Annotated in this window: 41 protein-coding genes (2 of these 41 cut by a window edge); 19 read left to right on the top strand and 22 right to left on the bottom strand. The window is 66.2% G+C overall.

What is annotated here, in order from left to right; translation table 11 throughout:
* The 5 genes from treY to CCZ28_RS03475 all read right to left on the bottom strand — a co-directional run.
* Positions 1–68: the start of a malto-oligosyltrehalose synthase gene (treY, locus tag CCZ28_RS03455; protein WP_140215916.1), read on the bottom strand. It extends 2,737 nt beyond the left edge of the window; the window shows 68 of its 2,805 coding nt (coding positions 1–68); the start codon lies at positions 66–68; the stop codon falls past the left edge of the window.
* Complete coding sequence (malQ, locus tag CCZ28_RS03460) at positions 65–2,131, bottom strand: 4-alpha-glucanotransferase (protein WP_140215918.1); 2,067 nt, start codon at positions 2,129–2,131, stop codon at positions 65–67. Before malQ ends, treY begins: the two co-directional genes overlap by 4 nt.
* Positions 2,128–3,933, bottom strand: coding sequence for a malto-oligosyltrehalose trehalohydrolase (gene treZ / locus CCZ28_RS03465; RefSeq protein ID WP_140215920.1), 1,806 nt, complete (start codon positions 3,931–3,933; stop codon positions 2,128–2,130). The genes malQ and treZ overlap by 4 nt, the downstream gene beginning before the upstream one ends.
* A 159-nt stretch (positions 3,934–4,092) precedes the next feature.
* Positions 4,093–5,676, bottom strand: a complete 1,584-nt coding sequence (gene glgA, locus CCZ28_RS03470; RefSeq protein ID WP_240795224.1) for a glycogen synthase GlgA — start codon at positions 5,674–5,676, stop codon at positions 4,093–4,095.
* Between the two features lie 348 nt (positions 5,677–6,024).
* Complete coding sequence (locus CCZ28_RS03475) at positions 6,025–7,146, bottom strand: mechanosensitive ion channel family protein (RefSeq protein ID WP_140215922.1); 1,122 nt, start codon at positions 7,144–7,146, stop codon at positions 6,025–6,027.
* 332 nt (positions 7,147–7,478) lie between these two features.
* Here CCZ28_RS03475 and CCZ28_RS03480 point away from each other — a divergent pair, with 332 nt between their 5' ends.
* From CCZ28_RS03480 to tauD, 5 genes are all read left to right on the top strand, one after another.
* A complete protein-coding gene (locus CCZ28_RS03480) occupies positions 7,479–7,850 on the top strand; it encodes a response regulator (RefSeq protein WP_140215923.1) in 372 nt (123 codons plus the stop codon).
* 219 nt (positions 7,851–8,069) lie between these two features.
* On the top strand, positions 8,070–9,056 hold the full coding sequence (gene tauA, locus CCZ28_RS03485) for a taurine ABC transporter substrate-binding protein (RefSeq protein WP_140215925.1): 987 nt from the start codon (positions 8,070–8,072) through the stop codon (positions 9,054–9,056).
* Positions 9,057–9,127: 71 nt separating this feature from the next.
* Positions 9,128–9,916, top strand: a complete 789-nt coding sequence (locus CCZ28_RS03490) for a taurine ABC transporter ATP-binding protein (RefSeq protein WP_140215927.1) — start codon at positions 9,128–9,130, stop codon at positions 9,914–9,916.
* Positions 9,906–10,721, top strand: a complete 816-nt coding sequence (gene tauC / locus CCZ28_RS03495) for a taurine ABC transporter permease TauC (protein WP_140215929.1) — start codon at positions 9,906–9,908, stop codon at positions 10,719–10,721. The genes CCZ28_RS03490 and tauC overlap by 11 nt, the downstream gene beginning before the upstream one ends.
* A 12-nt stretch (positions 10,722–10,733) precedes the next feature.
* A complete protein-coding gene (gene tauD, locus CCZ28_RS03500; protein WP_140215931.1) occupies positions 10,734–11,585 on the top strand; it encodes a taurine dioxygenase in 852 nt (283 codons plus the stop codon).
* A 25-nt stretch (positions 11,586–11,610) separates the two neighbouring features.
* Here tauD and CCZ28_RS24370 read toward each other — a convergent pair whose 3' ends face one another.
* From CCZ28_RS24370 to CCZ28_RS03510, 3 genes are all read right to left on the bottom strand, one after another.
* Positions 11,611–11,748, bottom strand: coding sequence for a hypothetical protein (locus CCZ28_RS24370; RefSeq protein WP_167509201.1), 138 nt, complete (start codon positions 11,746–11,748; stop codon positions 11,611–11,613).
* A gap of 103 nt (positions 11,749–11,851) precedes the next feature.
* The gene (locus tag CCZ28_RS03505; protein WP_140215933.1) at positions 11,852–13,075 is read right to left on the bottom strand and encodes an acyl-CoA dehydrogenase family protein; all 1,224 of its coding nucleotides are present in this window, start codon (positions 13,073–13,075) and stop codon (positions 11,852–11,854) included.
* Positions 13,076–13,236: 161 nt separating this feature from the next.
* Positions 13,237–14,148 carry a TauD/TfdA dioxygenase family protein gene (locus tag CCZ28_RS03510; RefSeq protein WP_140215935.1) on the bottom strand — a complete coding sequence of 304 codons (912 nt, stop codon included), beginning with the start codon at positions 14,146–14,148 and terminating at the stop codon, positions 13,237–13,239.
* Positions 14,149–14,514: 366 nt separating this feature from the next.
* Here CCZ28_RS03510 and CCZ28_RS03515 point away from each other — a divergent pair, with 366 nt between their 5' ends.
* Positions 14,515–15,513: a fatty acid desaturase gene (locus CCZ28_RS03515; RefSeq protein ID WP_140215937.1), complete on the top strand. Its 999-nt coding sequence runs from the start codon at positions 14,515–14,517 to the stop codon at positions 15,511–15,513.
* A gap of 138 nt (positions 15,514–15,651) precedes the next feature.
* The gene (solA, locus tag CCZ28_RS03520) at positions 15,652–16,821 is read left to right on the top strand and encodes an N-methyl-L-tryptophan oxidase (protein WP_140215939.1); all 1,170 of its coding nucleotides are present in this window, start codon (positions 15,652–15,654) and stop codon (positions 16,819–16,821) included.
* Here the strand turns inward: solA and CCZ28_RS03525 are convergent.
* Together CCZ28_RS03525 and CCZ28_RS03530 are read right to left on the bottom strand one after the other, a co-directional pair.
* Positions 16,818–17,474 carry an ion channel gene (locus tag CCZ28_RS03525; protein ID WP_140215941.1) on the bottom strand — a complete coding sequence of 219 codons (657 nt, stop codon included), beginning with the start codon at positions 17,472–17,474 and terminating at the stop codon, positions 16,818–16,820. The two genes, solA and CCZ28_RS03525, sit on opposite strands and share 4 nt — an antisense overlap.
* 88 nt (positions 17,475–17,562) lie before the next feature.
* The gene (locus tag CCZ28_RS03530; RefSeq protein WP_140215943.1) at positions 17,563–18,795 is read right to left on the bottom strand and encodes an MFS transporter; all 1,233 of its coding nucleotides are present in this window, start codon (positions 18,793–18,795) and stop codon (positions 17,563–17,565) included.
* Positions 18,796–18,975: 180 nt separating this feature from the next.
* On the opposite strand from CCZ28_RS03530, the gene CCZ28_RS03535 reads away from it, so the two are divergent.
* Positions 18,976–19,428 (top strand): MarR family winged helix-turn-helix transcriptional regulator, encoded by a 453-nt coding sequence (locus tag CCZ28_RS03535; RefSeq protein ID WP_140215945.1) that lies wholly within the window; start codon positions 18,976–18,978, stop codon positions 19,426–19,428.
* A gap of 50 nt (positions 19,429–19,478) precedes the next feature.
* Entirely contained in the window at positions 19,479–19,742 is a 264-nt protein-coding gene (locus CCZ28_RS03540) for a hypothetical protein (RefSeq protein WP_140215947.1), read from the top strand.
* On the opposite strand, the gene CCZ28_RS03545 is transcribed toward CCZ28_RS03540, so the two are convergent.
* The gene (locus CCZ28_RS03545; RefSeq protein ID WP_140215949.1) at positions 19,739–20,935 is read right to left on the bottom strand and encodes an MFS transporter; all 1,197 of its coding nucleotides are present in this window, start codon (positions 20,933–20,935) and stop codon (positions 19,739–19,741) included. The genes CCZ28_RS03540 and CCZ28_RS03545 overlap by 4 nt on opposite strands.
* A gap of 157 nt (positions 20,936–21,092) precedes the next feature.
* Between CCZ28_RS03545 and CCZ28_RS03550 the strand changes: the two genes are divergently transcribed.
* Entirely contained in the window at positions 21,093–22,763 is a 1,671-nt protein-coding gene (locus CCZ28_RS03550) for a methyl-accepting chemotaxis protein (protein ID WP_140215950.1), read from the top strand.
* 27 nt (positions 22,764–22,790) lie between these two features.
* On the opposite strand, the gene CCZ28_RS03555 is transcribed toward CCZ28_RS03550, so the two are convergent.
* Positions 22,791–23,822, bottom strand: a complete 1,032-nt coding sequence (locus CCZ28_RS03555; protein ID WP_140215952.1) for a GGDEF domain-containing protein — start codon at positions 23,820–23,822, stop codon at positions 22,791–22,793.
* Between the two features lie 381 nt (positions 23,823–24,203).
* Between CCZ28_RS03555 and CCZ28_RS03560 the strand changes: the two genes are divergently transcribed.
* Positions 24,204–25,340, top strand: a complete 1,137-nt coding sequence (locus CCZ28_RS03560) for a glycerate kinase (protein WP_140215954.1) — start codon at positions 24,204–24,206, stop codon at positions 25,338–25,340.
* Positions 25,341–25,439: 99 nt separating this feature from the next.
* Positions 25,440–25,847, top strand: a complete 408-nt coding sequence (locus tag CCZ28_RS03565) for a hypothetical protein (protein WP_140215956.1) — start codon at positions 25,440–25,442, stop codon at positions 25,845–25,847.
* Here CCZ28_RS03565 and CCZ28_RS03570 read toward each other — a convergent pair.
* Together CCZ28_RS03570 and CCZ28_RS03575 are read right to left on the bottom strand one after the other, a co-directional pair.
* On the bottom strand, positions 25,844–26,989 hold the full coding sequence (locus CCZ28_RS03570; RefSeq protein WP_140215958.1) for a GGDEF domain-containing protein: 1,146 nt from the start codon (positions 26,987–26,989) through the stop codon (positions 25,844–25,846). The genes CCZ28_RS03565 and CCZ28_RS03570 overlap by 4 nt on opposite strands.
* A 200-nt stretch (positions 26,990–27,189) precedes the next feature.
* The gene (locus CCZ28_RS03575) at positions 27,190–29,463 is read right to left on the bottom strand and encodes an OsmC domain/YcaO domain-containing protein (protein WP_140215959.1); all 2,274 of its coding nucleotides are present in this window, start codon (positions 29,461–29,463) and stop codon (positions 27,190–27,192) included.
* 198 nt (positions 29,464–29,661) lie between these two features.
* Here CCZ28_RS03575 and CCZ28_RS03580 point away from each other — a divergent pair, with 198 nt between their 5' ends.
* On the top strand, positions 29,662–30,849 hold the full coding sequence (locus tag CCZ28_RS03580) for an NAD(P)/FAD-dependent oxidoreductase (protein ID WP_140215961.1): 1,188 nt from the start codon (positions 29,662–29,664) through the stop codon (positions 30,847–30,849).
* Between the two features lie 17 nt (positions 30,850–30,866).
* On the opposite strand, the gene argE is transcribed toward CCZ28_RS03580, so the two are convergent.
* The 8 genes from argE to CCZ28_RS03620 all read right to left on the bottom strand — a co-directional run bounded on the left by argE (position 30,867) and on the right by CCZ28_RS03620 (position 38,811).
* Positions 30,867–32,018 (bottom strand): acetylornithine deacetylase, encoded by a 1,152-nt coding sequence (gene argE / locus CCZ28_RS03585; RefSeq protein WP_140215963.1) that lies wholly within the window; start codon positions 32,016–32,018, stop codon positions 30,867–30,869.
* Positions 32,015–32,692, bottom strand: coding sequence for a DUF1028 domain-containing protein (locus CCZ28_RS03590; protein ID WP_140215965.1), 678 nt, complete (start codon positions 32,690–32,692; stop codon positions 32,015–32,017). The genes argE and CCZ28_RS03590 overlap by 4 nt, the downstream gene beginning before the upstream one ends.
* 8 nt (positions 32,693–32,700) lie before the next feature.
* Positions 32,701–33,117, bottom strand: a complete 417-nt coding sequence (locus tag CCZ28_RS03595; RefSeq protein ID WP_140215967.1) for a RidA family protein — start codon at positions 33,115–33,117, stop codon at positions 32,701–32,703.
* Positions 33,118–33,217: 100 nt separating this feature from the next.
* Complete coding sequence (locus tag CCZ28_RS03600) at positions 33,218–34,513, bottom strand: flavin-containing monooxygenase (RefSeq protein WP_140215969.1); 1,296 nt, start codon at positions 34,511–34,513, stop codon at positions 33,218–33,220.
* Positions 34,514–34,735: 222 nt separating this feature from the next.
* Positions 34,736–35,467, bottom strand: a complete 732-nt coding sequence (locus tag CCZ28_RS03605) for a class II aldolase and adducin N-terminal domain-containing protein (protein ID WP_140215971.1) — start codon at positions 35,465–35,467, stop codon at positions 34,736–34,738.
* Between the two features lie 51 nt (positions 35,468–35,518).
* Entirely contained in the window at positions 35,519–36,358 is an 840-nt protein-coding gene (locus CCZ28_RS03610; RefSeq protein ID WP_140215973.1) for an ABC transporter substrate-binding protein, read from the bottom strand.
* Between the two features lie 29 nt (positions 36,359–36,387).
* Complete coding sequence (locus tag CCZ28_RS03615; protein WP_140215975.1) at positions 36,388–37,260, bottom strand: phytanoyl-CoA dioxygenase family protein; 873 nt, start codon at positions 37,258–37,260, stop codon at positions 36,388–36,390.
* Between the two features lie 30 nt (positions 37,261–37,290).
* The gene (locus CCZ28_RS03620) at positions 37,291–38,811 is read right to left on the bottom strand and encodes an amino acid ABC transporter permease/ATP-binding protein (protein WP_140215977.1); all 1,521 of its coding nucleotides are present in this window, start codon (positions 38,809–38,811) and stop codon (positions 37,291–37,293) included.
* A 379-nt stretch (positions 38,812–39,190) separates the two neighbouring features.
* Between CCZ28_RS03620 and CCZ28_RS03625 the strand changes: the two genes are divergently transcribed.
* The 6 genes from CCZ28_RS03625 to CCZ28_RS03650 all read left to right on the top strand — a co-directional run.
* Positions 39,191–40,132: a LysR family transcriptional regulator gene (locus CCZ28_RS03625; RefSeq protein ID WP_140215979.1), complete on the top strand. Its 942-nt coding sequence runs from the start codon at positions 39,191–39,193 to the stop codon at positions 40,130–40,132.
* 260 nt (positions 40,133–40,392) lie between these two features.
* A complete protein-coding gene (locus CCZ28_RS03630; RefSeq protein WP_167509202.1) occupies positions 40,393–40,905 on the top strand; it encodes a sigma-70 family RNA polymerase sigma factor in 513 nt (170 codons plus the stop codon).
* Positions 40,902–42,566, top strand: coding sequence for a multidrug ABC transporter permease/ATP-binding protein (locus CCZ28_RS03635; RefSeq protein ID WP_140215983.1), 1,665 nt, complete (start codon positions 40,902–40,904; stop codon positions 42,564–42,566). The genes CCZ28_RS03630 and CCZ28_RS03635 overlap by 4 nt, the downstream gene beginning before the upstream one ends.
* A gap of 147 nt (positions 42,567–42,713) precedes the next feature.
* On the top strand, positions 42,714–44,000 hold the full coding sequence (locus CCZ28_RS03640; protein ID WP_140215984.1) for a lysine N(6)-hydroxylase/L-ornithine N(5)-oxygenase family protein: 1,287 nt from the start codon (positions 42,714–42,716) through the stop codon (positions 43,998–44,000).
* Positions 44,001–44,072: 72 nt separating this feature from the next.
* Complete coding sequence (locus CCZ28_RS03645; protein ID WP_140215986.1) at positions 44,073–53,612, top strand: non-ribosomal peptide synthetase; 9,540 nt, start codon at positions 44,073–44,075, stop codon at positions 53,610–53,612.
* Positions 53,612–57,671, top strand: the beginning of a protein-coding gene (locus CCZ28_RS03650) for a non-ribosomal peptide synthase/polyketide synthase (RefSeq protein WP_140215988.1). The gene runs 11,939 nt beyond the window's last position; only the first 4,060 of its 15,999 coding nucleotides appear in the window; it begins with the start codon at positions 53,612–53,614; its stop codon lies off the right edge, out of view. Before CCZ28_RS03645 ends, CCZ28_RS03650 begins: the two co-directional genes overlap by 1 nt.

Consider the following 57,671-nt stretch of genomic DNA (forward strand, 5'->3'; position numbering starts at 1 on the left):
GGCAGGGCATCGTCGAAGGTGAAATCCTTGTGGAACTGCAGGCGTACGGTAGCGCGCAAGCGACTCATCGAGTGATCTCCGGATTGTTACGAGCAGCGCTCAGCACGCTTAGGCGTCGTTCAGGGGGGGCGGCGTCCAGCAGACGGTCCGCGGGCGCATCCCAGCGGCGCAGCCAATTGGGGTGTTCGTTGGTGGTGCCGGGCAAATTGGCCTGCTCCAGCTGCCCCAGGGCGTCTTCCACCGGCAGGATGATCAAGGGCGCCGGGGTGCGACCGATGAAGTCGATGGCCGCGTCAACCGCCGCCTCGACGTTGTCGACGCTGGTATCTTCCAGGTGCAGCACCTTGGCCAGGTGACGGCGATCCTCGGCGCGTTCGGCCAATTGGTCTTCCCGGCTGGTGCCATCGGGCAGCAGGCCGAGCTTTTCCTGCCAGTCGGCATCGCGACCCTGCCACCAGCCGGTGAGGGTCGGCAGATCGTGGGTGGTGGGCATGCCCATGGCCGTGGCGGACCAGGCCTTGGCCGCCTTGAACGCCTTGCCATCGCGCTCGAACAGCAGGATCTGCATGCCCATGACGGCGCGTTCGGCCAACCGCTCGCGGAAGCCTTCGGGCACCGTGCCCAGGTCTTCGCCCATGACCACGCAGCGATAGCGCCAGGACTCCAGCGCGACCAGCCGCAGCAGATCGTCGATGGGGTAAGAGAGGTAGGCGCCATCGGCGGGCGAGGCACCCTCGGGGACCAGCCAGAGGCGTTGCAGGCCCATCACGTGATCGATGCGCACGCCTCCGGCATGGGCGAAGTTGGCCCTGAGCATCTCGATGAAGGCTCGGAAGCCGTGCTTGACCATGCCGGTGGGCGAGAAGGCGGAAATGCCCCAGCCCTGGCCTTTCTGGTTCAGCAGGTCCGGCGGGCAACCGACGGTGACCGAGGCCAGCAGCTCTTCCTGGCGACTCCAGGCCTGGCTGCCGCCACCGTCCGCGCCGACGGCGATGTCGGCGATCAGGCCGATACGCATCCCGGCATCGCGGCACTGCTGCTGCGCCGCTGCCAGCCCTTCGCTCGCCAGCCACTGGGTGAAGGCATAGAACTCCACATCCTGGGCGTGACGTTCGGCGAATTCGGCGACGGCGGGGTCCTTGGGATCGCGATACTGCCGCGGCCAATGCTGCCAGCTCGGCGAGGCTTCTCCCTGGGTAAAGGAGGCGTGCAGGGCCTCGAAGCGGCAGTGATTCTCCAGGGCTTCACCGCCCTCGCGGCGGAACGCCTCGAAGCGCTGGCGCAGTTCGCCGTCGGCGGTACGGAAGTCCAGGTGCAGGGTACGCAGCAGGCGCAGGCGCAGCTTCGCCAACGCCGGCCAGTCGATCAGCTCAAGCCGTTCGAGGCGCTCGGCTTCCGCCTGCAGGCCGGCTCTTTGCCCGGCCTGGCGCACGCGCTCGGCGCCGAAGACCAACTCCGGCGCCGCATAGAGCACGTTGAAGAACACCCGGCTGGAGGGGGAGTAGGGGCTGTAGCGACTGCCATCGGCGCTGAACATGGCATGCAGCGGGCTGATGGCCAGGGCGTCGGCACCCTTGCCGGCAGCCGCCTTCGCGAGTTGCACCAAGCCCTGCAGATCCCCCGCGCCGCTACCACCTTCGCGTCGCAGGCTGTAGAGCTGCACCGCCAGCCCCCACAACCGGGCGTGCTCGTCGCCGGTCGCGTCGGCGATGGTGTAGCACCGCTCGGGCGCTACCGCGAGGGTCAGCTGTTTGCCGTCGATTTCTGCCTGGTGGTAGCCCGGCTCGTCGATAGCCGCGAGTTGCCCCCGGGCATCCACGGTACCTTCCAGGCGCTCGCCACCTTCCAGTTGCACCTGGTAGCGGACGCCGCTCCTGAATTGATCCGGCGTCCCGACGGGTTTGCCCACCAGCGCGGTGATCAGGGGCGGCAGATGGTCCTTGTCGCCCACCTCGGCCAGCTTGCGCAGACTCGCATCTATGTCGGCGTCGCTGTCGGCCGGCAACTCGATGGCCTTGAGCAGATTGCGTAACGCCTCTGGGCTTACCTGCTGGCGCTGGCCATCGTAGGCCGTCCATTCGATGGCGATGCCGGCCGCCTTGGCCAGCTGTTCCAGGCGATCCCCGCTCATGCCTTTTTCTCCAGCCAGACCAGCGCCGTATGAGCGGCCAGTTGGCCCTCCTGGCGCTGAGCGATAGCCTTGGCATCGCTGCTGTGCAGCAGCTCGCCATTCGATTGCTCCGCCACCTTCACCGGGCTTTCGCTGAGGTTGAGCTCGATGGTCAGGCGACTGCCATCGGCCAGGGTCCAGCCGGCACGCACGGCGCGGTCGGCCAGCGCCTCGGCGCCAGTGGCACGGGCGCCCTGCAGACGCGGGAAGAGTTCCTTGCGGCGGATCTCCAGCAACTCCCGATAGAGCGCGATCCAAGCGGCATGGTCGGGCTGATCCGCCTCGCCGAAGTTAGGTTTGGAGTCCTCGAAGGTCTTGGGCGCGTTCGGGTCGGGGATCTGCTGGCGATGCTCTTCGCTGGTGAAGAAATCGAAATCCTTGAATTCGTTGCGGCGCCCGTCGCGTACCAGTTCAGCCAGCTCTTCGTTGTGGCTGGTGAAGAACAGGAAGGGTTGGCGGCTGCCCCATTCCTCGCCGATGAACAACAGCGGGATCATCGGGCTGAGCAGCAGCAGGGCGGTGGCAGCACGCAGCGCCGGCTCCGGGGCGAGGCGGGTGATGCGTTCACCGAAGGCTCGGTTGCCCACCTGGTCGTGGTTTTGCAGGAAGACGATGAAGGACGAGGCGGGCAGGTCCTTGCTCGGCTCGCCGCGAGCCTTGCCATGGCGGGTCTGCTCGCCCTGGTAGATGAAGCCCTCGCCCAGGCAGCGCACCAGCTTGGCGGTCGCGTCCTGAGTGAAGTCCTGATAGTAGCCCTCGTCCTCGCCGGTCAACAGCGGATGGATGACGTTGTGCCAGTCGTCCGTCCACTGGGCGTTGTAGTGCTTGCCGCCGAGCAGGGTGGCGGTATTGTCCTCGTTCTCCAGCATCAGGTGCACATGGCGACCCGGTTCCACGGTGGCACGGATTTCCTCGGCCATCTCTTCCAGGAAACCCTTGTCATTGATGGCGTGCACGGCATCGAATCTCAGGCCGTCGAAGCGGTACTCCATCAGCCACATCAGGGCGTTGTCGATGAAGTAACGGCGTACGGCGTCCTGGCGGAAGTCGATGGCGGCGCCCCACGGCGTGTGGATGTCTTCGCGGAAGAAACGCTCGGCGTAGGCGTGCAGATAGTTACCGTCCGGGCCGAAGTGGTTGTAGACCACATCCAGATAGACCATCACGCCATTGGCGTGGGCCGTGTCGATCAGCGACTTGAGGTCGTCCGGCGTGCCGTAGGACGCTTCCACGGCGTAGGGCAGCACCCCGTCATAGCCCCAGTTGCGGCCACCGGGAAATTCCGACAGCGGCATCAGTTCGATGGCGGTGATGCCCAGAGCCGCCAGGCGGGGCACCAGTTTCTCGACCCCGGAGAAACCGCCGAGGGTGCCGACGTGCAATTCGTAGATAACGCTCTCGTGCCAGGGGCGACCCTGCCACTCCACGGTTTGCCAGTGGTAGGTGGTGGGGTCGATGACGATACTCGGCTCATGGACGTCGCCGGCCTGGGCGCGGGAGGCAGGGTCGGGTACCAGTTGATCGCCGATCTGATAGCGATAGCGCGTTCCCGCGCCACACTGGGCCTCGACGCTGAACCAGCCGTCGTCCTGGGCTTCCAGGGGGATGGTCATGCCGCCTTCCAGGGCCACCGACACGGCGTCGGCACTGGGCGCCCAGAAATGAAACAGCGTGCGGTCCTTGCTCAACAGCGTGGCACCGGCACGGGTCTGCCAGGCGTAGCCCCCGGTCACTGCGGCTGCGTCGCGCGAAATATCAGTCATGGATGGAAAACTCCCGAAGCCAGACGGCAGAAAAGAAACTGCGGCCCTGATGGCCGCAGTTGCAGTTATGACCGGTGGGAGTCGCTCAAAGTTGAGCGGGGCAAGCGCTTTTCGTCGGTCCGTTGTCGGCGGAAAAGCGCTTGGCAGCCAGCCTGGGCATCAGGCGCGGGCCTGACGCTCCTGCTGGACGGTGGCATCGAGCAGATCGAGGTACAAGGCAGCGTAAGGCTTGGCGCATTCGGACCAGAAGAACGGACCCTGCATGGCCCGACGGCGCATGGCGTTGAGCAGGTCCTTACGCTCGAAAACACCCAGGGCGCGGTCGATGGCGCTGACGTAGTTTTCCAGCGACAAGGGGTTGAACAGGAAGCCGGTGGTGCCGTCTTCGATGCTGTCGGCCAGCCCACCCGTGCGGGTAGCGATCGGCAGCGAAGCGAAGCGCTGGGCGTACATCTGGCTCAGGCCGCAGGGTTCGAAACGCGACGGCATCAGCAGGAAGTCGCTGCCGGCATACATGCGGCGGGCTTCCGTCTCGCAGAAACCGATGTGGGCACTGACACGGCCGGGATGACGCAACGCCAGGGCGCGGACCTGCCGCTCGATGTGCGGCTCACCGCAACCGATGATCATCAGCTGGCCACCGCGGGCGACGATGTGGTCGGCGGCCTCGATGGTCAGGTCGATACCCTTTTGCTGCACCAGGCGCGACACGACGGCGAACAGTGGGCCGTTGGAGGGCTCCAGTCCGAATTCCTCGCGGATGTGCGCGGCATTGACGGCCTTGCCATCCCAGTCCTGTTCGGTGAAGCACTGGCTCAGGTGGGGATCGCTGCAGGCGCTCCAGTCGTCATCGATACCGTTGAGCAGGCCGGTGAGCTTGCCCTGGCGCGCTTTGACCTGCAGCAGGCCTTCCAGGCCATAGCCGAACTCGGGCGTGGTGATTTCCTGGGCGTAGGTGTGGCTGACGGTGGTGATGTGATCGGCGTAGACCAGGCCGGCCTTGAGGAAGGACACCTTGCCCCAGAATTCGAGACCTTCCATCTGGAAGGCATGATCCGGGATGTCCAATTCGGCCAGTACCGAAGCCGGGAACAGACCCTGATACGCCAGGTTGTGGATGGTGGTCAGGCAGGGGGTGGTGGAACCCTTCCAGCGCAGATAGCCTGCAGCCAGGCCGGTCTGCCAGTCGTTGAGATGCAGCAGATCCGGCACCCAACGAATGGAGGCTTCGCCCAGGGCGAAGTCGGCGGCGGCGCTGGCCAGGCGGCCGAAGCGAATGTGGTTGTCGGCCCAGTCGGCGTTGTTGAGATCGCCGTAGGGATTACCCGGACGCTCGTAGAGCTCGGGGCAGATCAGGACATAGACGACCAGCCCGTCTTCCAGGTTGACCCGGCCAATGTCGCAGGCCGGCATCGCGGCGCGAGCAGCTATACGACCGACCATCTGCATACGATCCTTGACCGCTGCCATGACCTGGCGATAACCGGGAATCAGCACCCGGACATCATGGGAGGCAGCCAGGGCGCGGGGCAGGGCGCCAGAAACCTCGCCCAGGCCACCGGCCTTGACGAAATCGGAAATTTCCGGGGTCACAAAAAGAATGCGCTTGCGGGTTTCGACGACGGAGCTCAGCGTCAGCTGGGGCTCGTCCGTACGCTTGCGGAGAGAGCTGGATCTGGTAGTGCGGGTGGCAGTTTCAACGGGCTCCAGGGCCCCAAATTTCCCCACGACGGCGTTTGCCATGGTGCGCTCCCAATGCAGCAAGTTCGAGACTGAGGTTTACCTGATTGCTTCTTTCCTGAAGCGCGATGCTCCTGGTTCAAAAACGCCTACAGCCGAGCTGCTACAGCCTTTTTGCCGGTCACCTCTTCTGAGATGTCTGGATCTGGGCGAGAACTGCTTCGCGGATTTCCAGATTGCTCTCGCACTGACTCACGGACACCGTCACAAGTTTCCCGCTCGAATGTTGCGGTCCTGCTTTGCTTTGCCAAATACATGCCCAAAGCCCATAGGTCTTCATTAGTGCGTTAAGAATTGAGGCTCCCTGCCGCCGCTTGATGCCTCCACGATTGGCGCTGATGGGCACAATAATCAGACTTCTGGTTGGCGTACGACAGGCTCTTGCCTTTCGTCGGATTTCATGGATGGTAGGCTGTCCCGCCGACCAAGCTCCGTCCGGAGCTTGGGCAGGCACAGGGGAAATTCGCGATTGATATAGGTGATCAGCCGCTCCCGCACGAAGCAGCGCAGGTCCCAGTTCTTCGAAGAGTCGCCCGAACTTACCAGGACGCGAATCTGCATGGATTCGCTGGAGGCATCGGTCACCTGGAGAACGCAGACACGGCCATCCCACAAATGGGGCACCTCGGCGCAGGCGCGTTCCAATTCAGTGCGAATGGGCGCCAGCGGCAGCGAGTAATCGACCCAGATGAACACCGAGCCGATGAGGCTCGACGAGGAGCGCGTCCAGTTCTGGAACGGGGTCTCGATGAAGTACTGCAGGGGCACCACCAGCCGCCGATCGTCCCAGATCCGCACCACCACATAGGTGCCGGTGATTTCTTCCACCCGGCCCCATTCGCCTTCGACGATGACCACGTCGTCCAGGCGGATCGGCTGGGTCACCGCGATCTGCAGACCGGCGATGAGGTTGCCCAATACCGGGCGGGCGGCGATACCGGCGACCAGGCCGGCGACGCCAGCCGAGGCGAGCAGGCTCGCGCCCACCTGACGCACTGCGGGAAAGGTCATCAGCATCAGGGCGATACCGACCAGCAGCACCACGAAACTCAGGCTGCGCACCAGAACCCGGTTTTGCGTCTGGATTCGCCGCGCCCGCAGGTTGTCGGCCACGTCCACCGGATTGCGCAGGGCGATGGTCGCGCCCACTGCCTTGACCGCCCGCAGTCCCAGCCAGGTGAAGGCGGCGATGCTGAGCAGGCCGGTCACATGCTGTACTGCACGCAACAGGGGGAGGGCATCAGGTGCTGAATTCCACACACCCTGGAGCACCACCAGCGGCACCGCGAGGCGCGCGGGTTTTTCGATGAACTTCACCAGGTTGCGCGCCAGCAGGAAGGGATTGGCCAGGCGACGGATCGCCGCGAAGGCCACGGTTAGAGCAATGCTGGTGATGACCAGGGCGATCATCGCCGCGATCAGCGTGGTGATCCAGGGGGCGTGTAGCCAGCCCGTCCAGTCGATGTCCGTCATGCGCTTTTCCTTTGGCTGACGGCTTCCCATGATCCTTAGAGCTGACGCGTCCGATCGCGGGAAGCCCTTCGAGATACCTGATTTCCGACTGAACCGATTGAGCACGGTTCCCACATTTCCAAACGAATCGTATGGGTCCTTTAATACCACCCCTATATAAAAAGCCTGGCTATTGGACCTGCCGAATTTTCGCAAGCTGATGGGTCGAAATGTCGCAATGCCGGTCCAATTCGCGATGGAACTGCGCAGCAGGCGTGGGATAGGAGTAGAATTCGCGCCCCAATGAGACACGTCCAGTCAGATGGCGGACCTGCGGAGATCGAGACGGATTTATGAAACCAGTGGTAGTGGTTGTCGAAGACGAGAACATGTTGCTCGGGCTGATGGAAGAAGTGCTCGAAGGTGAAGGCTTTCAGGTGCGGACCTTCGGTACCGCGGATCTGGCCTGGGAATTCCTGTCGACCGCGCGCCCCACGCCGAACCTGCTGATCACTGACGTGCGCATGCCGGGTGTCATCGATGGTCTCGAACTGGCTCGTCGCGTCAAGCAGCACCTGCCGGGGCTGCCCATCATCGTCTCCTCGGGCTATTTCGAAGAGTTGCAGCCCGAACGGGCGCCGGATATCTACTATCTGCCCAAGCCCTGGCGCTTCGATGACCTGCTGGCCGGTTGCTACCGCTTCCTCAATCAGCGCAAAGCCTGATTCCTGCTTTTTGGCGGCCCATTAGCGGGCCGCGCCCTCTTTGAATCTCCAACCGCGATCCTCCGTGTTCCTTCTACGGACGCCCTCCGCCGTGCCTAAGCTGATTCCATTTCGTTATTTAATCTTCGGTACTTAGATCCTTTAGTGTGGCCTTCAGTGGACGTCGCTTCGACGTTACCGAAGGCGCAGGTGGCGCCTTCACCTACAAGGAAGGCCTGCATGAGTTCTCTGATCAAGTCCCTAGTATTGGCTATCGGCGCGGTGGCATTCGCTGGTCAGGCGTTCGCCGCCGACCTGGTGATCGGCTACCAGACCGGTGTCGATCCGTCCAAGGTCGCCCAGGCCGACGGCCTCTACGAAAAGGCCATTGGCCAGAAGATCGATTGGCGCCGCTTCAACAGTGGTCCCGAGGTCGTTGCGGCCTTGGCGTCGGGCGATGTCCAGATCGGCAACCTCGGCTCCAGCCCCTTGGCCGCCGCTACCTCGCGCAAGTTGCCACTGGTGACGTTCATCGTCTCGGCGCAGATCGACTCCGCCGAAGCGCTGGTGGTGCGTAACGGCAGCGGTATCGACAAGCCCGAGCAATTGGTGGGCAAGACCATCGCCACGCCTTTCGTTTCCACCTCGCACTACAGCCTGCTGGGTGCGCTCAAGCACTGGGGCGTCGATCCAACCAAGGTCAAGATCGTCAATCTCAATCCCACCGAAATCGCGGCCGCCTGGCGCCGGGGCGACATCGATGGCGCCTTCGTCTGGTCGCCGGCCCTGGGTGAGATCAAGAAGAACGGCAAGGTACTGGCCGATGCCGCCCAGGTGGGCGCCTGGGGCGCGCCGACCTTCGAAGTCTGGGTCGCGCGCAAGGATTTCGCCGAGAAGCATCCCGAGATCGTCAGCCAGTTCGCCAAGGTCACCCTGGATGCCTTCGCCGACTACCAGGCCCATGGCAAGGAGTGGGGGCCCGATTCGGAACAGGCGAAGAAGATCGCCCGCCTCACCGGTGCGGACGCCGCCGACATCCCCGAACTGCTGGCCGGCTCGCGCTATCCGGATGCCCAGGCCCAGCTCGGCCCGGACCTGCTCGGCGGTGGCACCGCCAAGGCGATTGCCCGCACCGCCGAATTCCTCAAGGAACAGAAACGCATTCCCACGGTGCCCGCTGACTACTCGCCCTATGTAAGCGCCGAGTACGTCCGCAAGGCCCAGTGATTCCGAGTTCTTCACGCCACGACTCGCCCCTCTTCGGAGGGGCTTTTTTTCCCTCCCGACAGGAGCCGATCATGAGTCGACTTAGCCTGGAACAGGCCAGTCTCGGTTTTGCCCGCCGTGGCCGTATCCAGCCGATACTGCAGAATCTCGATCTCGCGGTGGAGAAGGGCGCCGCGGTGGTGGTGCTGGGGCCTTCCGGCTGCGGCAAGTCCAGCCTGCTCAATGTGCTGGCGGGTTTCCAGCCGCTCGACGGCGGACGGGTACACCTCGACGGTCGCACCCTGGAAGGGCCCGGTGGTGAGCGCGGCGTGGTATTCCAGGATGACGCCCTGATGCCCTGGCTCAATGCCCTGGACAATGTCGCGCTCGGCCTGCGCCTGCGTGGATTGCCGCGTAGCGAGCGTGAGCGCCGGGCGCAGGAGATGCTGGAACTGGTGGGCCTGGCCCAGCACGGTGAGCACGCCATTGGCGAGTTGTCCGGTGGCCAGCGTCAGCGCCTGGGGTTGGCGCGAGCCTTGGCGGTGGATCCGGATTTCCTGCTGCTCGACGAACCCTTCGGCGCCCTCGATGCCCTGACCCGGGAGCGCATGCAGCTCCTGCTGCTGGAGGTATGGAAGCGCACGGGCAAGGGCCTGTTCCTCATCACCCACAGCGTCGACGAAGCCCTGTTCCTGGCCACCGATCTGCTGGTGTTGGACGGTCCTCCAGCGCGCATCGTGCGGCGGCTCGAGGTTCCGTTCGCCCGTCGCTATCTGGCGGGCGACTCCGTCCGCGCGATCAAGGCCGATCCCCGTTTCGCCGAGCTGCGCCAAGAGCTGCTCGACCTCTTTCTGCAGGAGACGCCCGACCATGTCCTCTGAAACCCTTGCCACCCCAGTTCGCGAAGCCCGTGAAAGACGGGTGCTGCGCCTGGATCGCCGCCGCGTCGCCGCCCTGGGTACCTTGACCGGCGTGGTAACGCTCTGGTGGACCGCGACTCACCTGGGCTGGGTCGACACCCTGTTCCTGCCATCACCCGAGCAGTTACTGGTCGCCCTGCAGGGCCTCCTCGCGGACGGTTACCTGGATGCCAGTCTCTGGCAGCACCTGAGCACCAGCCTGTTGCGGGTGCTCGCGGCCTTGCTGGCGGCGTTGCTCACCGCGGTCCCCTTGGGCATCGCCATGGGGCTCAACCCCACGCTGAACGCCGCCCTGGACCCTCTGGTGGAGTTCTATCGACCGATCCCACCGTTGGCGTACCTGCCGCTGATGGTGATCTGGTTCGGCATCGGTGAGCTGTCCAAGGTGCTGCTGATCTATCTGGCGCTGTTCGCGCCGCTGTTGATCGCCACTGTGGGCGGCGTACGCCGTGTCGATCGCGCGCGGGTCCAGGCGGTACGTTGCCTGGGCGCGTCGAAGGTGCAGGTGGTGCGCCACGTCATCCTGCCCAGCGCCTTGCCCGACATCCTCACCGGCCTGCGCATCGCCCTAGGCGTGGGCTGGTCGACGCTGGTGGCGGCCGAGCTGATCGCCGCCAATCGAGGCCTGGGCTTCATGGTGCAATCGGCGGCCCAGTTCATGGCCACCGATGTGGTGGTGGTGGGCATCCTGCTGATCGCCAGCATCGCCCTGTCCATCGAACTCGGCCTGCGCGCCCTGCAGCGGCGCTATGCCGGCTGGAATTGAAGGAGCCTCGGGATGACCATTACCTTCGAACGTCTGAGCCCCGCGCTAGGTGCCCGGGTCCATGGCCTGGATCTGCGTGAACCCTTGGATGCCAGCCGCCAGGCCGCCTTGCACCAGGGGCTGCTGGAGCACCAGGTCCTCTTCTTGCGCGACCAGTTGCTCACGCCACGTCAGCAGCGTGATGTGGCAGCGCGGTTCGGTGACCTGCACATCCACCCCATCTATCCCAAACATCCCGCACAGGCGGAGATCCTGGTGCTGGACACCGAACTCAACGACCTGCGGGATAACGCGCTCTGGCACACCGATGTCACCTTCATCCAGACGCCGCCGCTGGGTTCGCTGCTCAGCGCGCGTCAGGTGCCCGCTTATGGCGGTGACACCCTCTGGGCGAGTAATTCGGCGGCCTACGCGGCGCTGTCCGCACCGTTGCGCGAACTGCTCGACGGCCTGACGGCCTGGCACGACCTGAGCAAATCCTTTCCGCTCGAACGCTTCGGGCACACCGCGGAAGGGCTGGAGCGTTTCAATGCGGCGCGGGCAGCCAATCCACCGGTGCGCCATCCGGTGGTGCGGGTACACCCGGAAACCGGGGTGAAGGGCCTGTTCGTCAGCGCGGGCTTCACCACGCGTATCGTCGAGCTGGAAGAGGCCGAGAGCGACGCCTTGTTGCAGCTGCTGTTCGCCCATGCCGCGCGGCCGGAGTTCCAGGTGCGCTGGCAGTGGCAGGCCGGGGATCTGGCCTTCTGGGACAACCGCATCACCCAGCACTACGCCTGTGACGACTATCGACCCCAGCGCCGGATCATGCATCGGGCGACCATCCTCGGCGATCGACCACGCGGACCCCGCGAAGCGGTTTGACCGGCTGCGTGGCGGGGGCGATGTGTCAGGAGTCGCTGAGAACGTCGACCAGGCCCAGGACGAAGAACAGTACGATGCAGACTACCGCGACCACGACCGGGATGAAGCGTGGGTCCTTGATCGCCTTCCACATGACCTGACGATTGCTGCGGGACTTTTCCATGGTGCTGCTCCAAGAAGTAAGTCCCGATGTTAATGCATCGCCGGGCAGGGCGAATAGCGGCTCACGGCGTCTATCTCGAGGCGCCCGAGGGTTGCTCGGGCAGCTAGGCCACGCCAATTTTCCACTGTGGCGGCGGTGGGGTGCCGTTGACCGCGTAGTCGCCGACGATGCGATCCTTGTAGATGCGCGGGTTGTGCGAGGCGAGGGTGCGGGCGTTGCGCCAGAAGCGATCCAGCCCCTGGGGCCTGAGGGTCGCCGAAGCGCCCAGGGCGTCGAACAGGCGACCGGAGGCGTCGATGATCAGATCGGTGACCACGTTCAGCGACTGGCAAACCTCCAGCTCAGCCAGCTCCACCGCGCGATCTTCCGCCGCCTGGTCATCCGCGTGCCTGAGGTTGTACACCCGTTGCAGCGCCTCGGCATTCTTCAGCGTGATCACCCCGGCGCAATAGGCGGCGCTACGCACCTGGCCCACTACGGCCAGCACCTGCGGGTCCTGACTGACGCGGTCGGCATTGCCAATGGTGAAGGTGCGGGTACGCGCCGCCACGGCGGCTGCCACCTCGCTGCTCATGGCGCGTCCCATGCCGGCGAGGTTGGCCAGGTGGAAGACCTGGAAGAAACCCGGCGAATAGCGGAAGCGCTCGCCCACCGCCACCACGTCCGCCGGCGTTACCCGCACGTTGGTGAAGGTCGCGGTCCCGCTGGCGGTAAGGGTCTGGCCGAAACCGTTCCAGTCATCCACCACCTCCACACCCGGCGCGTCACGGCGAACCGTGGCCATCACCCGGTTACCGGCTTCGTCGGTGGCGCCCACGTCGATCCAGTCGGCGTAGAGCGAGCCCGTGGTGTAGAACTTGGTGCCCGAGAGCAGTAGTTGGTCGCCGTCGCGGCGTAGGCGGGTACTGAATTCGGCGCGGCGGGCATCGCCGACTTCGCTGGAAGCCGGCCCTATGGTCTCGCCAGCGGCGATACGGGCGAACCAGCGCGTACGGCGATCCTGGTCGTCGCTGTTCAGCAGGCCCTCGACGAAGCCCATGTGGCCGCGCACCGCTTGCACGAGGTTGGAATCGGCTTCGCCCAGCTCGATGAGCAGGGCGAACAGCTCCGGCAACGTCACCCCCGCGCCGCCCTGTTCGACGGGCAGGCGCAGGGCAGTGAACCCCGCAGCCTTGAGCCAACCCAGTTCTTCGACGGGTAGGCGCCGCTGCACCTCGCGCTCGATGGCCCCCTCCCGAATGCGTTCGAACAGGGGCTGGAAACGTGCCGAGAGTTCGGCGTGGCGAGTGGATGGGCCGGCGCCCCAGCCTGAGGATATGACGGTCATGCGCAGCAGATTCCTTCTGGAAGATTCAAAGCTCGTGGACGATGCCGAGGCGCCGCATTTCGGTGTGGGCAGCGCCAGTAGTGCCGATTAGGGTGATGGCCGCGACGAGGCCGCGGCCCAGGGTGCGAAGACGCTTCATGAATGGCTCCTTGCGTATCGGGTCAGGCGGCCAGGTGTTTCTTGTCGGCTTCGCTACGCGGCGAGCGGGCCTCGGCTGAGGGCCTGATGGCTTGGCTGGGGCGGCCGTCGACGCCGAGCGGTACCTCGCCAGCGATGGTGGTGCGCCGCACGATCCGCTCGGCACTGCCGTAGTCGTCGACGGCGATATGCTGGGTGGCGCGGTTGTCCCAGAGCACCACATCGCCCGTCCGCCAGCGCCAGCGCACGGTGTTTTCCAGCGCGGTGATGCGGTCCTGGAAGAGGCGCAGCAGTTGCTTGGAGTCGTTGGCGCTGACGCCCTGGATCTGCTTGACGAAATGCCCCAGCACCAGGACGCGTTCACCCGTTTCCGGATGGATCTGCACCAGCGGATGCTCGGTCTCGTAGATTTCGGCGGTGAATTCCTCGCGATAGCGGCGCAGGCCGTTGGCCTCGGCGTGGCGCGACGGTGCGTAATCGTAGACATTGCTGTGCAGGGCGCGTAGGCCGTCCGCCAGCGCCTTGAGCGGCTCCGGCAGGTCGGCATAGGCCGCGGCGGTATTGGCCCAGACGGTATCGCCGCCTCGGTCGGGTATCACCACGCCACGCAGGATGGAGATCTTCGGGTAGTCCACCACGAAGGTGACGTCGGTGTGCCAGGAGTTGGCCCGGCTGTGTCGTGAATCCAGGTTGAGAATGGCCGCGCTGCGCTCCGCCGAACGCACGGTGGGGTGGGGCACCTGCTCACCGAAGCGCCGGGAAAAGGCTTCGTGCTCGTCATCGCTCAGATGCTGGTCGCGCAGGAATATCACCTTGTGTTCGAGCAATGCCCGGTGCAATGCGGCAAAGGTCGACTCGTCGAGATCGGCGGACAACTTCACGCCGGAAATCTGCGCGCCGATACGACCGGTGAGAGGTTCGATCACGAGGGACATGGCAACACTCCTGGCGGCTGAGAGAGCGCTGGAGTTTAAAAGTCTAGTTTGGGGCGTTTCCAATCTTCATTGCTGCTAAGCATATGCTTGGCAGTCTGTCTTGATCGAAGTGTTCGCCAGGCAACACTTGGAGATCAGTTGTTTATATTTGGTTCGTTTTAAGTTTCTGATTTCTTTGATTTTGTTTGATTTAAATTTTCCCTGCACGACGTTTGGAGAAGTAACTGTTCGTGGGCAGTCATCTATCTTTCGATAATGCCGGGATCCGTAGCCAGCTTCTTCATGAGTTAATGCCAGAATGTTATTTGGCCAGGACCTATCCTTTGCTTACTGTCGCGCTACACCTGAATGCGATGGGATTTAGTGGTGACTGTCTACCTGGATACGCGGCATCGCCGCCTGGTGAAATTACTCGCGCGAACCTTCATGGCCCGTAGCGAATGGCCTACCTGGATTTTGCTGATCGGTGTCTACGGCAGTTGGCTGGGCCTGATCGCCGCCTGGCCGCTGCTGGGCTACTGGACGCTGCCACCGTTGATCCTGGTGGTGGTACTCCAGCAATCCCTGCAGCACGAATTGATTCATGGCCACCCCACACCCTGGCCGCGAATCAATGCCGCGCTGGCCTATCCGCCGCTCGGGCTGTGGTTTCCCTATCCGCTCTATCGCGACAGCCATCTGGCCCATCATCGCCGCGAACATCTCACCGACCCGACTCTCGATCCCGAAAGTCGCTATGTCGACGGCGAGCTCTGGGAGCGCAGGGGAACGACCGGACGTGGACTGCTTTGGCTGGACAAGACCTTGATCGGCCGGATCCTGATCGGGCCGCTGCTGGCGCTGCACGGGATGGTCGGGCACGAAGTCCGTCGCTGGCGCCAGGGCGAGCAGGGCGTGCTGCGCGTGTGGCTGGTCCACCTGGGATGGGTCGCCGCGCTGCTCACGAGCATCCAGCACTTCTCCGGCATGCCGCTATTGGTCTACGTCCTGGGGATCGCCTGGCCCGCCCTGGCACTGGCCTTGGTCAGGTCCTTCTACGAACACCGCCCCGCGCAGGACCCGGCACAGCGCTGTGTGCTCAATGAAAGCGCTGGGGCGTTGCGCCTGCTGTTCCTCAACAACACCTTGCATCTCGTCCACCATGACCTGCCTGGCTTGCCCTGGTATCTCATCCCGCGGGTCTATCGGGCGAGACGTAGCGCCTATCGAGTGCGCAGCGGTGACTTCGTCTTCTCGGGCTTTCTCGAACTGGGACGACGCTTCGCCTGGCGGGCCGTGGATGCCCCCGTGCACCCCAGTGCGAAAGTCTCACGGGGCGAGCGGGCCGGCGGCGAGCGTCCCTGCGTGCATTGCCTCCCATGGTAATACCACCCCTATAGTCGCTGAGTTCTCCTGGTCCGGCTCCCTGCCTCTTTCAGTCGCCAAGAGGGCAGGGCGTTGCCGCCTGCCTGTCCGGACCTTTGCTAGAGTGCCAGGCTTGGTCCGGGTTGCGAGGGGTGACAGGTGCAGGAATCGACGTTCGAGGTGATCGTGCTGGGGCTGGGCGCCATGGGAGCGGCCAGCCTGTATCAGCTGGCCAAGCGCGGCGTGAGGGTCGCGGGCATAGATCGCTTTGCGCCGCCCCATGAGCTGGGCTCCAGCCATGGGGCAACGCGCATCACGCGCCAGGCGGTGGGCGAGGGTGCCGCCTACGTCCCCTTGGCGCTGCGCTCTCATCAGCTATGGCGTGAACTGGAGGCGGAGCGAGGCGTGAGCCTGTTCGAGCAGTGCGGCGTGCTGATCATGACGGCGACGGCCACTGCCACGTCTCATCACGGGCGCCCGGATTTTACTCGGACCACCCTGGAGCTGGCGCGGCGCTACGGTATCGCCCACGAGGAGTGGGACGGCCCCACCATTCGCCAGCGCTTTCCACAGTTCCAGGTGGCGGACGACGCTCTCGGCTATTTCGAGCCTGGGGGCGGTTATCTCTACCCGGAAGCCTGTATCCAGGCCCAGTTGGACGGTGCCCTGGAGCGGGGCGCCCGGCTGTTCACCGACACCGTCATCGACCGCTTGGAGCAGGATGCCCATGGCGTGATCCTGCATTCGGCTCAGGGGCGCTGGCGTGCCAAGCGGGTAGTGGTTGCCGCCGGCATGTGGAGCGCCGAGCTGCTGGGAGCGCCTTTCGACAAGCTACTGCGCGTCTGTCGCCAGACCCTTCATTGGTTCGAAGTGGTCGAGCCCGAACGGTTTCCCGTTGACTCTCCCAGTTTCATCCTGGCCCATGGCAGCGGCGACAGCGATCTCTTCTACGGCTTTCCGCCCTTGCCCGGTGAAGGCTCGATGAAGGTGGCTACCGAACAATATGAAGATAATACCACCCCTGTAGGAATTGATCGCTCACTTCATCCTGAAGAATCGAGCAGGCTGTTCAGTGATCAAGTGGAAAGGTGGATCGCCGGACTGGGGCCACGCGCCCTGCGCAGCGCGGTCTGTGCCTACACCGTGACACCGGATTTCGGCTTCATCGTCGATGAGCATCCGGCCATGCCCGGCGTGACCGTGGTCAGTGCCTGCTCCGGGCATGGCTTCAAGCATTCGGCGGCGCTGGGCGAGGCGCTGGCGCAACGAGTCACCGAAGGGCGCAGCGATCTCGACCTGAGCAGCTTCAGTCTGGCGCGGTTCGGCTAGCGACTGCGCACCGTCAGGGTCACCAGCCGCGTCACCACCAGGGCGATATACATGACGCCGGAGAACTGGCCCAGCATGACCAGCGAGCGCGCCATGGGGCGGATGGGATAGATATCGCTCAGGCCGACGCCGGAGAGGATCGCGAAGCTGACGTAGAGCAATTCCGTCCAGGTCCGCGCGTCCATGGGGTCGTTGGCGGCGGTGAAGCTGTGCGGCTGCAGGATCTGGCAGGCCGAGTAGGCGTGGGCGAAGGCCCAGGCCAGCAGGGTGAAGGTCGCGCCGACGGCGAAGAGTTCATCGGTAGTCGCGCGCTGGTCTTCCATCATGTAGGCGATGAGGCTGCCCGCCGCATAGAAGTAGAAGACCGCATCGAGGATCGCGAGGGACACTATCAGCTGGGTGTTGCCGTGCCATTCGACCAGCACCGTCAGCACCAGGATGCAGCCGGCGAGAATGAAGCCTAGCCATTGGATGGTCGGACTGCGACGCACCATGCGCAAGGCGGTGGCCAGGACGATGATGCCGAAGGCGCCGATGAGGGCGCGGCCATGCTCTTCCTGTTCCACCAGCGGATAGAGGAGCAGGCCGAGCAGCTGGATGAACAGCAGGTTGGCGGAGGGGTAGCGGACCAGGTAGTGCAGCGGGGTTTTCATCGGAGCTCGGTGACAGGTCGGAGGGCGCAAGCGTAGCGGTTGGTGAGGGGAGCCGCCACGGGCAACGTCCCTGCCCATGGCGTAACGCTCAGTTGCCTTTGCGGCGCGTGACCGGCAGCAGAATGGTGAGCACGCCCAGCAGCGGCATGTAGGAGCACAGCTGGTAGACGTATTCGATGCCGCGGTGGTCCGCCAGGTTGCCCAGGCCCGCCGCGGCGATGGCGCTGACGCCGAACATCAGGCCGAAGAAGACCCCGGCGATCATGCCCACGTTGCCCGGCACCAGTTCCTGGGCATAGACCACGATGGCGGAAAAGGCCGAGGCCAGGACGAAGCCGATGATCACGCTGAGGACACTGGTCCAGAACAGGTCCACGTAGGGCAGGGCGAGGGTGAAGGGCGCCGCCCCGAGGATGGAGAACCAGATGACCGCCTTGCGACCGATGCGATCGCCGATGGGGCCGCCCAGGAAGGTCCCGGCCGCCACCGCTCCGAGAAAGAGAAACAGGTGCAGTTGGGAGCTGGCTACCGACAGACCGAAGCGCTCGATGAGATAGAAGGTGAAGTAGCTGGTGATGCTGGCCATGTAGATGTACTTGGAGAATACCAGCAGCGCCAGTATGACCAATGCGAAGGTCACGCGACCGCGCGAGAGGCCGTGGCCCAGGTTCACCGGCTTGCGGCCCTTGGCGTTGCGCAGGTGGTTGCGATACCAGCGCGACAGCCCGTACTGCATGCCAATGGCGAAGAGCGCGAACAGGGCGAACCAGGCCACATGACTCTGGCCATAGGGAATGATGATCGCCGCCGCCAGTAGGGGGCCAATGGCCGTGCCGGCGTTGCCGCCCACCTGGAAGGTCGATTGGGCCAGACCGAAGCGACCACCCGAGGCCAGGCGCGCCACGCGTGAGGTTTCCGGGTGGAAGGTCGAGGAGCCGACTCCGATCAGGGCGGAGGCGGCAAGTATCGCCGGAAAGCTGCCGACGAAGGCGAGCAGCAGAACACCGAACAGGGTGCAGACCATGCCGGCGGGCAGCAAATAGGGCTTCGGGTAGCGATCGGTATGGAAGCCGATCCAGGGTTGCAGCAGCGAGGCGGTGATCTGGAACGCCAGGGTGATCAAGCCGATTTGGGTAAAAGTCAGATCATAGCTGTCCTTGAGCATCGGATAGATCGACGGCAGGACGGACTGGATAAGGTCGTTGACGAGGTGGGCGAGCGCGCAGGAAGCGAGGATCCCCATCACCAGAGGCGAGGCTCCGGAGGTGGCGGAGAGGGGTGTTTCGCCGGGTGCCGCCGGGGTGGCAGAGGAGACGGCCATGCAGGTATTACCCTTATTATTTATGTACAGCCACTCACTGTGGCATTCTGTCGACTCCGAATCCAGTGCTAGTTACCGGATATTTCCGGCGGCCGATCACGCGGATCCGGGTCTTGTGGCACGCTACGGTGCTGCTGGCTCTGACCAATCCTGTTCACGCCTTTCGCAACGGCATATCCCATGACTGTTAAAGATCCACTGCTCCTCGACCAGCAACTGTGCTTCTCCCTGTACTCGGCTTCGCTCGCCATGACGCAGCTCTATAAGCCATTACTGGAGAGCATGGGGCTCACCTTCCCTCAATACCTGATCATGCTCGTGCTGTGGGAGCATGACGGTTTGACGCTCAAGGAGCTGTCCAATCGGCTGCGCCAGGATTCGGGAGCCCTGACCCCGGTGGTCAAGCGCCTCGAAGCCGCCGGCCTGGTCACGCGCCGCCGCAGCACCGAAGACGAGCGCAACCTGTCGATCGAACTCACCCCTGCCGGTCGTGGCCTGCGTGATCAGGCCAATGGGGTCAACGGGCGGGTACGGGAAGTCTGCGCCCTGGGCGATGCCGGCCTGGACGACCTGCGGGAGACCCTGATCATGCTGCGTAGTCGGCTGGACGAAGAAGGCGCGACCCGTTCCTGAACCAACCGCGGGGTGGCGGTTCCCATGGCTACAGTCGCCGAGGAAATCGTATGACCTTCACCTACCAGCCTGACCAAGACTACTTGCTCGTCGATCTCGCCAGCGGTCGTACCGCCGGCAAGCTGTTGCAGGGGGAACTGCACATCGCCGAGGGCTGCCAGGACGAGGATCCGCGAACCTATGCGCGGCTGCTTGGCGAGGAACTGCGCAGTACCCTGGGCGACGTGGTCGGCCAGCGCGAGGGCGATATCCTCACCCTGCGCCGCACCGGTATCCAGTTGCGGCTGGTGCCCCGGGAAGTCGCCTGTGATTAGCCGGGTTTTCCGTGCCGTCCGAACAGCGCCTTGAACAGCCAGGCGACCAACGCCACGTTGATCAGTGCCAGCAGGCACAGCAGCCCCAGTACCGCCTGGGTGCCGTAGTGCTCCAGTACATAGCCGCAGATCAGCGGTGTCGCTGCCTGCCCCAGTAGCGCGGGGCGCGCCATTCGCCCCAGCACCTGGGCATATTCAGCCGGGCTCCAGAGCACCAGTGGCAGGGTGCCGCGAATGATCGCCCGCAGCCCATTGCCCGCCCCGAAAATCACCAGGCCGACCACCGTGACCCAGGCGATGGCGGGTCCCAGGGTCACCAACAGCAGTCCACAGGCCGTGCAGACCACCGATGCCAGGGCGGTCCAGAGTGGATGACTGTTGCGGTTGAGCAGATCGATGACGCGGGAGGCCACCTGGCTCGGACCCAGGCAGGCACTCAGCGCCACGGCGCTGGCCAGGCCATAGCCCAGGCCCTGCAGCAGCGTGATCAACTGGATGGAAATCGCCGTCATCAGGACGGCGCCCAGGGTGAACAGGGCGGTGAGTACCCCATAGAGGGCGCGATTCACCGGCGCCACTGGTTGCTCTTGATTCGCCGGAGACACCTTCCGGGTCGTCGCGGGTGCGGGCAGGGCGTACCGGTACAGCGGCGCGACCGTCAGCAGCAGGACCGTGGCATAGGTGAGGCAGGCGCCGCGCCACCCCAGATGGGTGACCAGCAAGGCGGCCAGCGGCCAGGTGATGGCGGTACAGAATCCGGACACCAGGGTGATGCCACTGATCGCCGCCCGGGCCTGGGCGCCGTAGCAGGTGCCCAGGGTGGCGAAGAGGGCATCGTACAGCCCGGCCGCCATGCCGATCCCCATGATCACCCAGGCCAGCACGAATACCGGCAACTGGTGAGCGCTGGCCATGAGCGCAAGACCACTGGCCACGATCACGCCACTCAGCGACAGCAGCGTGCGCCCGCGGTGGCGGGCGATCAGGCGGCCACAGGCTGGAGCCAGCAGGCCGGATACCAGCACGCCGAGGGAAAGCCCGCCATAGACCCACTGGCGCGACCACCCGGTGTCCCGCACCACCGGATCGGCCAGCACCGCGAGAATGAAGAAGGAGCCACCCCACACGAGGATCTGGGCGATACCGAGCAACAGGACCTGGCGCCTGGACGCCTTGGGTGTAGCGGAAGTCATGGCAATGAGGCTGCGCGAAAACGAGGGGCGGACGTTAGCGGTTGCCAAGGTCTGCTGCAATCATAAGACGTCATAATTCAGGCGCCATTTTGTAATCAAGCCGACATCTGCTCGTCCTAGGCTTCGACATACAACCGTCTTTTAGCAGTGGCGAACCATGCTCCGTCTCCTCACTCCTCTCCGTCGTTTATCGCGTCGTTCCTGGCTGAGATCACTCAGGACCGGCCCGCGGATGCTTTGCTCCTTCACCCTCGCTGCCATGCTGCTGGCCGGCCTCGGCACCTTCTCGCTGTGGGAAATGCAGCAACTGCGGCGCCAGGCACTGATCATGGAGCAGGATTGCCTGCCCAGCATCGCCATCGCCGATGCCCTGGCGGTCAACCTCGGCAAGTTGCGTAACCAAGCCTCGGTGGTGTTGCTCAACGCCGAGGACCCGGGTGCCGTGGCCATGACCAAGGTCACCCTGGAGCAGCTGGTGAACGAGACCGACCAACTGTTCCGCGACTATCAGCCGGTGATCAGTAATGCCACCGAGGGCGACTCGGTCAAGGCGCTGCACGCTGCCTACCAGCCCTTCGTGAGCGGACTGCGCAAGGAAGTGCAACTGATCGAGGAAAAACAGCTCGCGGCGGCGCGGGTCCAGCTGGACACCGTGGTTAACTTGCAGGGCGACCTGATGGACATGCAGGTCCAACTGCTACGTGAACTGAACAAGCAGAGCGCGGCCCAGGCCAAGGATCGGGCCGAAGCCCAATTCGTCCAGGCCCGTACCATCGTCTGGTCGGCCATCGGCGGGGCCATCGTGCTGCTGCTGCTCCTGGCCTGGCGCCTGACCCGTAGCGTGGTACAGCCGCTCCGGCAAGCGGTGGACATTTCCACCGGCATCGCGGCGGGCGATCTGCGGCAGAACATCCAAGCCCAGGGGCGCGACGAGGCGACCCAGTTGCTGCTGGCGCTGGAGCGCATGCAGGGCAATCTACGCGAGGTGCTGGCACATACCGGCAATGCGTCCGAGCAACTGGCGTCGGCCTCGACGCAGATGTGCGCGGTGATGGAAGAGAGTTGTCTCAACCTCGAGCGGCAGACCGCCGAGATCCAGCAAGCCGCAACGGCGGTCAACGAACTCAACCAGGCGGTGCAGGTGGTCTGCGAGCACGCGACGTCCACCTCGGAAGAGTCTCGTCGTTGTGTCCACCAGGCCTATGAGGGACAGGCGCAGGTCCAGGAGACCCTGGCCGCCATCACCCAGCTGGTGGGCAACGTCGACGAAGCGGCTGCCCAGGCGGAGCATCTGGCCGAACAGTCCCAGGGCATCAGCAAGATGCTCGATGTGATCCGCAACGTGGCCGAGCAGACCAATCTGCTGGCGCTCAACGCCGCCATCGAAGCGGCGCGCGCGGGTGAGGCCGGCAGGGGCTTCGCGGTCGTGGCGGACGAAGTCCGCGGCCTGGCGCGGCGTACCGGTGATTCGACCCGCGAGATCGAAGACCTGATCGGGGGGGTGCAGCAGGTGAGCCACAAGACCGCGGCGGCACTCGATCAGAGCCGTGCCCAGGCCAGCCAGACGCGCGACAAGGCCCAGGCCACCTGGCAGGTGCTCGAGGGCATCACCCAGGCCATCGCCGCCATCGAGCGACGTAACGATGCCATTTCCGCGGCGACCCAGCAGCAGACGGCAACCACCATAGAAGTCGACCGTAACCTGACGCTGATTCGCGACGCCGCGACCCAGACCTCCGCCGGGGCGCAACAGACCAGTGCCAGCAGCCAGCAACTCTCGAGTCTGGCCGCCGATCTGCACGGCACTCTGCAACGCTTCGTGGTCTGAAGCCGACCCCTGGGCGGACCAGGGGCCTCAGGCGGCCAGCATCACCCGGTCGCGGCCTTCCTGCTTACCCCGGTAGAGCGCCTGGTCAGCGCGCTCCAGGGCGCTGGCGAAGGCCTCGCAGTTGCGGATCTCGCAGACCGCCAGGGTCGCCGTGACCCGTGCCGGCCCGCGTTCGAGGGCTTGGGTCACCTCGGTGAGGCGTTGCCGGATGCGCTCCGCGACCGTCCAGGCCACGCTGGTCGGTGCGCTGGGCAACAGGACGAGGAATTCCTCGCCACCCCAGCGCGCGGCAAGATCCGATTGCCGGACCTCGCGGCGGATGACATCAGCGATCCCTTGTAGCACCAGATCGCCGCAGTCATGGCCGAAGCGATCATTGATGTGCTTGAAATGATCGATGTCGAACAGGATGAGACTGCCGTTCAGGCATTGGCCGTTGACTGACCGGTCGAGGATGCGCCGCCGGTTGTACAGATTGGTGAGGCTGTCATGGCTGGCGGAGTGCAACAGGTCCAGCTGCATCTTGGTGCTGTGGTGGAAGGACGCGCCGGTACCATACAGGAGCAGCAGCAGGGCGCAGATGATATTGCTGGTGCCGAAGAGGTGCAGGACCCAGGGCGAAAGCCCTGCCGCGGGGTGCAGCAGGTAGCCGCCGGCCAGGGTGACCAGGATGGCGATGACCAGCAGCAGATGCCGTTTGGGCGCGGTACGGTAGTTGTAGATGACGATGGGCAGGATGCACAGCATGTAGTAATGAAAGTTACTGTCCCAGCCGAGCTGCCAGGTGGCCAGCCAGGCGTGGGCGACGATTTCGCTGCACATGGTGAGGCTCGCGGCCCGATAGCGGCGGCGGCGCAGGGCGGCCAGGCACCCCAGGTACATCGAGACGCTGAGCACATTGGCCCAGACCATCAGGGTCTTGTCGAGCAGGACGAAGACGGTCAGCAGGACCAGGTGAATCGCCATGGCCGATTGCACCACGGGTTTGGCGACGCACCAGAACTGTTCCAGGGAATCTTCCAGGGCCTGGTCACGATCGCGGGAGGAAAGAACACTCATCAAGGGATCCGTTAAGCTACATTGCGCCAACAATAAACGCGCTAATAGTAAGCTTAATGGCAAACGGCCAGCCTGGCCAATCCTCCGGTCGAGCGGAGCGGAAGCAGTGCCCAATGGATCACCAGGCGGGACGACCCGTCGGTCACCTTTGGAGATCGCGAGTACTCCCAGCCCGTATGGCCCGTCACCACGCTGCTCGGTCGACACAGGCCGAGCGATCCACGGCGTTTCGCCGAAGCCACTGAGCTGTACTGCGGGCTGCTGCTCCTGGATTCCGGGTGGGCAGGCTCACAGTCTTGATCGGTCCTTACTGGGCATTCGTCCTGTTGTCGTCGCCTGCTAACCAGGAAACACTCGGGACACAACAACGGAGAATCGCCCATGAAGATCGTCATCGCCCCGGATTCATTCAAGGAAAGTCTCTCTGCCGCCGGCGTGGCCAGCGCCCTGACCCGCGGCCTGCGCCAGGCCCTGCCGCAGGCCGAGCTGGTCGAATGCCCGCTGGGCGACGGCGGTGAAGGCACCCTGGACGCCGTACTGGCCGCCACCGGGGGCGAGGTACGGCAGGCGCAGGTGACCGGGCCCCTGGGCGGGTCGGTAGAAGCTCGCTGGGGTTGGCTGGCCGAGCAGCGCACCGCCTTCGTCGAGATGGCCAGCGCCAGTGGCCTGGAGTTGGTACCCAAGGCCCGTCGTGAGGTGCTGGTGGCTACCTCTCGCGGCACTGGCGAGTTACTGCGAGCGGCGCTGGATGAGGGGGCCGAACGCCTGGTGCTGGCCATCGGTGGCAGCGCCACCAACGATGGCGGCGCGGGGCTGCTGCAGGCCCTGGGTGTACGGCTGCTGGACGAACACGAGAAGGAGCTGACGCCTGGTGGTGCGGCCCTGGCCAAGCTGGCTCGGATCGAACTAACGGACCTGCATCCCCGGCTGGCGGAGGTAGAGGTAGTTATCGCCGCCGACGTCGACAATCCCCTCTGCGGCCCCCAAGGGGCCAGTCACATCTTCGGCCCGCAGAAGGGCGCCTCACCCGCGCAGGTCCGCCAGCTCGATGAGGCCCTGGCGCATTTCGCGGCAATCACCGCGGCTACCCTGGGACGTGACGCCAAGGACCAGCCGGGCGCGGGTGCCGCTGGCGGCGTGGGTTTCGCCGCCCTGGCGTTTCTCCAGGCGACCTTCCGCCCCGGTATCGAGGTGGTGGCCGAACTGGTGGGGCTGGAGGCGGCGCTGCAGGGTGCCGACCTGGCGCTGACCGGGGAAGGGCGGTTGGACGGCCAGACCCTGAGAGGCAAGACGCCCGCCGGCGTACTGCGCCTGGCTCGCCGCCACGGCGTGCCGGTGGTAGCCGTGGCGGGTTCGCTGGGTGACGGGTACGAGGCTCTCTACGAGCAGGGCCTAGCGGCCGCCTTCAGCCTGGTCCCTGGGCCGCTCAGCCTGGAGGAGGCGCTGACCCAGGCCGAGGTATTGCTGGAGCGAACCGCCCGCGATATCGGTCGGCTCTGGGGAATGGCCAGACGCTGAAGCCAGAGCCTTTGGCTACGGGGCTGCCCGCCTTTCGCGGCTGGCAGGGCCGCGGGATTTGCCGCATGCTAGGCGTCCCGCTCCCGACCGACTGCCGCGATGATCCCGTCTGCCATCCTGCGTAACGGCCTGTTGTCCGCCTTGCTGCTGCTTGGGCCGCTGTGTTCCGCTGAGGCCGCCATTCCCAGTCTCAAACCCGCCAACACCTGCGTGCGCAGCGCCTTCGTGCTGCGTTGCCAGGATCGGCAGGGCGGTTGGTACGGGGTGGCGGTGCAGGGCAACGACACCCTGATGCGCGGTTTCGATCCGGTCTCCGGCCTGACCTGGGCCCAGACCAGTACCCGGCTGGGGCGGCTGCAGTTCTTCAGTGGTCTCACCAGCGATGGCCAGGTCTGGCTGGGTCGCACCCGTCAACTGGGCTGGAACGTGATCAGCCGCTTCTCCACGTCCCAGGGCGACCGCGCCCGCACCAGTTGCAACCGCGTCGCCGGGTGCGAGTGGCGTTAGGCGAGTGCCTGTTCGTCCAGCAACACCCGATTGCGTCCAGCATGCTTGGCGCGATAGAGCGCGGCGTCGGCGCGGGCCAGGGTGGCGGACCAGGAGTCGCCTGGCCGGAGCAGGGCGATGCCGAAGCTGGCGCTTACCTGGTCGAGTTGCGGATGGCTGGCGGTGAAGCGGCTCGGCACCCCGGCACGCAGGGCATCGATCAGGCGGTAGGCAGCGTCTCCACTGAAGCCGGGCAGCAGCAGGACGAATTCCTCGCCACCCAGGCGGCCGGCCACCCCCTGGCTGCCCAGTTCTTCGCGCAGATGCTGGGCGAAGCGGCGCAGTACGTCGTCCCCGGCAGCATGGCCGAGGCGGTCGTTGATCGACTTGAAATGATCGAGGTCGGCGATGGCTACCGCCAGCGGTTGTTGCCGCGCCGCGCCTGATAGCAGCTCCTCGGCCCGCTCCTCCAGTCCGCGCCGGTTGAGCAGGCCGGTGAGGGCATCGGTACGGGCCTGGCGGCGCAATTCGGCGGCGAGATCGGCCGATACGATCAACAGCGTCAGGATGCCACTGCCGATCATGCCCGTCGGCGTCCCGATCGACAGCACGATGATGAAGACCTGGTTGCCTACTTCACCACCCGGTCGCGCCAGCCAGGCGGTGATGCCGACACTGACGATGTACAGGCCGTAGAGCAGCAGGTAGCCCTGCAGGATGCGCGCGGTACCCCGGGTACGGCGCAGGGTCGCGAGCACGATGGCGATCATCAGGGCATCGACCGCAGCGGTGCCGATCCGCGAGAAGGTGCGCCATTCCGCGAGCTGGCCGTACCAGACGGCGGTGATCACCAGCAGGGAGCCGAGCCAGCAGCCGATGACCAGGCGGCTGTCGCGCCTGACCCGCAGGCGGAAGCCCCAGGCCAGGAGGGCGAAACTGGCAATGGAGGCATGGCAGGCCAGCATGGCGAGCAGCCCTTGCTGGGCGACCCACAGGCCACCGGCGATGCGCAGGCCGTGGCCAACGGCGGCGGCCATGAACGACAGGGCCCAGAGCGCCACGTGCCGCTGCAAGCCGAACTCGCGCCAGGCGACGAGCAGGCCGGCACCGAACAACAGGCTGATGACCACGATGCTGGAAGAGGTAACAAGCGTGTAAAGCATGACGAGACCGTGCGTTGGTGTTCGCTATTCAGATTAATCCTACAAATGACCAGAACCGTCCCGCGACTGACCGAGCGGTGCCGGGCGGTGGGCAGGCGGCCAGCGCTCTTTATCGAGCGCCTCGGTCGCCAGTCCCAGGGCACCTCAACGGCGCCCCGAGGGCTTGGATAGGGCGCTGACGGGCGCAGGCCGCGCGCCGTTCAGTCCCTGGGCGCCGCCACCTTGCGGATGGCCACGCGGCGTGGCTTGAGGCCGTTGCCTGGCGTAGCGGGCTCCGCCACGGGCTGCAGCCTGGCGCGGGCGGCGTGCAGCTTCTTGTAGCTCTCGATCAGCCGTAGGTGCCGGTCGAGGCCTTCCAGTTTCAGGCTGGTGGGCGTCAGGCCGTGGAAGCGCAGGCTGCCGTCGACCGAGCCCAGCACCGCGTCCATCCGCGCGTTGCCGAACATGCGGCGGAAGTTGGTCTCGTAGTCGGCGATCTGCAGCTCGTCGTCCAGCTCGACTTCCAGCACGGCGTTCAGCGCCTGGTAGAACAGGCCGCGCTCGACGGTGTTGTCGTTGTACTGCAGGAAGGCCTCCACCAGCTCCTTGGCGTCTTCCAGGCGCTGCAGGGCGAGGTTGATCAGCAGCTTGAGTTCCAGCAGGGTGAGCTGGCCCCAAACGGTGTTTTCGTCGAATTCGACGCCGATCAGGGTGGTGATGTCGGTGTAGGCATCCACCTCGCTCTCTTCCAGGCGTTCGAGCAGCGCGGCGAGCGCGCCGTCGTCCAGGCGATGGAGGTTGAGGATGTCCGCACGGAAGGCCAGCGCCTTGTTGGTGTTGTCCCAGATCAGGTCGTCGATCGGATAGATTTCCGAATAACCCGGCACCAGGATGCGGCAGGCCGGTACGCCCAGGTGCTGGTACACCGCCTGGTAGACCTCCTTGCCTTGGGCCGCCAGCAGGCCGAATAGCGTCGCCGCTTCCTGGGCGTTGGCGTCTTCCCCCTGGCTGGTGAAATCCCAGTCGACGAAGGCGAAGTCGGCCTTGGCGCTGAAGAAGCGCCAGGACACCAGGCCGCTGGAATCGATGAAGTGCTCGACGAAGTTGTTCGGCTCGGTCACCGCCTGGCTTTCGAAGGTCGGCTGCGGTAGGTCGTTGAGGCCTTCGAAGCTGCGGCCCTGGAGCAGTTCGGTAAGGCTGCGCTCCAGCGCCACTTCCAGGCTCGGGTGCGCGCCGAAGGAGGCGAAGACGCCCCCGGTACGTGGATTCATCAGGGTCACGCACATCACTGGATAGCGACCTCCAAGGGAGGCGTCCTTCACCAGGACCGGGAAGCCTTGTTCCTCCAGCCCCTGGATGCCGGCGACGATGCCGGGATAGCGCGCCAGCACCTCCGCGGGTACGTCGGGCAGGCAGAGTTCGCCCTCGAGGATTTCCCGCTTCACCGCGCGTTCGAAGATCTCCGACAGGCACTGTACCTGGGCTTCGGCCAGGGTGTTGCCCGCGCTCATGCCGTTGCTGAGGTAGAGGTTCTCGATCAGGTTGGAGGGGAAGTACACCACCTTGCCATCGGACTGGCGCACGAAGGGCAGGGCGCAGATGCCGCGCGCCACGTTGCCGGAATTGGTGTCGTGAAGGTGCGAACCGCGCAGCTCGCCGTCCGGGTTGTAGATCGCCAGGCAGTAGGGATCGAGGATGCCCAGCGGTAGCTCGTCCTGGCGACCCGGCTGGAACCAGCGTTCGTCCGGATAGTGCACGAAGGGCGCGTTGGCGATCTCCTCGCCCCAGTACTGGTCGTTGTAGAAGAAGTTGCAGTTCAGCCGCTCGAGGAACTCGCCCAGCGCTGAGGCCAGGGCGCTTTCCTTGGTCGCACCCTTGCCGTTGGTGAAGCACTGCGGCGACTGGGCATCGCGGATGTGCAGCGACCAGACGTTGGGCACGATGTTGCGCCAGGAGGCGATCTCGATCTTCATACCCAGGTCGGCGAGGATGCCCGACAGGGTGGCGATGGTCTGCTCCAGCGGCAGGTCCTTGCCCGGAATGTAGGTGCGGGTGTCGCCGTTGCCACTGGGCATCAGCAGCGCCTGGGCATCGGCGTCGAGATTGGCGACTTCCTCGATGACGAACTCGGGACCGGTCTGCACTACCTTCTTCACGGTGCAGCGGTCGATGGATCTCAGGATGCCCTGGCGATCCTTGGCGGAGATATCGGCGGGCAGCTCCACCTGGATCTTGAAGATCTGCGCGTAGCGATTTTCCGGATCGACGATGTTGTTCTGCGACAGCCGGATGTTGTCGGTAGGGATGTTCCGCGTCTGGCAGTAGAGCTTGACGAAGTAGGCCGCGCAGAGCGCCGACGAGGCCAGGAAGTAGTCGAACGGACCGGGCGCGGAGCCGTCGCCCTTGTAGCGGATAGGCTGGTCGGCGACCACCGTGAAGTCGTCGAATTTGGCCTCGAGACGCAGGTTATCGAGGAAATTGACTTTGATTTCCATGCAGGATTACCACGAAGAAGAAAACGAACTGGCGGGTATTATCCGGACAATTCCCTTCTCGCGATATCGCAGCGTGCGCCTTAGCCCGCCGCGCCCCGGCCCGACGGTAGCGCCACCCGGTCGAGCGGCTGCCGGGCTTCGGGTAGAATCGCCGGCCCTCGGGCCGCTTGCCCGCTGCCAGTAGACAAGGAACCCGCCGTGCTTTCATCCCAGGTCATCATCATTGGCGCCGGTGCCGCCGGGATGCTGTGTGCCATGAGCGCCGCCGCGCGCGGTCGCCAGGTATTGCTGATCGACCACGCCAACAAGGCCGGCAAGAAGATCCTCATGTCCGGCGGCGGGCGCTGCAATTTCACCAATCTCTATGTCGAGCCGGCCAATTTCCTGTCGCAGAATGCGCACTTCTGCAAGTCGGCGCTGGCGCGTTTCACCCAATGGGATTTCATCGCCCTGGTGGCCAAGCACGGCGTGCCCTACCACGAGAAGAAGCTTGGCCAGCTGTTCTGCGATGGCAAGTCCAGCGACATCCTTCAGTTGCTGCTGGACGAATGCGCCCAGGCCAGGGTGGACCTGCGTCTGGATACCTCGGTGAACGAGATCGCCCGGCTCGACGAAGGTGGCTATCGACTGCAGACCAGCTTGGGCCCGCTGCGCTGCGAGTCCCTGGTGATCGCCACCGGTGGGCTGTCCATTCCGACCCTCGGTGCCACCGGCTTCGGCTATCAGATCGCTCGCCAGTTCGGGCACAGCGTGTTGCCGACCCGCGCCGGCCTGGTGCCCTTCACCCTGACCGATCCGCAGCTCAAGGGGCTGTGCGGCGAGCTGTCCGGTACCTCGGTGGAGGATTGCCGGGTGAGCTGCAACGGCCAGAGCTTCGTCGAGAACATCCTCTTCACCCATCGTGGCCTCAGCGGCCCGGCGATCCTGCAGATTTCGTCCTACTGGCAGCCCGGCGATACCGTCAGCATCGATTTGCTGCCGCACCTGGATCTACCTGTCTGGCTGGCCGAGCAGCAGCAGACGCGCCCCAACAGCGAATTGAAGACGCTGCTGGCCGAGCTGTTCACCAAGAAGATGGCCGGCCTGCTGGCGGACCTGTGGTTCACCTCCAAGCCGCTGAAGCAGTACACGCCGGGCGAGCTGAAGACCATCGCCGAACGCCTGAGCGACTGGCGCCTCGTGCCGGCGGGCACCGAGGGCTATCGCACCGCGGAGGTCACCCTGGGCGGCGTCGATACCCGCGAGGTGTCGTCCAAGACCATGGAATCGCTGAAATCGCCGGGGCTGTACTTCGTCGGCGAGGTGTTGGACGTCAGCGGCCACCTGGGTGGCTTCAACTTCCAGTGGGCCTGGGCCTCCGGCTACGCCGCCGCCCAGTACGTGTAGCGTCCCGCGCGACAGGCTCAGCTACAGACGAAGGCGAGCACGCGCTGCAGCATGGCATCGCAGCCATCGAGTTGCGCCTTGGTGACGAATTCGTCGGGCTTGTGGCCCTGGGCCATGCTGCCGGGGCCGCACACCACCGTGGGAATGCCGGCCGCGGCAAAGAGGCCGCCTTCGGTACCGAAGGCCACGGTGCCGAAGTCCCGCGAGCCGCAGAAGAGTGCGACCCACTCGGCCGCCTCGCTTTCGAGGGCGGTATCCAGGCCGGGATAGCTGGACAACTCGGCGAAACTCACGGCGCTCTGGTCGCTGATGGCCTTCATGGCCGGTAGCAGTATCTCTTCGGCATGGGCCTGCAACTGGCGGATCACCTGGTAGGGGTCCTGGGCGGGCAGGGCGCGGATCTCGAAATCGAAGGCGCAATCCTGGGGGACGATGTTCAGCGCCTGGCCGCCGCCGATCAGCCCGGTCTGCACCGTGGAGAAGGGCGGATCGAAGCGGGCGTCCTGCCGTTCCGGCGCCTTGAGCGCCTCGCCCAGCCGGCCGAGTTCGACGACCAGGCGGGCGGCGTATTCGATGGCGTTGACGCCCTGGGGCGCATAGGCCGAATGACAGGCCGCGCCGTGCACCTGGCAGCGCATGGCCACCTTGCCCTTGTGGCCGAGTACGGGCTTGAGCTCGGTGGGTTCGCCGATGAGGCACAGCAGCGGCTTGACCGGACGCTGTGCCAATTGCTCGAGCAGGCCGCGCACCCCCAGGCAACCCACCTCTTCGTCGTAGGAAAGCGCCAGGTGCAGCGGGCGGCGCAGGGGCGCGCGGCTGGCCTCGGGTACCAAGGCCAGCAGGCAAGCCAGATAGCCCTTCATGTCGGCGGTGCCGCGGCCATAGAGCCTGCCTTCTTCTTCACTGAGTTCGAAGGCGGGCCGGGTCCAGGCTTGGCCATCCACCGGCACCACGTCGGTATGCCCCGAGAGCACGATGCCCGGTACGTCCGCCGGCCCTAGGGTGGCGAACAGGTTGGCCTTGGTGCCCTCGGCGTTGTAGATCCGCTCGTAGGGCACGCCGAAGCCATCCAGATAGCGGGCGACGAAGTCGATCAGCGCCAGATTCGATTCGCGACTGGTGGTATCGAAGGCCACCAGCCGGGCCAGCAGGTCACGGCTGGCGCTCATCGGTCGTCACCCGGCACGCCATAGCCCGGAGCGAGATCCGGGCGGACCGCCCGATCGAGATAGTCCTGCAACTGCGGCTGGTAGGCGCGCCAGAGATCGGCCAACTGGCCGATGGGGTCCGTTTCAGCCCAGTCGACGCGCAGATTGACGATGGGCCAGCTCGGCTCGCCCACCACCAACAGCGCCGCCGAATGCACCGGACCGGCTTCGCCACCGGCCGCCAGCGCCGCTTGCATGGCCTGCACCAGCCGCTCGGCGAGGACGCCAGGGGTCCGCTCGAAGGCTTCCACCAGGGCATCCACCACCGCAGGGCTGGCCAGCATGTTGCCGGCGGCCACGCAGTCCCGGCCGCTGCGGGCGTGATGCACGCCCAGGGTCTGGGCGCCGCTGTGGTGGGCACTGCGCCCCTGGCCATCGATCACGGTCACCTGGCGATAGTCGGCATAGGGATCGCCGGCCAGGCTCTGGACCAAGGCCTCGCTGGGTGCCAGGCCCAGGGCCAGTCCGTCCAGGGTGAGCGGCCCCAGGGCGGGCAGGGTGATGTTCTGCGAGCTGACGGCGCCGACCCCCGGCCGCAGCCAGGGGCAGCGGGCGCCCACGGCGATGCTGGAGGAACTGATGGCGATGCCGAACTGACCGGTCTCGGCGCCGCGGGCGGTGATGGAAAAGGTCATGGCGGGCCTCAGTCGGGAATCACGGCGATGACGTCGATCTCCATCAGCCATTGGGGCTGACCCAGGGCGGAGACCACCAGTCCGGTGGAGATGGGGTAGACACCCTTGAGCCACTTGCCGACCTCCTGATAGACCGGCTCGCGGTAGCGCGGATCGATCAGGTAGGTGGTGGTCTTGACGATGTGGCTCAGGTCGCTGCCGGCTTCCTCCAGCAGCTGCTTGACGTTCTTCATCGCCTGCTCGGCCTGGGCCCGGGGATCGCCCAGCCCGACCAGGTTACCCTCGAAGTCAGTTCCCACCTGGCCACGTACATAGACGGTGTTGCCGGCGCGCACGGCCTGGCAGAGGTCGTTGTCCAGGGTCTGGTTGGGGTAGGTGTCCTTGGTGTTGAACATGCGGATACGGGTGTGGGTCGGGGTGGCCATGGGAATGCTCCTTTTTTGAAGTAGGTTGGGCTGAGAGGGCTCCATCGTCGAAGCCCAACACGGCGGGCTCGACCTCGATCCTGTTGGGCTTCGCTGGCGCTCAACCCAACCTACGCGCCTGCAGGGGTTGGGCGGTCGTCTCGCCGCTGGGACGGTACTCTTGGTAGCGACGCTGGATGGCGATCTGGTCGGCCACGTGGCGCGCGTCGTGCCAGCAGCCCCAGATGAAGGCCGAGCCGCGGCGACTCAGCCAGGGCAGGCCGACGAAATAGATGCCCGGCTCGGCGCCGACACCGCGCTGGTGCCTGGGCTTGCCGTTGTCGCCGAAGGTATCCACCTGCAGCCAGCTGAAGTCGGTGGCGTAGCCGGTCGCCCAGATCACCGAGGTCACGCCGGCGGCCTGCAGGTCCAGCTCCTGCAGGGGTTCGCGGATGCAGGCGGCGTCCGCCACCCGCTCGCGGGCCGTGGGTTCTTCGGGCAGGTCCAGGCCATGGCGTTCGGCATAGGCGTCGGCGGCGTCGAGCAGGGCCAGGTAGTTGGCATCGCCGGCGTCGAGGTTCTGCTTGAGATCCGGGCGGAAGCGCACCACACCGTCGGCGAAGGTGTCGGTGAGGCCCACCAGGGTCATGCCGGCCTGGGCCAGGCGACGGAAGTCCACGGTGTGGCCGCCGCGGGCGCCGCTGACGGCGATGGTCACGTGCTCGCGGCCCGGCTGCATGGTCTCGGTGTCCCACAGGCCGAGTACGCCCAGCCACCAGCAGAAGTCGCGCCCGCGATAGGCTCGTGGCGGCCGGTCGTGCGGGCCTACCGAGAGATAGACGCGCTTGCCGGCGAGCAAGAGTTCCTCGGCGATCTGCACCCCCGAGGAGCCGGCGCCGACTACCAGCACCGCGCCGTCGGGCAGTTGCTGGGGATTGAAGTACTGGGCGGAATGGATCTGGTAGAGCTCCTCATCCTTTGGCGCGATGGCCGGGATGACGGGCTTCTGGAAGGGCCCGGTGGCCACCACCACCCGCTGCGCGCTGAGACTGCCCGCCGAGGTCTCGACCAGGAAGCCACTGCGGCCCTCCTGACGGCATACCCGGGTGACCGCGACACCGGTACGGATGGGGGCGTCGATCTGCCGTGCATAGGCCTCGAAGTAGGCGGCGATCTCGTCCTTGCCGGGGAAGCCGTCCGGCGGCGTCTGGAATTCCAGGCCGGGGAAGCGATCGTGCCAGGCCGGGCCGTTGGCCACCAGGGAATCCCAGCGACCGGTACGCCAGGCTTCGGCGATACGATTCTTTTCCAGCACCAGGTGTTCGATGCCCAGGCGGCCCAGGTGCTCGCTCATGGCGACCCCGGCTTGGCCGGCGCCTATCACCAGGGTGTCGATAGCGGTCGGTAATGTAGACATGAGGGTACCCTTCGGCCGCTCCGCAGGGGGCGGCCGTCATCTAAGAACCTTTTCAAAATCTGCTGCGCGTCGGCCAAACTGCGTTGAAAACGCCTTCGGAATGCTCATTTACTACTCGTAAACTCCGCTTCCTCAGGCGTTTTCGCCTTGTTTGGCTCTAGCTCGCGAGATTTTGAACAGGCTCTAAGCAGTAGGAGGGCGGAGCGCAGGGCTCCGCGGCAATCAATCCAGCACGGAGGGATCCTGCTGGATCATCAGTTCTTTCATCTCGGCGAAGTGCTGCTCGGAGAAGTCGGTGATGCCTTCCCAGGCCCGTGCGGTCTTCTCCGCGACCTCGTCGGACAGCACCTTGAGCGGCTGGCCTGTGGACCAGGCGGTGACCAGGATTTGGCAGGCGCGCTCCAGCGTCCAGATGTCATCGAAGGCCTGGCCAATGGTGGGGGCGATCACCATGACGCCGTGGTTGCCCATCAGCAGGCGTTGCTTGCCGTCGAGCAGCCCGGCCAGGCGCGCACCCTCCGCCTCGGTGTCGGCCATGCCGCCGTAGAGTTCGTCCACCGCGATGCGGTTGAAGTAGCGCGCCGTGTTCTGGTCGATGGGCGGAACGTGCGGCTTGGCCAGGCAGGCCACCGCCGTGGTATGGACCGGGTGCAGATGCAGCACCACCCGAGCCTCCGGCAGGCGGCGATGGATCTGCCCGTGGATCGACCAGGCCGTGGCATCCACATCGGGCCGCTCGGCGCCCTGCGGATCGTCCGCGTCGAGCAGCAGCAGGTCGCTGGCGCGTATGCGCGAGAAGTGCTTCCATTTGGGATTGATCAGGAACTGCTTGCCGTCGGCGGAGACGGCCGCGCTGAAGTGATTGGCGACCGCCTCGTGCATGCCGAGGTGGGCGATGACGCGAAAGGTCGCCGCCAGATCGATGCGCAGCCGTTCCTCATGAGAAGGTGCCATGGTCGTGACTCCAAAGGGGGCGTCCCAGCCGCGGGGACGACCGGTTAGAACTTAGGGCTTGGGCATCAGGGCGGCGATATCCGCCTCGGTGGGCGCCTGGAAGTTGTACTTCTTCAGCAGCGCGGCGTACTCGGGAGTGGCGCTGTACTTTTTCAGTGCCTCGACCAGGGCGTTCTTCACCTCTTCGTTACCCTTCTTCACGCCGAAGCCGTTGAGTACGGGGTAGATCAGGCTGTCGGAGGAGATCACCACGCGATTGCCGAGCTTTTCCACCAGGCCACGGGCCACGGCGGCATCGGTGATCTGCGCCTCCACCGCCCTGGACAGCAGCGCCTGGGTGGTCTGGGGGTCGGTGGCGTATTCGCTCACGGCAATGGGCTTGAGGCCGTTCTTCACGCAGTAGTCATCGGACAGCTTGTGTAGCTGCTGCAGCCAGGAGGTGGCACCCATGGAGCCGATCTTGTGGCCGCAGAAGTCTTCCGGTTTCTTGGGTTGATAGTCGCTGCCCTTGAGCGCGATGATCGATTCACCACTCTTGAGATAGGGGATCATGTCGATCACCTTGAGGCGATCCGCGGTGATGTACATCGAGGAGTTGACGATGTCGAAGCGCCCACCCTGCAAGCCGGTGATGAGGTTGGGGAAGCGGGTGTCGAGCGTCTCGACGGTGCGGCCCATGAGCTTGCCCAGGCCATCGACCAGTTCGATGTCGAAGCCTGCCGGCTTGTTGTCCTGCACGTACTCGTAGGGGAAGAAGGTCAGGTCGGAACCGGCGACGAGCTTGCCCGGCTGCAGGAAGTCGGCCGAGGCCAGGGTCGCGGTCAGGGCCAGGGTGGCGCCCAGCACGGTGGTGGTGAGGGTCCGAATCGAGGCGCTGCTGAATCTTTGCATGGCGATGCTCCTTGAGGGGATGGGAAAGATCAAACGGCGGCCTGGTCGAGCCCGGCCTGTTGGACGAAGAAGGAGGCGCCGCGCGGCTTCTGCGGCAGGCGCACGCTGTTGGCCACGCTGCGCACCAGGCCGCTTTCCTGGCCGGCCACCAGCACCCCGGCGTGCTCGCTGGGCAGCGGGTTCTCGCCGAAGGGCAGGGCGTCCTCGGCGGCGTAGACGCTGATGAACAGGGTGCGCGGCAATTCGGTCTGGTTGGGGCTGGAGGCATGCAGCAGGCGGGTGTGCATGAAGCACACCGAGCCGGCCGGGCCGAAGCAGGCCACGGGCTCGCCGCAATGCACGGCGACCACGCTGTCGTCCACCGATCCGGTGAAGCGACCGTCCTGCCAGTGCGACCACAGCGGGCCCTTGTGGCTGCCGGGGATGACCGTGAGCGGACCGTTCTCCGGGGTCACCTCGCTGACCATTAGCAGCGCGGTGACCACGTCATCGTTGCTGTGCGGCGTGAACAGGAAATCCTGGTGCCACTTCACCTGGGTGGCGGTGTGCGGCAGCTTCGAGTTGATCTTGCTGTGGTGGAATCTCGTGCCGCTGCCGCCGATCAATTGGGCGGCCACCTGGGCCATCCGCGAGGACAGTGCGACCTCGCAATAGGCCGCGGAGATTTCGGTGGGCGAGCTGACCCGGCGCAGGGAAGGGTGGTCGGGCCGGTGGTCCAGCTCCACGTCGAAGCGGGCGCGGCCATCCTGGGTTTCGCCCCAGGCTTCGGTGTGGCTGCGGCTCTCTGCCACCCAGCCGTCGAAATCGGCCTGCAGGGTGGCGATCTCGTCGGCGGTCAGCAGGTTCTCGACCACCAGGTAGCCGTCTCGGTGGAAGCTGTCTATTTGCGCTTGCTCGATCATCTCTGTTCTCCAGAAGCCAAGGGTGGGGGGTCAAGCCAGGGACACGTCCTTGAGGAAGGCCTCGACGCGCGGATGCTGGCCGTTACGCAGTACCTGGGGCGCGTCGTCGCAGACTACGCGGCCCTTTTCCATGAACACGATGCGGTCCGAGACCTTGAAGGCGAAGTTCATCTCGTGGGTGACGATCACCATGGTGATGCCCTCCTGGGCCAGGGTCTCGATCACCTGCAGCACCTCGTTGACCTTTTCCGGATCCAGCGCCGAGGTGGGCTCGTCGAAGAGCATGATCTGCGGCCGCATCATCAGCGCCCGGGCGATGGCCACGCGTTGCTGCTGGCCGCCGGAGAGCTGGTGCGGATACTTCCAGGCGTGGTCGAGCATCCCGACCTTGTGGAGCAGGGCATAGGCCTGCTGCTTGAGCGCCTCGGGGCGGTCGAGCCGGTGATAGCGCGGGGCGAGCAGCAGGTTGTCCAGCACCGTCAGGTGGGGGAAGAGATTGAAGCTCTGGAACACCATGCCGATGTCCAGGCGGTGCTCGCTGTGTTCGATGAAGCGCGGCTTCTGGGCGCCGTCCTTGCGTAGGTGGATGAACGGCTGGCCGTTGATGCGGATCTCGCCGTTGTCCAGTTGCTCCAGCCCATTGAGCAGGCGGATCAGGGTGGTCTTGCCGGAGCCCGAGGGGCCGATCACCGACACCACTTCGCCCGGCTGGATCTGCAGGTTGACCGAACCCAGCACCTCGACGTCGTTGTAGGCCTTGTGCAGGCGGGCGGCCTGCAGCGCCGGAGTGGCGGCGTCCCATTGCGGCTTGGCACTGGCGGTCGAGGCCTGGGTAGCCAGGGCCAGTACCTGGGCGTCGGGCGTGCGCACCACCTTGCGTTGGGTTACGTCGAGGAAGCGTTCCAGGCGCTTGAGCAGGAAGTCGAACAGGGTGACGATCAGCACGTAGTAGAAGGCCACCGCCGCCATGGTCTCCATGACCAGAAAGTTCTGCGAGTAGAGACGCTGGCCGACCATCAGGATCTCGGTCAGGGAGATCACCGAGACCAGGGAGCTGAGCTTGACGATGGAGATGTATTCGTTGGCCAGCGACGGCAGCGCCACCCGCAGCGCCTGGGGGATGACGATGCGCCACTGGGTGCCGAGAAAGCGCAGCCCCAGGGCCCGTGCTGCCTCGTTCTGACCCTTGGGAATCGACAGCAGGCCGCCGCGGTGGATCTCGGCGACATAGGCCGTCTCGCTGACGACCATACCGATGAGCCCCGCCCAGAAGGGATCGGCCAGCACCACCGAGGTCGAGGGCAACGCCTGCGGTAGGTTGTAGATGAAGATCAGCAGCACCAGCAGCGGCACGCTGCGAAAGAACCAGATGTAGCCGCGCGCCGGCAGGCTGAGTACGGGATGCCGGGACTGTTTCGCCAGGGCGATGAAGAAGCCGAGGGCGATGCTGATGACCCAGGTAAGGGTACTGAGTTTGATGACCGTCCAGGTTGCCAGCCAGAATTGAGTGTCGCCGATCAGGCTGAACATGTAGTTCCAGTCGAAAGTCATCGTGAAAACCTGTCGCCGTTCATTGGAAGAACAGGGCCGAAGAGGTAGGCCCGGTCGCTGTAATTACAGAATTGGCAATCGACGGACTTATCGTCAATTAACAAATTACGGGCCTCTGTATAGGACTTGCCTATGCAGAAACGTCAGTCGACTCAGTGAGTTCTTTATATGCCCCGATACGGGGCGAAGTGTCGCTATTAGGTGCTGGAGTGCAGGATTTTGGTGCGCTGGCTGGAGATCGATGCAGGCCGTGTCTGCTGGATTTTCAAGGGTTTGGCTAGGGCGTAAGGCAATGGGAAGCTGCCTGGCATGGCTTTCGCTTCGAAGGTTAAGACTATGCAGGATCAAGCTCTGCAGTGATTTTTTCTATAGGAAATCCGTGACGCATTTTACGCTCAGGCAACTTCGTTATTTCGTCGCCGTGGTCGAGGAAGACAGCATCGTCGAGGCGGCGCGACAACTGCACATATCCCAGCCGTCAATATCCGTCGCCATCAAGAATCTCGAAGAAAGTTTCGAGCAGAAGTTGTTCGTGCGCCATCACGCCCAGGGCGTTTCCCTGACCGCCAGCGGGCGCCGGCTTTATGAAAAGGCCAAGGAATTGCTGCGGCTTTCCTATGAGCTGGAACAGAACGCCCGCGCGGAAAGCGAGATGGTCTCGGGCACGGTGGCGGTCGGTTGTTTCGAATCCGCGGCGCCGCTCTATCTGCCCAAGCTGGTCGCCGGCTTCAAGCGGCTCTATCCGGAAATCACCATCCAGTTGCATGACGGCGAACAGCACGAATTGATGCACGGGGTACACCGCGGTCGCTTCGATCTGGTGTTTCTCTACGACCTGGAACTGGGTGATTCCATCACCAAGGAAAAGCTCAACGCCCCGCACAAGCCCTACGCCTTGCTGCCCATCGCCCATCCCCTGGCGCGCAAGAAGGCGGTGACGCTCAAGGAGCTGAGCCGCGAACCCATGATCCTGCTGGACGTGGTGCCCAGCCGTAACTACTTCATCGATATCTTCAAGGAGAAGGGCTACCACCCCACGGTGGCCTACAGCTCGCCCTCCATCGAGATGGTGCGCTGCATGGTGGGGCAGGGGCTGGGCTTTTCCGTGCTGGTCACCCGGCCGACCACCGACATCACCTACGATGGCAAGCGCCTGGTCCAGGTCAATATCCACGACGACATGCCTGCCTCGACCTTCATCATGGCCTACCTGCGCAACAATGAGCCGACCAAGGCTACGCGGCTGTTCATGGATTATTGCCGCAGCGTGGATCTTTCGCCGCTGGCGCCGGAGCGACAGGGCGAGGAATTGCCGTCCTAGTACGCTTCGCGCACCTCTGGCGCGCGCGATAGGCTGATCACGAATCGTTAAACGATTCATTGATGTGAGAATGAGTATCAATTAGAGTTTTGCGCTCCTAGTTTTACAGGGACGCAGAAATGCTATCGCCGCTCGCTTCGCCTCAGGCGTCACGTCAGCCCAGGTTCCCCCTTGATGAGGTCAATCCGCCGACCCTTCAGGGTTCACTTCCGCAGCCGGTCAGGCAGGGTCGCGCCGCTGAGGATTCAGCGCTGGGAACATTGTTCGATCATCACCGTAGCGGCTTGCTCAATATCGCGACGCGCCTGCTCGGCTGTCGCAAGCGGGCCGAGGATGTCGTGCAGGAGGCCTTTCTCAAATTCTGGGAGCGGCGCGATTCCCTGGCTGTCTTGGAGCCTTCGCGCTATCTGTATCGAGTGGTGCAGAATCTGGCGGTCGATCAACTGCGCCGCCGGAAGTGGGAAGAGCGCTGGTTCGCCAGCCCTACGGAACAGGACGAAGGGATACCCGGCGAGCTTTCCGCCGAGCGAGTCGTTCAGGCTCGAGAGGAGATCGGGTTGGTGGTCCGCGCGTTGCGGCAGCTACCGGCGCGTACCCAGGATGTGATCACCCTGTGTCGGGTCGAGGGCTTGACCCAGCGCGACGTCGCCCGGCGGATCGGTGCCTCGCCAGCGCTGGTGAATTTCCTCTTGCAGGATGCCACCGTGCATTGTCGCAATTCCCTGACCGGCAACTGTCTTGCCCGCCACTGTCCGAAGCGAGGTCGCTCATGACCCTGATCCGCCTCATCCTCCGCTATCGCCCCCTGGCCACGACGCTCGTCCTGCTGCTCAGCCTGGGGAGTGCCTTGCTCAGCGTCGGGGTGATCGCCTTCATCAATTGGCGGCTGGTAACCACTCTGGCGGCGCCGACCGAGGCACTGCTGCAATTTCTCGGCTTGCTCCTGTTGTTGCTGGTGATGGCTGCCGGTGCCCAGGTGGCCCTGACCGCGCTGGGCCATCGCTTCGTCTACGATCTGCGACGGCAGGTGGTGAAGCGGGTGCTGAACACCGATATCGAGCGCCTCGAGGCCGTCGGAGGGCCCGCCATCCTGGCTAGCCTGTCCAGTGACCTGCGCAATCTGACCCTGGCCTTCGTGCAGTTGCCCAGTCTGCTCTACGGTGCGGTGCTGAGCCTGGCGGCCTTCCTGTATCTGGCCTGGCTGTCCTGGTCGTTGTTCCTCGTGACCCTCGCCTGGATGACCCTGACCCTGGGCCTGGGCTGGCTGCTGGTGGCGCGGCTCTATCGCCACCTGCATCTGTGGCGGGATGCGGAGAGTCGTCTCTATGCGGACTACCAGGCCCTGATCGAGGGCCGCAAGGAACTCGCGCTGAATCGGGCGCGTGCCCAGCGTTTCTTCGACGAAGATTTCGAGCTCAACGCCAGCGCCTATCGCGAACACGTGACGATGGCGGATCGCTATAACGCCATCGCCAGCAACTGGGCCAATACCATGGTGCTGGGCACCATAGGCCTGGCGTTCTATCTGGCCAACGGCCTGGGCTGGGCCAGTACCGAAGTGGCTGCCACTTATGCCCTGACCATCCTCTTTTTGCGCACGCCGCTGGTGATGGCGATAGGGGCACTACCACCGTTGATGACGGGGCAGGTCGCGCTGCAACGGGTGGAGACCCTGGCCCTGGCACCCGCAACGGACGGTTTCGCCGAGCCGGCGCCGGCCTTCGCGACCGACTGGCAGCGCCTGGAGCTGCGTGGCGTGGAGTATCGCTATGAGACCCAGGGCGATGAGCCGGGCTTCGATGTCGGTCCCTTGAACCTCACGCTCAGACGCGGTGAGACGGTATTCCTGATGGGCGGCAACGGCAGTGGTAAGTCCACCCTGGCGCGCCTGTTGACCGGACTTTATCGCCCGCAACGTGGCGTCCTCGCGGTGGACGGCAGGGAAGTGAGCGCGGCTGACTGGACGGCCTATCGCCAGCTGTTCGCCTCGGTCTTTACCGACTTCCATCTGTTCGATCGTCTGCTCGGGCCGGATGGCAGGGTTGCCGACGAAGCTCAGGTACAGACCTGGCTGCGGCGCCTGCACCTGCAGCTCAAGGTGCGGGTGGCGGCAGGGCGGCTGAGCGATACCCGTCTCTCCCAGGGCCAGCGCAAGCGTCTGGCGCTGCTGTTGGCCATGCTGGAGGGCCGTAGCATCGTCCTGCTGGACGAATGGGCGGCCGATCAGGACCCGCTGTTTCGCCGGCTGTTCTACCGCGAACTGCTGCCGCAGATGAAGGCGGCGGGACTGACGGTATTCGCCATCACCCATGACGACGCCTATTTCGATCAGGCCGATCGCCTGTTCAAGATGGACGGAGGGCGCCTGGTGGAACTGGTCGGCGAGCAGCGCGAGCGGGCCAGTCGCGATGCGCTGCAAGAGATCGCGGGCTAGCGCCTGAGAACCCGGTGCCGATCTGGGTATAAATCGGCAAAAAGCCTTGAACAAGCGAAGGGTCTGTTCGTCGATGAGGGTGAGAATGATTGTCAGTCGTGCTACGGCGCGGGGGCAATCCCACCCGGTTATCGACGAGAGGTTCGCATGGAACAGGTCCACGACTACATCGGCATCGGCTTCGGGCCTTCCAACCTGGCGTTGGCCATCGCTGCGGACGAGCAGGCCGCCGACCGCCAGCCCCAAGGATGCTTCATCGAGCGCAAGCCGGCCTTCAGTTGGCACGAAGGCATGCTGCTCGAGGGCAGCACGATGCAGATCTCCTTTCTCAAGGACCTGGCGACCCTGCGCAATCCGGCCAGCCGCTTCACCTTCATCAACTATCTGAAGGAACGCGGTCGGCTGGAGGATTTCATCAACCTCAAGACCTTTTTCCCCAGCCGCGAGGAATACAACGATTACCTCGGTTGGGCGGCTGCCGCCTTCGCCGATCAGGTGCACTACGGCGAGGAGGTGGTGGCGGTGGAGCCCTGGTACCGCGACGGCATCCTGGACGCCGTGCAAGTGGTGTCCCGCGACCAGCAAGGCACCTTGCACCGCCGCTTGGGCCGCAACCTGATCCTCGGCATCGGCGGGACCCCGCAGGTGCCGCCGGCCTTTGCCACGCTGAGCGACCCGCGGGTGCTGCATTCCTCGGCCTATCGCGGTCGGATCGAGGCGCTACTGGCCGATCCGGCGCAGCCCCGCCGGGTGGCGGTGATCGGCGGCGGCCAGAGCGCCGCCGAGATCTTCCAGGATCTGACCCAGCGCTTTCCCCAGGTCGAGGCATCGCTGATCCTGCGGGGCGGGGCACTCAAGCCGTCCGACGACAGCCCCTTCGTCAACGAGATCTTCAATCCATCGTTCACCGACCGGATCTATGCCCAGTCGCCGGAGCGGCGCGAGCGACTGTTCGCCGAGTACCGCAACACCAACTATTCGGTGGTGGACCTGGAGTTGATCGAGAGCCTCTACCAGCTGTTCTACCTGCAGAAGCTGCGTGGCCAGGAGCGCCATCGCCTGCTCTGCGAACGCTCCGTGGCGGCCTGCCGGCCGTCCGCCCAGGGGCTGGAGTTGGAGCTGGAAGGGCGGCTGGACGGGGAGCGCACCACCCTGAGCTATGACGTGGTGATCCTGGCCACCGGCTATCGCCGCGACTACCACCAGCACCTGCTGGCCGGCCTGCGCGAGCATCTGCAAGACGGGGAGCCAGACCGCCACTACCGCTTGCCGCTGGCCGCGGGCGGCGCGGTCCAGGTGTTCCTGCAAGGCGGCTGCGAGGTCAGCCATGGCCTGTCCGACACCCTGCTGTCGGTCCTGGCGATTCGCTCCGCCGAGTTGGTCGAGGCCATGACCCTGGCCAGCGCGACACCGGTGGCCAGGCGTTCCGCCTGAGCCACCCGCCACTTCCTTCTTTTCAGGACGCTGTCGCGGCGGCGTCCGGCATTCTTTCTTGCAGGTGAAGCCATGACCTCCCGAGCGGATCAAGCCGAGCACTTCGTCGACGTCCTCGATTTCTACGCCGAGCGCCAGCCGGACAAGACGGTGCTGCGGCACCTGACCAATGACGAGACGCCCCAGCTGACCTCCTATGCCCAGCTGCGCGAACGGGCGCTGAGCCTCGCCGGCTGTCTGCAGGAGCGGCTCGGGCAGACCCGTGGCGAGCGTTGCGTACTCTTGCTGCCCAGTGGCCCGGATTACGCGGCGGCCTTCTTCGCCTGCCTCTATACCGGGGTCATCGCCGTACCGGCCTTTCCCCCGGAAAACAGTCGGCAGATGCACATCGAGCGCCTGCGCGGCATCCTCGACGATGCCCAGCCGCGGGTGGTGCTCGGCGAGCGGGCCTGCCTCGCTGCCCATGCCGGGACCCTGGCGCAGGCGCTGCCCGAGGGCGCGCTGTGCCTGGCGGTGGAAGACATCGAGGCCAGCTGGGCCCTGGCCTACCGACCACAGGTGGTGGACCCTTCGGCGCTGGCCTTTCTGCAATACACCTCGGGTTCGACCTCGGCGCCCAAGGGCGTGATGGTCAGCCATGCCAACCTGATCGCCAACGAAAAGGCCATGCAGCGCGGCTTCTTCACCGGGCGCGACGAGGACTGGGTGAGTTGGTTGCCGCTCTACCATGACATGGGCCTGATGCTCGGGCTGCTGCTGCCGATCTACCACGGCGGCACCTTGACACTGATGTCGCCCAACCACTTTCTCACCCGTCCGGCGCGCTGGCTGCAGGCCATCAGCCAATACGGCGGTACCGTCAGCGGTGGACCGGACTTCGCCTACCGCCTGTGCGTGGAGCGGATCAGCGACAGTGCCCTGGCCGAACTCGACCTGAGTCGCTGGAGCATGGCCTTTTCCGGTTCCGAGCCGATCCGGGTGGACACCCTGGATGCCTTCTGCGAGCGTTTCGCCGCCGCCGGCTTCCGCCGCCAGGCGCTGACGCCGGCCTATGGCCTGGCCGAGGCGACCCTCTATGTCTGCGCCCATGAGCCGACCGACGAATTCCGTATCCAGCGCTTCGCCGGTGACGCCCTGAGCGCCGCCGGTGCCGAGGCGGCGCTGCAGCAGGGGCGCCTGGCCGGGTGCGGCTGGTGCGATGCCGAGCACGAACTGCGCATCGTCGATCCGCAGACGCTGGAGCCGCTGGCCGAGACCCGCGCCGGCGAGGTCTGGGTCGCCGGCCCCAGCCTGGCGCAAGGCTACTGGAATAATCCCGAGGCCACGGCCGCCGCCTTCGTGGAGCGCGATGGCCGGCGCTGGCTGCGCACCGGGGACCTGGGCATCGCCGCCGAGCGCGAACTCTATATCGCCGGGCGGCTGAAGGATCTCATCATCCTCAATGGCCAGAATCTCTATCCCCAGGACGTGGAGCTGGTGCTGGAAGAGCAGGTCGCCGACTACCTGCGGCGGGGTCGCGTGGCGGCGTTCGCCTTGGTGGGGGAGGACGGCCGCGAGGGCATCGGCCTGGCGCTGGAGATCAGCCGCAACGTGCGCCGCCTGGTGCCGGCCGAACGTATCTGCGCGGCCTTGGTGGAGACGCTGACCCAGGCCTTCCAGGTGGCGCCCAGGGCCATCGCCTTACTCGAACCGGGCACGCTGCCGCGCACCACCAGCGGCAAGCTGCAACGCGCCGCCTGCCGGGCCGGCTGGTTGGCCGGCAGCCTGGACAGCTTCGCCGAGTGGCGTGATGGCGCCTTGGCCCAAGGTGAGCCTCAGGTAGCGGCACCGGCCGTGCTGCGTGAGGTGCGCCAGGCCTGGGCCGAGGTGCTCGGCCGTGACGATCTCACCGCCCAGGCGCATTTCTTCGCCCTGGGCGGGGATTCGGTCGCCGTGGTGCAGGTGCAGGCCCGTCTGCGCGAGACGCTCCAGGTGGTGCTCGACCCGGCGCTGCTGTTCGAGGCGCCGACGCTGGGCGCCTTTTCCGCGCGGGTGGCCGCGCTGCCGCGCAAGGCCGAGGTGGACGGTCTCGTCGCCGAGGACGCGACCCGCGCGCCCCAGTCCTTCGCCCAGCAGCGCCTGTGGTTTCTCGATCAGCTGGAGCCGGGCAACGCCGCCTATCACCTGGCCGGTGAAATCCAGCTGCGTGGGGTCCTGGACGTGGCGCGGCTGGAGCGGGCGCTGGACGCCCTGGTCCAGCGGCATGCGGCGCTACGTACCCGCTTCAGCGCCGGCGCTGGCGAGGTGCCCGAGCAACGCATCGAAATGCTGGCCCAGGGGGCGGTGGAGCACCATGACCTGAGCCAGACGGCAGCGCCGGAGCAGGCCCAGGCCACCTTGGTCCAAAACCTGGTGCGTCGCCCGCTGGACCTGCGCGAAGGTCCCCTGTGGCGCATGGCGCTGATCCGTCGTGACGCCGAGGATCACCGCTTGCTGCTGGTGCTGCACCACATCATCGCCGACGGCTGGTCGATCCAGGTCCTGCTGGAGGATTTCGCCGCCCTCTATCGGGCGGAGGATGGCGAGACGCCCGCGCTGGCGCCGCTCGCCATCAGCTATGCCGACTTCGCGCGCTGGCAGCGCCGCGAGTTGGCCGGTGAATCCCGCGAGCGGCAACTGGCGTACTGGCGGACGCAACTGGCCGACGCACCCGCGCGGCTGGATCTGGCCAGCGACCGCCCCCGGCCGCCGCAGCAGAGCGGGCGCGGGGCGCGCTTCACCTTCAGCCTGCCCGCCACGGTCAGCCAGGGGCTGCGGGAGTTGGCCCAGGGCGAGGGGGCGACCCTGTTCATGGTCGGCCTGGCGCTGTTCCAGCTGCTGGTGCAGCGCCATAGCGGCTGCAGCGACCTGTGCGTGGGCGTTCCCGTGGCCGGGCGTACCCGACGGGAAACCGAGCGGCTGATCGGCTTCTTCGTCAATACTCAGGTGCTGCGTTGCCAACTGGACGGCGCTCGTTCGTTCAAGGTTTTGCTGGAGCAGGTCAAGAAGCGTGCCCTGGAAGCCCAGGCGCACCAGGACCTGCCGTTCGACCTGCTGGTGGAAGCCCTGGCGCCGGAGCGGCACCTGGGCTGGAATCCGCTGTGCCAGGTGAAGTTCACCCAGCAATTCCCGCTGCCCCAGGCGCTGGACCTGGGCGGGGTGACGCTCTCCGCGCGGCAGCTCGACGACGGCGCCGCGCACTTCGACCTGGGCCTGGACATCACTGACGTTCCGGCGGGCATCGAGGCGGTGTTCACCTATGCCACCGACCTCTTCGACGCACCGCGCATCGCCGCGCTGGCGGCCGACTTCGCGCTCCTGGCCCAGCAGGTGGTGGCCGATGCCGAGCAACCCCTGGCGCGCTATCGTCTGGCCCAGGAGGCCCCGGGTCTGGCGGGCGAGTCCCTGGCCTTCCCGGCGGCGGATCTGCTGGCGCTGTGGCACGCGGGGTTGGCGCAGGCCGGGGAGGGGCCGGCGGTGGTGGCCAGCGATGCCCACCTGAGCCATGCGCAACTGGAGGCCGACAGCAATCGCCTGGCGCGGACGCTGCGGGACCGGGGCGTCGGCGCCGAGGTGCGGGTCGCGCTCTGCCAGCCGCGGCAGGCGAGCTTCGTCGTCGGCCTGCTGGGGATTCTCAAGGCCGGCGGCGCCTGTGTCTTCGTCGATCCCAAGTGGCCCGCGGCGCGCCAGGCCCAGGTGCTGGCCGACAGCGGCGCCCAGTTGCTGCTCGGCGCACCCTTGCCCGAGGGGCCGCCTGCACTCGCGCTGGACGCCGCGGCCGACTGGCGGCAGGCGTCGGCGGAGGCATTGGCGGTCGAGGTGCTGCCGGCCCAGGCGGCTTACCTGATCTACACCTCCGGGACCACCGGCCGGCCCAAGGGGGTGGTGGTCTCTCACGGCGCCATCGCCAACTATGTGCAGGGCGTGCTGCAGCGGCTGGCGTTGCCGCCACAGGCCAGCTTCGCCATGGTTTCCACCGTCGCCGCCGACCTGGGGCATACGGTGTTGTTCGGCGCCCTGGCCAGCGGCGGTACCTTGCACCTCCTGAATGACGAACTGGTCCAGGATGCCGACCGGTGCGCCGAGTACTTCGCGCGCCAGCCGGTGGCGGTACTCAAGATAGTGCCCACCCATCTGAGCGCCTTGCTGCAGGCCGCCGACCCGGCGCGGCTGTTGCCGTCCGCAGCCCTGGTACTGGGTGGGGAGGCGCTGCCCGCGCCGCTGGCCGAGCGAGTACGGGAACTCAAACCCGGCTGCCGGCTGTTCAACCACTATGGCCCCACCGAAAGCACCGTAGGTGCCCTCACCGCGGCACTCGACGATCCGGCGGCCACAATCGCCCTGGGCGCGCCACTGCCCAATCTGCGTGCCCGGGTGCTGGACGCCGAGCTCAATCCGCTGCCCGCCGGGGCCGTCGGCGAGTTGTACCTGGGCGGCGCGGGATTGGCGCGGGGCTACCAGGGGCGACCTGGTGATACCGCCGCAGTCTTCCTGCCGGACCCCTGGAAGCCGGGCGACCGCCTCTATCGCACCGGTGACCGGGTACGCCTGGCCGCGGATGGCCGGCTGGAATTCCTCGGTCGCAGCGATGACCAGCTCAAGGTGCGCGGCTATCGCGTGGCGCCGGGCGAGGTCGTCGCGGTCCTGCTGGCGCAGCCCTGCGTCGGGGCGGCCCATGTGCAGCTGGATGGCCGCGGCCAACTGGTAGCCTATGTGACGGGTAGGGATCTCGACGGCGAATCCCTGCGCGAGCATCTCGCGCAGCACCTGCCCGAGGCGCTGGTGCCGGCTCAGATCCTGGTACTCGAAGCCTTCCCGCTCACCGCCAATGGCAAGCTGGATCGCGCCCGGTTGCCGGAGCCCGAGGCCCGCCAGGCCGAGTTCGCGGCGCCCCAAGGCGAGGTGGAGACCGCCCTGGCGGCGCTGTGGAGCGAGGCGCTCAAGGTGGAGCGTGTCGGTCGAGAGGACAATTTCTTCGCCCTGGGCGGCGACTCCATCCTCAGCCTGCAGATCATCGCCCGGGCCCGGCGCCAGGGCCTCAAGCTCACGCCCAAGCAGCTGTTCGAACACCAGACCATCGCCGCCCTGGCGGCAGTCGCCGTGCCCGCCGCCGCGCCCGTCGTGGCCAAACCGCCGGTGGCTGCCGTGACGGACGAGCTGCCCTTGACGCCCATCCAGGCCCGTTTCTTCGCTGAGCCGGTCAAGCAGCGCGCGCACTGGAACCAGTCCGTCATCCTGGAATTGGCCGCGCCGCTGGATGCCGAGGTCTTGCGCCGGGCGTTGGCAGCCCTGGTCGACCGCCACAGCAGCTTGCGCCTGGCCTTCGTACCGACCGAGCAAGGCGGCTGGCGCCAGCAGGTGCGTCCCCAGGAAGACGCGGAGCGGCTGCTCTGGACTTGCCAGGTGGCCGCTGAGGCCGAGCTGGCGCCGCTGTTCGAGGAGGCCGAGCGCAGCCTGGACCTCACCCGTGGACCCCTGCTGCGGGCGGTGTTGGCCGAGGGACCGAAGCAGCGGCCTCGGCTGTTGATCGCCATCCATCACCTGGCCGTGGACGGCGTCTCCTGGCGCATCCTGCTCGACGACCTGGCGCTGGCCTATCGACAGTTGGCAGTCGGTACGCCCCTCGCGCTGGGCGAGACGGGCAGCGATTGGAGCGCCTGGACCCAGCACCTGGCGCAACGCGCCGCCGAGCCTGAGCTGCAAGGTCAGCGCGGTTACTGGGAGGCGGTCACCGCGGTCCCCGAGACCCTGCCTTGTCTAGATCCACACGGCCGCTGCCAAGTCCGCGATGCCGGTAGCCTGGCGCGGCGACTGCCGGTGGCGCTGACCGAGCGGCTGCTGAAGATACCCGGCACCGAAGCCGTGTTGCTGGCGGCGTTGGCCGAAGCTCTGCGGCAGTGGACGGGCCGCGCGGCCACCCGGATCGCCGTCGAAGGCCATGGCCGCGAGGATCGCGACGGCACCCTGGAATTGAGCCGCACCCTGGGCTGGTTCACCTGCCTGTATCCGCTGGTGCTGGGCGCCGAATCCACGCCGGCCGCTACCCTGGCGCGGGTGCGGCGGACCCTCGCCGAGGTGCCCGAGCGCGGCCTGGGCTACGGCCTGCTGCGCTACCTCGGCGGTGCCGCCCTGGCCGATACCCGGGATGGCCTGACCTTCAACTACCTGGGCCGTTTCGAACGCCCGTCGATAGATGGCTTCCCGCTGCGGGAGCTGGAGCTGCGCAGCAGTCGCGACCCCGAGGGATCTCTGGCCAGCGCCCTGGTGCTGGACGCCCAGCTGCGTGACGGCCAGTTGCGGCTGGACTGGCGCTACAGTGCCGCGCGTTTCGCGGCGACCGCCATCGAAGAGCTGCACCAGGGGTTCGTCACCGCCTTGGACGACCTGCTCGACGGCGCCGGCGACCAGGCGGACCACGAAGCCGTGCTGCCCCTGGCGCCCATGCAGGAAGGCATTCTCATGCACAGCCTGCTGGAGCCGGGCAGTGGCATCTACCTGATGCAGGACCGCTACGAATTGCGCCAGCCGCTGGCGGCCGAAGCCTTCTGTCAGGCCTGGGAAGCCGTGGTGGCGCGGCATCCGGCGCTGCGTACCGGCTTCCAGGAGTTGGACGGCGAATGGTGCCAGGTGGTGCATCGCCAGGTGCCGTCGCCGGTCAGCCTGCTGGACTTCAGCGACCGGCCGCGGGAGGAGGGCGTGGCCGCGTTGGAGGCGCTGCTGGCCGAGGAGCGCCGCATGGGCTTCGATTTCGCCCGGCCACCGCTGCTGCGCCTGCGCCTGGTGACCTTCGGCCCGAACGACTACCAGCTGGTGCAAACCCACCACCATGTGCTGATCGACGCCTGGTGCCGGGGCCTGATGCTGGGTGAATTCTTCGCCCGCTATCGCGCGGCCGTCGCCGGGACTGAGCTGGCCTTGCCACCCGCCCGGCCTTATGCCGACTTCCTCGCCTGGCTGGCGGCCCAGGATGCCACGGCGGGCCGCGCCTGGTGGCGCGCCGAGCTGGCTGGGGTGGAGGCGGCGACGCCGCTGCCCTATCGGCGCCAAGGCCTGGCCTCGGGCGAGATGCGCGACGAAGCCGTGGCCCTGTCGGCAGAGGCGACCCGCGCCCTGGCCGCCCAGGCGCGGCGTCACCAACTGACCGCCAATACCTTCGTCCAGGCGGCCTGGGCGCTGCTGCTCATGCGCCACAGCGGCCAGGACGAGGTGGTCTTCGGCGTCACCGTCGCCGGCCGGCCGCCGGAGCTGGACGGCATCGAGGAGGCCCTCGGCCTGTTCATCAACACCCTGCCGTTACGCGTCGCGCGGCCGACCGCCGAGGTCCCGGCGCTGGAATTGCTGCAGCGGTTGCAGGCGCGCAACGTGGAGTTGCGCCAGCACGAGCACCTGCCGTTGGCCGAATTGCAGCGGCTGGCCTCGGTACCGGCCGGTGAGCCGCTGTTCGAATCGCTATTCGTCTTCGAGAACGTGCCCCTGGGCGGCGCGGTGGAGGAGGCCGTGCGCGAGTTCGGCATCACCCCGCTGGCCAACCGCACCCACACCAACTATCCGCTTACGGTGGTGCTGCTGCCGGGTAGCGAACTGCGCCTGCAATTCACCTTCGACTGCGGGCTGTTCGCCGCCGCCGACATGCGCACCCTGTTGGGCCAGTTCGAGCGCCTGCTGCTGGCGCTGATCGAGGCGCCGGAGCGCTCCCTGGAACAGCTGGAACCCCTGGCACCGGACGAACGCGAACGCCTGCTCGGCTGGGGCCGCGGCGCGGCTCAGCCGCACTGGTATCAGTTGCCCTGGATCGAGCGCTTCGAAGCCCATGCCGCCGACCATCCACAGCGCACCGTGGCGCGCTGCGGCGAGGCCAGCCTGAGCTATGGCGAGCTGGACCACCAGGCGGGCCGGCTGGGCCGTGCCCTGGTGGCTGAAGGTATCGGCCCGGATCAGGTCGTGGCGCTCTGGGCGCCGCGGGGCTTGGCATTGCTGACCCTCATGGTCGGAGCCTTCAAGGCCGGCGCGGGCTACCTGGCGCTGGACGAACGACATCCCCCGGCGCGTAGCGCCCGGCTGCTGGACGGCAGCGCCGCGCCGGTGCTGGTGGTACCCCAGGCCGAGCGTGAGCGGGCCGCGGCGATACTGGCGCTGACCCGGAGACCGCCACGGCTGCTGATCCTCGAAGAACTCCTGGCCGGGCAGCCCGAGGGCGGCCCTGGCGTGCGCAGCCGGCCCGACCAACTGGCCTACGTGATCTTCACCTCCGGCTCCACCGGCGAGCCCAAGGGGGTGATGGTCACCCAGCAGGGCATGCTCAACAACCAGCTGAGCAAGCTGCCCTTTCTGCAACTGGGCGAGGACGACGTTATCGCCCAGACGGCCGCCACCGGCTTCGATGTCTCGGTCTGGCAGTTCCTCACCGCGCCGCTGTTCGGTGGCCGCGTGGAGATCGTCGCCGAAGCCGAGGTGCAGGACCCGGCGCTGTTGCTGGCGCGCGTCGCCGCCAGCGGGGTCAGCGTCCTGGAATGCGTGCCGACGGTGATCGCCGCGCTGCTGGAGTTGCCGCCGCAGGCCTTGCCGGCGCTGCGCTGGCTGCTGCCCACCGGCGAGGCGCTGGCGCCGGACCTCGCGGCACGCTGGCTGCAGCGCTACCCCGGCATCCCGCTGGTGAATGCCTACGGCCCGGCCGAGTGTGCCGATGACGTGGCCTTGCAGCTGCTGCGCGCGCCCCAGGCGGACATCCCCATCGGCAAGCCCACCGACAACACCCGGCTGTTCGTGCTCGATGCGCGGCTGCGCCTGGTGCCCCGCGGCGGGGTGGGTGAGCTGTACATCGGCGGTGCCGGCGTCGGGCGCGGTTACGTGGGCCGAGCGGGCCTGACCGCCGAACGCTTCGTGCCTAGTCCCTTCGCCACCGGAGAGCGTCTCTATCGCAGTGGCGACCTGGTGCGCTGGAACGCCCGTGGCGAACTGGAATACGTCGGCCGGACCGACTTCCAGATCAAGTTGCGCGGCCAGCGCCTGGAGCCGGGCGAGATCGAGGCCCTGCTGCGAGCGCAGCCGGGCGTGCGTGACGCCGCGGTCGCCGCCCAGCCCACGCCCCAGGGGCCGCAACTGGTGGCCTACCTGGAGCCCCAGGGCAGCGAGCGGCCTGGCCTTGCCGCGTTGCGCGAGGCCCTGGCGCAGCGCCTGCCGCTGTTCATGGTACCGACCCAGGCGCTCTGGCTGGAGCGGCTGCCGCGCAATGCCAACGGCAAGCTCGACCGCCGGGCACTACCGGTACCGGAGCTGGATGCCGCACCGGGGCAGCCGCCGCAGAACGACACCGAACGGCAGCTGGCCGCCTTGTGGCAGGACCTGCTGCAAGTGGCGGAGGTGGGCCGCGATGCCGACTTCTTCGCCCTGGGCGGCCACTCGCTGCTGGCCACCCGCCTGTTGTCGCGCATCCACGAACGGCTCGGCGTGCGCGTACCCCTTGCCGCAGCCTTTACCGCCACCACCGTGGCGGCCCAAGCCGAACTCATCGACACCCTGCGCGAGCAGACCCTGGACGACGATCGCCTGGACGCGCTGGACGCGTTGCTGGACGAGCTGGAGGAGACCCCTTGATGTTGCACGACAAAGCCCAGGCCCTGGCCAAGCGTTTCCTCGGCCTGCCGCCGGCTCAGCGCCGTACTTTCCTCACCAAGTTGCGCGACCAGGGTCTCGATGCCGGGGCGCTGCCGATTCCCGGCGGCGCGGCGGCGGCCTGTGCGGAAGCCTCCTATGCCCAGCAGCGACTCTGGTTCCTGGAGCGCCTGCAACCGGGCAATGCCGCCTACCACCTGCCGGGTGCCTTGCGCCTGCACGGCCAACTGGACGAGACCGCGTTGCGTGAGGCCTTCGCGGCCCTCACGGCGCGCCATCCCAGCCTGCGCACCACGCTGGAAGAGGGGCCGGGCCGTACGCCGCTGCAACGGGTAGCCGAGAACTGCGCGGTGCCGCTTGAGGCACTGGGCGAGGTTTCGCCCCAGGACCTGCCGGCCGTGGCCCGCGCCTTCGCCAACCGGCCCTTCGACCTGGAGCGCGGGCCGCTGTGGCGGCTGGGTCTGGCACGGGGCGTGGACGGGGCGCCGGCGCATCTGCTGCTGTGCCTGCACCATGCCATCGCCGATGGTTGGTCGATCCAGATCCTGCTGGACGACTTCGCCGCCTGTTACCGCGCAGCTGTGGAAGGGCGTGCGGCCGAATTGCCCATCGTGCCGGTCAGCTACGCCGATCATGCGCTCTGGCAGCGCGCCTGCCTCGCTGCCGGGGATGGCGAGCGCCAGTTGGAGTTCTGGCGCATGCGCCTGGGCAGCGAGCATCCGGTGCTGGAACTGCCGGCAGACCGGCCGCGCCCGGCAGCCCCCAGCCAGCGCGGCGCGCGGCTGAGCTTCGAATTGCCGGCGCCCCTGGCGCAACGCTTGGGCGACTTCGCCCGGACCCAGCGCACCACCCTGTTCACCGTGCTGCTGGCCGCCTATGCGACCCTGCTCGGCCGCCTCGCCGGCCAGCGCGACCTGCGCATCGGCGTACCCGTCGCCGGGCGCCAGCGTAGCGAGGTCGAGCGGGTCATCGGCTGCTTCGTTAACACCCAGGTACTGCGCCTGGAGCTGGGGGCCGAGGCGGATTTCCTGGCGCTGCTGACCCAGGCCCGGGAGCGGGTACAGGAGGCCCAGGCCCATCAGGATCTGCCCTTCGAACAACTGGTGGACGCCCTGGCCCCGGAGCGCACCCTCAGCCACCACCCCCTGTTCCAGGTGCTCTACAACCACCAGCCGCGCCAGCTCGACGCCCTGCAACTAGGTCCCGAGCTGCGCGCCGAATTGCTGCCGCTGGACAGCGGTAGCGCCCAGTTCGATCTGGCGTTGCATACCTGGGAACTGGCTGACGGCAGCCTCGGTGGCAACTGGAATTACTCCAGTGACCTCTTCGAACCGGCGCGCATCGAGCAAATGCACGCCCGTTTCCTGGTGCTCTTGCAGGCGTTGCTCGATGCCCCGCAGCAGCCCCTGGCCGAGGCGCCCCTGCTGTTGCCCGAAGAGCCCAAGCGGCTGGCTGCCTGGAATGCCACTGCGGAAGCCTATGCACCACTGCCGCCCACTGGCGTGCTGGGTGGCTTCCTCCAGCAGGTCGCCGCCCATCCCGAGCGCGAGGCCCTGTGCCTGGAGGAGCGCCGCCTGAGCTACGCCGAGCTGGACCAGGCCACCAATCGCCTGGCCCACCACCTGCGCCGGCGCGGCATCGGCCGCGAGAGCCGGGTCGGCGTCGCCATGCTGCGTTCGGTGGAGATGGTGATCGCCCTCTACGGCGTGCTCAAGGCCGGCGCCGCCTACGTGCCGCTGGACCCGGATTATCCGGCCGAGCGCTTGGCTTTCATGCTGGAAGACTGCGGCGCCAGCCTGCTGCTCAGCCACGGGCCAGCAATCGCGTTGTTGCCTGAAAAGCTGTCGCTGGATGTCCTGGATCTGGAACGGCTTGACCTATCCGGCGAACCGGCCAGTCCGCCCGACCTCCAGGTACATCCCGAGCAACTGGCCTACCTGATCTACACCTCCGGTTCCACCGGTCGGCCCAAGGGCGCCGGCAATACCCAGGCGGCGCTGTACAACCGCCTGCAGTGGATGCAGGCTGCCTATGGGTTGGATGTCCGCGATCACGTCTTGCAGAAGACCCCCTTCAGCTTCGACGTCTCGGTCTGGGAATTCTTCTGGCCGCTGCAGGCCGGGGCCCGCCTGGTGCTGGCCCGTCCGGGCGAACATCGCGATCCGGCGGCGTTGAGCGCCCTGATCGCCCGTGAGGGCATCACCACGCTGCACTTCGTGCCGTCCATGCTGGCCGCCTTCCTGGCCCAGGATGACCTGTCCGGCTGCGCCAGCCTGACTCGCATCGTCTGCAGTGGCGAAGCCCTTCCCGCGGAGCTGGCCCAAGAAGTCCGTCGGCGGCTGCCCCAGGCGGCGCTCTACAACCTCTATGGCCCCACCGAGGCCGCCATCGACGTCACCCACTGGACCTGCCAAGAGTCCGATCGACTGGCGGTGCCCATTGGCCAGCCCATCGCCAACCTGCAGATCCATATCCTCGACGAACGCCTCAATCCGCAGCCCATTGGTGTCGCCGGTGAGCTGTACATCGGTGGCATTGGCCTGGCGCGCGGCTATCTGGGTCGCCCTGGGCTGACCGCCGAACGCTTCGTCCCTGATCCCTTCACCCCGGGCGGTCGGCTGTATCGCAGTGGCGATCTGGCCCGCTGGCGCGACGACGGCGCCCTGGACTACCTGGGCCGACTGGATCACCAGATCAAGTTGCGTGGCCTGCGCCTGGAGCTGGGCGAGATCGAGGCGGCGTTGCGCGAGCTGGCCGGGGTGAGCGAGGCCGTGGTGCTGCTGCGCCACAGCGCCACCGGCCCGCAACTGGTGGGCTACCTGGTGACGCCAGGTATGGACGAAGCTGCGCTGCGCCAGGCGCTATTGGCCCGGCTGCCGGACTTCATGGTGCCCAGCCATCTGCTGGCGCTGGACCAGCTGCCGTTGACCCCCAACGGCAAGCTGGATCGTAAGGCTCTGCCGGAGCCCGAAATCACGCAACAGACCTACCGCGCGCCGGAGCCGGGAATCGAGACCGAACTGGCCACGCTCTGGGCCGAACTGCTGCAGGTGGAGCGGGTAGGGCGGGACGACAATTTCTTCGCCCTGGGGGGCGATTCCATCCTCAGCCTGCAGATCATCGCCCGCGCGCGTCGCCTGGGGCTGGTGTTCAGTCCGCGCCAACTGTTCGAACGCCAGACCCTGGCCGAACTGGCCCCCGTGGTGCAGCGTCTGGACACGCCCGGCGAGATCGCTGCCGAACCCCGTGAACCCTTTGCCCTGGCACCCATCCAGCACGCCTTCTTCGCCCGCGAGTTGCCGCGCCCCGAACATTGGAACCAGGCCCTCTTGCTGGAACCGGAGACGCCGCTGGAGCCCGAGCGCCTGCGCCGGGCCCTGGGGCGGCTGGTGGCCACCCACGGCGCTCTGCGGCTGAGCTTCGCCCAGGCCGAGGGCCGCTGGCAGCAACGCTATCGCGCCAGCGAAGACGCCGACCTGCTCTGGCATTCCTCGGTGACACGCGCCGAGCTACCGGCCCTGGCCGACGAAGCCCAAGCCAGCCTGCATCTCGACCAGGGGCCACTGCTACGCGCCGTGCTCGCCGACCTCGCCGAGGGCGGTCAGCGCCTGTTGCTGGTGATCCATCACCTGGCGGTGGATGGCGTGTCCTGGCGCATCCTGCTGGATGACCTGGCGCGTGCCTACGCTGAGCCCGAACAGCCCCTGCCGGCTGCGACCCCCTACGCCAGCTGGGTCCAGGCGCTGCAAGGCATGGAGCTGGACAGCGAACGGGCCTATTGGCAGCAGCTGCCGGCGGCGCCGGCCTTGCCCTGTGACGAGCCCAGCGGGCGTGCCTGGGAGAGCGACGCCCAGCGCCTGAGTCTGCGGTTGGACGCCGAGCGCACCCGTGAGCTGCTGACCCAGGCGCCTGCGGCCTTTCGTACTCAGGTCAACGACCTACTACTCACCGCCTTGGTGCGTGCTCTGCATGGCTGGACCGGGCAGGCCGAGGCGCGGCTGCTGCTGGAGGGGCATGGCCGGGAAGACCTCTTCCCCGGTC

It is taken from the genome of Pseudomonas oryzihabitans, from assembly GCF_006384975.1.
GTDB classification, from domain to species: Bacteria; Pseudomonadota; Gammaproteobacteria; order Pseudomonadales; family Pseudomonadaceae; genus Chryseomonas; species Chryseomonas psychrotolerans_B.

Bases quoted from the DNA above. Each gene is read 5' to 3' on its own strand.
- malQ (WP_140215918.1), bottom strand. From the start codon at position 2,131: ATGAGCGGGGATCGCCTGGAACAGCTGGCCAAGGCGGCCGGCATCGCC.
- treZ (WP_140215920.1), bottom strand. From the start codon at position 3,933: ATGACTGATATTTCGCGCGACGCAGCCGCAGTGACCGGGGGCTACGCC.
- glgA (WP_240795224.1), bottom strand. From the start codon at position 5,676: ATGGCAAACGCCGTCGTGGGGAAATTTGGGGCCCTGGAGCCCGTTGAA.
- CCZ28_RS03475 (WP_140215922.1), bottom strand. From the start codon at position 7,146: ATGACGGACATCGACTGGACGGGCTGGCTACACGCCCCCTGGATCACC.
- CCZ28_RS03480 (WP_140215923.1), top strand. From the start codon at position 7,479: ATGAAACCAGTGGTAGTGGTTGTCGAAGACGAGAACATGTTGCTCGGG.
- tauA (WP_140215925.1), top strand. From the start codon at position 8,070: ATGAGTTCTCTGATCAAGTCCCTAGTATTGGCTATCGGCGCGGTGGCA.
- CCZ28_RS03490 (WP_140215927.1), top strand. From the start codon at position 9,128: ATGAGTCGACTTAGCCTGGAACAGGCCAGTCTCGGTTTTGCCCGCCGT.
- tauC (WP_140215929.1), top strand. From the start codon at position 9,906: ATGTCCTCTGAAACCCTTGCCACCCCAGTTCGCGAAGCCCGTGAAAGA.
- tauD (WP_140215931.1), top strand. From the start codon at position 10,734: ATGACCATTACCTTCGAACGTCTGAGCCCCGCGCTAGGTGCCCGGGTC.
- CCZ28_RS24370 (WP_167509201.1), bottom strand. From the start codon at position 11,748: ATGGAAAAGTCCCGCAGCAATCGTCAGGTCATGTGGAAGGCGATCAAG.
- CCZ28_RS03505 (WP_140215933.1), bottom strand. From the start codon at position 13,075: ATGACCGTCATATCCTCAGGCTGGGGCGCCGGCCCATCCACTCGCCAC.
- CCZ28_RS03510 (WP_140215935.1), bottom strand. From the start codon at position 14,148: ATGTCCCTCGTGATCGAACCTCTCACCGGTCGTATCGGCGCGCAGATT.
- CCZ28_RS03525 (WP_140215941.1), bottom strand. From the start codon at position 17,474: ATGAAAACCCCGCTGCACTACCTGGTCCGCTACCCCTCCGCCAACCTG.
- CCZ28_RS03530 (WP_140215943.1), bottom strand. From the start codon at position 18,795: ATGGCCGTCTCCTCTGCCACCCCGGCGGCACCCGGCGAAACACCCCTC.
- CCZ28_RS03535 (WP_140215945.1), top strand. From the start codon at position 18,976: ATGACTGTTAAAGATCCACTGCTCCTCGACCAGCAACTGTGCTTCTCC.
- CCZ28_RS03540 (WP_140215947.1), top strand. From the start codon at position 19,479: ATGACCTTCACCTACCAGCCTGACCAAGACTACTTGCTCGTCGATCTC.
- CCZ28_RS03545 (WP_140215949.1), bottom strand. From the start codon at position 20,935: ATGACTTCCGCTACACCCAAGGCGTCCAGGCGCCAGGTCCTGTTGCTC.
- CCZ28_RS03550 (WP_140215950.1), top strand. From the start codon at position 21,093: ATGCTCCGTCTCCTCACTCCTCTCCGTCGTTTATCGCGTCGTTCCTGG.
- CCZ28_RS03555 (WP_140215952.1), bottom strand. From the start codon at position 23,822: ATGAGTGTTCTTTCCTCCCGCGATCGTGACCAGGCCCTGGAAGATTCC.
- CCZ28_RS03560 (WP_140215954.1), top strand. From the start codon at position 24,204: ATGAAGATCGTCATCGCCCCGGATTCATTCAAGGAAAGTCTCTCTGCC.
- CCZ28_RS03565 (WP_140215956.1), top strand. From the start codon at position 25,440: ATGATCCCGTCTGCCATCCTGCGTAACGGCCTGTTGTCCGCCTTGCTG.
- CCZ28_RS03570 (WP_140215958.1), bottom strand. From the start codon at position 26,989: ATGCTTTACACGCTTGTTACCTCTTCCAGCATCGTGGTCATCAGCCTG.
- CCZ28_RS03575 (WP_140215959.1), bottom strand. From the start codon at position 29,463: ATGGAAATCAAAGTCAATTTCCTCGATAACCTGCGTCTCGAGGCCAAA.
- argE (WP_140215963.1), bottom strand. From the start codon at position 32,018: ATGAGCGCCAGCCGTGACCTGCTGGCCCGGCTGGTGGCCTTCGATACC.
- CCZ28_RS03590 (WP_140215965.1), bottom strand. From the start codon at position 32,692: ATGACCTTTTCCATCACCGCCCGCGGCGCCGAGACCGGTCAGTTCGGC.
- CCZ28_RS03595 (WP_140215967.1), bottom strand. From the start codon at position 33,117: ATGGCCACCCCGACCCACACCCGTATCCGCATGTTCAACACCAAGGAC.
- CCZ28_RS03600 (WP_140215969.1), bottom strand. From the start codon at position 34,513: ATGTCTACATTACCGACCGCTATCGACACCCTGGTGATAGGCGCCGGC.
- CCZ28_RS03605 (WP_140215971.1), bottom strand. From the start codon at position 35,467: ATGGCACCTTCTCATGAGGAACGGCTGCGCATCGATCTGGCGGCGACC.
- CCZ28_RS03610 (WP_140215973.1), bottom strand. From the start codon at position 36,358: ATGCAAAGATTCAGCAGCGCCTCGATTCGGACCCTCACCACCACCGTG.
- CCZ28_RS03615 (WP_140215975.1), bottom strand. From the start codon at position 37,260: ATGATCGAGCAAGCGCAAATAGACAGCTTCCACCGAGACGGCTACCTG.
- CCZ28_RS03620 (WP_140215977.1), bottom strand. From the start codon at position 38,811: ATGACTTTCGACTGGAACTACATGTTCAGCCTGATCGGCGACACTCAA.
- CCZ28_RS03635 (WP_140215983.1), top strand. From the start codon at position 40,902: ATGACCCTGATCCGCCTCATCCTCCGCTATCGCCCCCTGGCCACGACG.
- CCZ28_RS03640 (WP_140215984.1), top strand. From the start codon at position 42,714: ATGGAACAGGTCCACGACTACATCGGCATCGGCTTCGGGCCTTCCAAC.
- CCZ28_RS03645 (WP_140215986.1), top strand. From the start codon at position 44,073: ATGACCTCCCGAGCGGATCAAGCCGAGCACTTCGTCGACGTCCTCGAT.